Here is a 54,651-nt window from a genome sequence, read left to right as displayed (position 1 = left end):
CAGCCACGAGATCCGCACGCCGCTCAACGCCATCATCGGCTTTGCCGAGGTGATGATCTCCGAACGTTTCGGCACGCTCGGCAACGAGCGCTACGGCGAATACATGAAGGACATCCGCGCCTCCGGCGAGCGCGTCATCGCCATCATCGACGATCTCTTGGAGCTGTCGCGGATCGAGACCGGCAAGCTCGACCTGAACTTTGCGAATTTGAATCTCAACGACCTCGTCGAAGCCTGCGTGACGGTGATGCAGCCGCAAGCCAATCGCGAGCGCATCATCATCCGCACCTCGCTCGCCCATGCGCTGCCGCAGGTCAGCGCGGATGCGCGCGCGATGCGGCAGATCACCATGAACCTGATCTCGAACTCGATCCGGCTCGCCAGCGCCGGCGGCCAGGTCATCGTCTCGACCGCGCTGACCGACCGCGGCGAGATCGCCCTGCGCATCCGCGACACCGGCCATGGCCTGTCCGAACGCGAAGTCGCCGCCGCGATGGAGCCGTTCCGCACTCCGCCGCCGGGCGACGCCGCCGACAGCGCGGCGCTCAGCCTGTCGCTGACCAAGGCACTGGTCGAAGCCAACCGCGCCCAGTTCAACATCAAGAGCGCCGGCCATTCCGGCACGCTGATCGAGGTGGTGTTCGCGCCGGCGCTGGCGAAGGCGTAAGGGGATGGGACGCCGAATGCCCTAAATTGGCCAGCGTGAGAGGAACACACGGTCGGCGTTCCCGTTGAAGCCTCTTACAAAGGAGACTCTCATGAAGCTTGCCATAATCATGGTCGTCGCCGGCTTCCTCGCCCTTGGCTCGGCAGCGAGAGCAGATCAACCCGGACCGGATTGGATGCCGATGGAGCAAGTGAAAGCCAAGGCTATGGAGTCGGGCTACACCCAGGTGACCAAGCTCGAAGCCGACGATGGCCGGTGGGAGGGCGAAGGCATCAAGAACGGGCAAAAGATGGAATTCCACGCCGATCCCAAGACCGGCGTCATCACGCGTGAGAAGCCCGACCATTAGCTCGCGCAGACGACCGCCGCCACGGCCGGCAGCCTCGTCCGTTTCATACAATTCGACGCCCAACAAAAAAGGGCACGGCTTGCGCCGTGCCCTTTCGTGTTGGTGCCGATCTCAGCTGTAAATTTCGAACAGGCCGGCGCCGCCCTGGCCGCCGCCGATGCACATCGTCACCACGCCCCACTTCGCCTTGCGGCGCGCGCCTTCCTGGAGCAGATGGCCGGTGAGACGGGCGCCGGTCATGCCGAAGGGATGGCCGATCGCGATCGAGCCGCCATTGACGTTGTACTTGGCGGGGTCGATGCCGAGCTGGTCGCGGCAATACAGGCACTGGCTGGCGAAGGCTTCGTTGAGCTCCCACAGATCGATGTCGTCGATCTTGAGCCCGGTGCGCTTGAGCAGCTTCGGGATGGCGAACACCGGGCCGATGCCCATCTCGTCGGGCTCGCAGCCGGCGGTGGCCCAGGCGACGAAGCGGCCGAGCGGCTTAAGACCGCGCTTCTCGGCATCCTTGGCCTCCATCAGCACCACGGCGGCGGCGCCGTCCGAGAGCTGGCTGGCATTGCCGGCGGTGACGAACTTGCCGGGACCCTTCACCGGCTCGAGCTTGGCGAGACCTTCCATCGTGGTCTCAGGGCGATTGCACTCGTCGCGATCGACGGTGTAGTCGACGATGCTCTCGGCCTTGGTCTGCTTGTCGACGACTTTCATCTTCGTCTTCATCGGGACGATCTCGTCCTTGAACTTGCCGGCCTGCTGCGCCGATGCCATGCGGCGCTGCGATTCCAGCGAGAACTCGTCCTGGTACTCGCGGCTGAGCTTGTAGCGCTCGGCCACGATATCGGCGGTGTCGATCATCGCCATGAAGATGTCAGGGGCGACCTTGAGCAGCTCAGGGTCGACCGATTCCTTCGGCGTGCCGCCGCCGGGCATCGAGATGCTCTCGACGCCGCCGGCGACGATGCAGTCGGCGCCGTCCGAGCGGATCGAATTGGCGGCCATCGCGATGGTCTGGAGCCCCGAGGAGCAGAACCGGTTCACCGAAACGCCGGCCGTAGTCTTCGGCAGGCCTGCGAGCAGCGCGGCCTGGCGGCCGATGTTCGGCGCACCATGGGCGCAATTGCCGAGATAGCAATCCTCGACATAGTCCTTGTCGACGCCGGCGCGGTTCACAGCGTGCTGGATGGCGTGGGCCGCGAGCGACATCGGCGGCGTGATGTTGAACCCGCCGCGGCCGGATTTCGCAAGGCCCGTGCGCGCATAGGAAACGATGACGGCTTCACGCATTGTTTTCTCCCTTTTCGAACGATTGAACGAAGCCTGGTGACGAGGCGTTCTTGGCGCCATTGGTACACAAAGTTTGGCGGGCGCGGGGAAAATAAAAACGCCGCCTCCGATGAGGGAGCCGGCGTTGTTCCGCGGGTCGGAATATGATGCTCGTCATTCCGGGGCGTACGCACCGCCCCATCCACTCGTCATGCCCGGGCTTGTCCCGGGCATCCACCTCTTCGTGCCGTGTGGTGAGACGTGGATGGCCGGGTCAAGCCCGGCCATGACGGAGGTGAGAGTACGCTAGAACGTCAGCGCCTTGGCCTGCTTGACCTGCGGCAGGGCCTGCACCTTGGCGAGCAGATCGGCCGGCACTGCGCCGTCGACCTCGACGAGGGCGATGGCGTCGCTGCCCGGCGCGACGCGGCCGAGATGGAAGGTGGCGATGTTGATCTTGGCGTCACCCAGGAGGCTCGCGAACTTGCCGATGAAGCCGGGTTTGTCCTCGTTGGTGATGTAGATCATCGACTTGCCGAACTCGGCATCGATGCGGATGCCCTTGACGTCGACCAATCGCGGCTTGCCGTCGTGGTACACGGTGCCGGACACCGAGCGCTCCTGGCGCTCCGTCGCCACGGTGACGGTGATCAGGCTCTCGTAATCGCTCTGCGCGGCGCGCACGATCTCGTCCACCACCATGCCGCGCTCCTTGGCGACGACGGGCGCGGAAACGACGTTGACCTCGCCCAGCATCGGCCGCAGCAGGCCCGACAGCACCGCCGAGGTGATCGCCTTGATCTTCATCTCGGCGACGTGGCCCTCATAGGTGATCTCGACCTTGAGGATGCCGCTCTCGGTGAGCTGTCCCGCGAACGAGCCGAGCTTCTCGGCGAGCGCGATGAACGGCTTCAGTTTCGGCGCCTCTTCCGCGGTGATCGAGGGGAAGTTGACGGCGTTCGAGATCGCGCCGGTGAGGAGATAATCCGACATCTGCTCGGCGACCTGGAGCGCGACGTTCTCCTGCGCTTCCGTGGTGGAGGCGCCGAGATGCGGCGTGCAGATCACGTTGGGATGGCCGAACAGCACATTCTTGGTCGCGGGCTCCTCGACGAAGACGTCGAAGGCCGCGCCGGCGATGTGCTTGGAGTTGAGGGCTTCGACCACCGCCTGCTCGTCGACGAGGCCACCGCGGGCGCAGTTGATCAGGCGCACGCCCTTCTTCATCTTGGCGATCGCGGCTGCATCGATGATGTTCTTGGTCTTCTCGGTGAGCGGGGTGTGCAGGGTGATGAAGTCGGCACGCTTGAGAAGATCGTCGAGATCGACCTTCTCGACGCCGATGTCCTTGGCGCGCTCCGGCGACAGGAACGGATCGAACGCGATCACCTTCATGCGCAGGCCGAGCGCGCGGTCCGCGACGATCGAGCCGATATTGCCGCAGCCGACGACGCCCAGCACCTTGCCGGTGATCTCGACGCCCATGAAGCGGTTCTTCTCCCACTTGCCGGCCTGGGTCGAGGCGTCGGCCTGCGGGATCTCGCGGGCGAGCGCCAGCATCAGCGTGATGGCATGCTCGGCAGTCGTGATCGAATTGCCGAACGGCGTGTTCATCACGATGATGCCCTTGGCCGTGGCGGCGGGGATCTCGACATTGTCGACGCCGATGCCGGCGCGGCCGATCACCTTGAGGTTGGTCGCCTTGTCGAGGATCTTGGCGGTGGCCTTCGTCGCCGAGCGGATCGCGAGGCCGTCGTAATTGCCGATGATCTCGGCGAGCTTGTCCTTGTCCTTGCCGAGGTTGGGCTGAAAGTCGACCTCGACGCCGCGATCCCTGAAGATCTGCACGGCAGCGGGCGAGAGCGCGTCGGAAATGAGAACTTTGGGTTTGGTCATGGGGATGATCCCTGAGTGGGCGCGATCTACTGATGTCGTCACCCGCGGGCGAAAGCGCGAAGCGCGTCTTCGCGCTTGAGACCCGCGGGTCCATCTTTTTCGATGGATGGCCGGGTCAAGCCCGGCCATGACGAGAATGGGGTTGAACCGAACTACTACGCTGCCTTGGCGAGCGTGGCCTTGGTCTCGGCGAAGGCCCAGTCGATCCACTGCGTCAGCAGCTCGACGTCCTTGGCCTCGACGGTGGCGCCGCACCAGATGCGCAGGCCGGCCGGCGCATCGCGGTAATAGGCGAAGTCGTAGCCGGCGCCTTCCTTCTCGACCAGCGCGACCAGCTTCTTCGAGAATTCGGCCTGCGCGTCCTCGGAGAGCGAGGTGATCGCGGGATCGGTGAACTTCAGGCACACCGAGGTGTTGGAGCGGATCGAAGGGTCCTTTGCCAGGAAGTCGATCCAAGGCGTCTTCGCCTTCCAGTCGGCGAGCACCCTGGTGTTGGCATCCGCGCGCGCGATCAGCGCCTTGAGGCCGCCGATCGACTTGGCCCAGTTCAGCGCATCGAGATAATCCTCGACGCAGAGCATCGACGGCGTGTTGATGGTCTCGCCGACGAAGATGCCTTCGTTGATCTTGCCGCCCTTGGTCATGCGGAAGATCTTCGGCAGCGGCCAGGCCGGCTTGTAGGTCTCGAGCCGCTCCACCGCACGCGGCGACAGGATCAGCATGCCGTGCGCGGCCTCGCCGCCGAGCGCCTTCTGCCAGGAGAAGGTGACGACGTCGAGCTTGGCCCAGTCGAGAGCTTGCGCAAACGCCGCGGACGTCGCGTCGCAGATGGTCAGGCCTTCGCGGCTCGCACTGATCCAGTCCGCGTTCGGCACGCGCACGCCGGAGGTGGTGCCGTTCCAGGTGAAGACGATATCGCTCTTGGGATCGACCTTCGACAGATCGGGAATCTCACCGTAAGCCGCGTTCAGCTTGGTGACGTCCTTGAGCTTCAATTCCTTGACGATGTCGCTGACCCAGCCCTCGCCGAAGGATTCCCAAGCGAGCGTGGTGACCGGCCGTGCGCCGAGCAGCGACCACAGCGCCATCTCGACCGCGCCGGTATCGGAGGCCGGCACGATGCCGATGCGGTAATCGGCAGGGACCTCGAGCACTTCGCGCGTCAGGTCGATCGCGAGCTTGAGCTTGGTCTTGCCGATCTTCGCACGGTGCGAGCGGCCGAGGGCTGCGTCCTTGAGATTTTGGGCGTTCCAGCCAGGGCGCTTGGCGCAGGGGCCGGAGGAGAAATGCGGCGCGGTCGGCCGCGAAGCGGGCTTCGCTACAGTCATGATCTACCCTTCCAGATAGTGAGCCTCCCGTTGGGGGGAGGTGTCCCGCCGCGGCTGATACGGGAATCGGGAAGGGCCGTCAAGGAAGTTCCGGGACCTCACGCGCGAGTGATGGCGCCTCGGGTGCGATTCCAGGGGATTGGACTGGCGCGAGCGCGTTCAGCAAGTCCGTGGCTTCACTGATCAATTGCGCGGCCTTGCGGCGGCTGCCGACTTTCAAAATGCATTTGTCATTGACCTGCACGACATAGTCGTTGCCGACCTTGACCATCGAATAACTCGTCATTGCAATCCCCGAACCGAGCCGAGCCCGGTGTCAGACGCCGCCGTAGCACCGTTCGTTCCTTCATCAACCTGAACGACCGACGGGTAGTTTACCGCCTCTTAACATGAACGAATGCGCGATCCGAATTCGCTGATCGTGCAATGCTCGCGTGACGCTGCTTCAAAAGCGGACAGTCATGCCGACGTGGCTCGCCGTGAAGCCAAGCCGCTTATAGAAGCGCTGTGCATCGATTCGCGTCTGATGCGTCAACAGCTCGACCAGATTGCAGCCGCGCGCCTTGGCTTCCGTCACGGCCCATTGCACCAGCTGCTCGCCGATGCCGCGGCTGCGACAATCGGAAGCAACGCGGACGTCTTCGAGCAGGCCGCGCGAGCCGCCTTGAGAACTCAGCCCCGGCAAAATCGCGAGTTGCAGGCAGCCGACTACCCTGCCCTCGCTCTCGGCAACGACGAGCTGGAGATTTGAATCGCGCATGATGCGCTCGAACGCTTCGTAATAGACGTCGGGCAGCGGATCCTCGACGCGCTCGCGCGTACGTCCCAGATGATCGTCGGCGAGCATCGCCACGATCGCCGCGACATCGTCGCGTCGCGCTCTGCGGATGGAGACGGACTTGGTGGTCATGCAGGAAACTCCAGGGATCAGCGCGCCGGCGGAAGCCCGAGCAAGGCCTCGGTCTCGCCGATCCAGCGGCGGATCGCCGCATAGCGGCCGAGATCGAAGCCGCCTTCATGCGCAACGCGGGTATAGGCGAGCAGCGAGACATCCGCGAGCGAAACCGCCTCACCCGCGAAGAAGCGGTTGGCGGAAAGATGCTGCTCCATGCGGTCGAGCGCCGCATAGCCGCGCTTGACCTTTTCGGGGTCGAGCTCGGATGCATCCTTGCCGAGATAGACCATCAGGAAGCGGCACACTGCGATATAGGGCTCGTGGCTGTACTGCTCCCAGAACAGCCATTCGTCCATCTTGGCGGCAGTAAAGGCGTCGCGCGGGATCAGCGCACTGTCACGCGCGAGATAGCGCATGATGGCATTGGACTGCGCCAGCGTGCGGCCGTCGTCGAATGCGACGGTCGGCACCTGGCCGGCGCCGTTCATCGCAAGGAATTGCGGCGTGCGCGTCTCGCCCTTGCGCGTGTCGATCTCGATCCACTGATAAGGCAATGCGAGAGCTTGTCGCAGACCCACTTTACCTTGAGACAATTTCCGGAATTGCTGTCGCCGTAGATCTTCATCGCAGCCGCCCCTCTTCTCGGAGCGACAGAGCATCAGGACGGAAGAAACCTGTCAACCAGGCGGCGCAGTCAGGCGTCAGAACTTGTAGCCGAGCCCGACACGCGCGTTGTTCAGCGTCACCGAGGTGTTCATGACGGGAGAGAATTTCACGTATTCGTACTCCACCCGCGCGAACAGCCCGTCCCATATGCAGTATTCGATCCCGAGGCCGGCGACCCAACCGGCGACGAAAGCGTTGGTCTTGTGCTGGCCTTGTGTCTGCGACTGCGCCACGACCTGCTGCGGCGTACCTGTGATGGTGATGATGTTGCCGAACGCGTCCGTGACCGTCGCATCCTGACGCAGCTTCACGTCGCTGCTCACGGTGCGCGACACGTCCATGCGGCCAACGGCGGCGCCGGCGAACATGTACGGCATGAAATCGCCGCCGTCCCAGCCGACGCGTCCACGCAGCGTGATCATGTCCTTCACCTGCGCCGAAGCCGATCCGGTCAAGGTCGTGAGATAGTGGTTGGTCACGCCGACGGGCTGGACGTCACCGGGCGGGTTGACAATGTCCAGCGCGTTGTAGCCGGACGACGACGCCTTGAGATTGTTGAAGTAGGTGTAGGTGCCTTCGAGACTGAGGATGGCATCATACCATTGCCAGTTGCGGCCGATGAAGCCGCCGAAATTGGTGCCCTGCGCGGTGTTCTTGCTGAGAAGCGACCAGGTCGACGTCGGCCCCTGAAGCACGCTGTCGCGGAAGATGTAGTTGGTCAGGCCGACCACGCTCTGGCCGAAATCGGACGAGTCGGTCGTGTAGCCGAAATTGCCGCCGACATAGGCGCCGTCCCAACTGCGGGTCGTCTTCGACAGGCCCTCACTGACGCTGCCGCGAAGGATGGGCAGATCGGAGAGATCGGCCGCGTGCGCGGCAGACACTGTCCCCAATATGGCCGCCACCAACATCAGCCTACGCATCGCAACGCTCCATCGGACTCGAACTGCTGCGATGATCATCGCCTGTTAACCTTAACCAATGGTTGCATCAGGCCCTTTCGTCTCCGCTCGCCATGAAAAATACGCAAAGCAAAACGGCGCGGGATGATCCCGCGCCGTTAAGAAATCCTAAGCGATCGAGGCGTCGATCAGCCCTTGGTGACGAGCGGCGGCGGCACATAGGCCGGCGGGCTGTTGAGATCCCAGCGCACGCCGAGCTTGACGTCGTGCGAGGTGATGTCCCTGATCTTGATCGAGGTCGGGCCGGAGGCGCTGTTGTCGAACAAGCGATAGTTGCCGGGCGCCCCATCGCCGAGGTTCATGTAGCTGTAGGCCAGTTCGACGGTGAACCCGGGATTGACCTTGTAGGCGAGACCGGCGTGAGCGGCCCAGGCCAGGTTCCACTTTCCGTTGTCGGCGAAGTAAGCGACGCTGTTGTTCAGACCGGGACTGTACGACACGCCGTCGTCGCGGAAGCCGCTGATCTTGTTGTAGGAGCCGCCAACACCGGCGCCGATGAACGGCGTAATGCACCACCAGGTGCCGAGGTCGACATAGGCGTTGGCCATCACGACCCACTCTGACTTGCTGCCGGAGTAGTTGTTGACGCCGACGAAGCCGGGCCCAACGACGTTGTCGCTGCCGTGCAGAGTGGCCTTGCCACGGTACTGGCCGATCACGTCGGCGCGGAACCAGTTGTTGAAGCGATAGCCGGCGCCGAGACCGAACAGCGGCGACGAGTCGAAGCCAAGGCCTTCCGTCGTCTTCGAATAACCCGCCGGCAGGGCACTCTCGATGCGCTTGGCGCTCTGGTTGGTCATGCCGATGTCGCCACGGAGGTACCAGCCGCCGAAATCAGCGGGCGGAGCCGGCGGCGCGTACATGGGAGGGGGCGCCGCGATCGGCATATCGGCGGCAAACGCCATCGACGAGATCAGGGATGCCGCACCCGCGGCAAGGAGAGTCTTAACGCTACGCATTGGCTTCGTCCTTATGGCCGGTGAGGCAAATTTCAGACGCCCCACGTTCTGGAAACTCACGGGCGGACGATGCCAGCAAATGTTTAAGCGCCACTTAACCCTAATTTTTAAGGTTGATTTTTTCTGACCGCACACGCGCGCGCCGCGCGAGCATTGCAAGAATGCCGCGCCGAATGCGGCGCACGCGCCGCAATTCCTAACGATGTGTGAAGCCGCAATGCGGCAGGAGAGGATGCGTTAACGCGCGTGCCGCGGCATTTTTGGCAGGAACACGGCGAGCAGCCCGATCGCCGGCAGATATGCGCAGACCTGGTAGACGAACGCGATCGAGGTGTGATCGGCGAGCTTGCCCAGCACGGCGGCGCCCAACCCTCCGATGCCGAAGGCGACGCCGAAGAACACGCCGGAGATCATGCCGAACCGATGCGGCACCAGCTCCTGCGCGAACACGATGATGGAGGACGTGGTCGAGGAGATGATCAGGCCGATGATCACGCTGAGCACCGCGCTGGCGTAGAGGCCGGCATAGGGCAGCGCCAGCGTAAACGGCAGCGCGCCGAGGATCGAGATCCAGATCACGATCTTGCGGCCGAACCGATCACCCAGGGGACCACCGAGAAATGCGCCGACAGCGTTCGCCGCGAGGAAGACGAAGAGATAGATCTGCGCGGCCTGCGTCGACACGCCGAAGCGGTCGATCAGATAGAAGATGTAGTAGCTCGACAGGCTCGAGACGTAGAGCTGCTTCGAGAACAAGAGCGCCACCAGCACGAGCAGCGCGACCGCGACGCGGCGCGAGCTCGGCCCGCCCGGCTGGGTATCCACAGGAGCCGCCTTCTTCGCGGCGATCTGCGGCGCGTACCAGCGGCCGATGCGCCAGAGGATCAGGATCGCAAGAAAGGCGATCGAGGAGAACCAGGCGATGCTGCCCTGCCCGAACGGCACGACGATGAGCGCGGCGAGTACCGGGCCCATCGAGGTACCGAAGCTGCCGCCGAGCTGGAACACCGATTGCGCGAAACCGTAACGTCCGCCGGAGGCGAGCCGCGCGATGCGCGCGGACTCGGGGTGAAACACCGCCGAGCCGAGCCCGACCAGCGCGGCGGCGACGAGGATGACGAGATATTGGTGCGCGGCGCTGAGCAGCAGAAGTCCGAAGAAGGTCGAGGCCATGCCGATCGCCAGCGAATAGGGCTGCGCCTTCTTGTCGGTGTAATGCCCGACCACCGGCTGGAGCAGCGAGGCCGTGAACTGGAACGCCAGCGTGATCATGCCGATCTGCGCGAAGTCGAGCGCGTAAGCGTCCTTCAGGATCGGATACACCGAGGCGATCAGCGACTGCATGGTGTCGTTGAGGAAGTGCGAAACGCTGATGCCGGCGAGGACGACATAGGCCGGCCCTGCGGCGGCCTTGACGGCGACGGGTGCGACGTCGCTAACGACGACGGGTTCGGTCAGCGTTTCCTCGGAGACGACGACAGGCTTGTTCAACGGCGCGATCCAGGCGCGGCAGATTGCCGCGACGAACTCAATACGATGCAAGCAGCGGTGCAACCACCGTCAATCGCAAATGGCTGGAATGCGTGAGCCCTTCTGCGAAGCAGCGGGGCCTGCATGGTTCGAGACGCCCGCTCCGCGGGCTCCTCACCATGAGGGTTAGAAATTCGCCGGGAACGACGGCCTCATTCATCCTGAGAGCCTGACTCAAAAAGCGTAGACGGCTTCAAGGCTGGGCCAAGCGGCGAGTTAGAAGCCTCAGATGGGCGACGAGCAGCCAGGCAAGCTCGGTGGCGGCAGACCCTTCAAAGTCTTTGGAGAGACGCCGGCATCTGCCGAACCATGCAAAGGTACGTTCGACGACCCAGCGCCTGGGCAGGAGCTGGAAGCCTTTGACCCCGTGCGGTCGCTCGACGATCTCGATCGTCCACGGTCCGCAGTCTGAGAGTGCGTTGACGAGCTGTTTGCCGCGATAGATCCGGTCGGCAAAGACATGCTTGAGCCTTGGGAAGCGGCCTCGCAAGTCCTCCAACAGGGGAACGGCGCCATGGACGTCCTGGATGTTGGCGGGATGAACATATGCCGCCAGCAAGAGGCCGTTGGTGTCGGTCACGATATGGCGCTTGCGCCCCTGGAGGCGCTTGCCGGCGTCGAACCCGCGTGGCCCGCCGGCCTCCGTCGTCGAGGCGGTCTGGCTATCGATGACGGCAGCTGTCGGTGTGGACTTTCGCCCTGATCTCCGGCGCTCCTTCCGAACCAAACCTTCGACGATCTCCTGCCATCTACCCGTGTCGCGCCAGGCGTAAAAATAGCCCTGCACCGTCGAGTAAGGCGGGAACCCCTTCGGCAAGGCGCGCCATTGGCAGCCGCTCGACAGAACATAGAAGATCGCCTGCACAATATCGCGCAGATGGACCTTCCGCGGCCGGCCCAATCGCTGTCGCGGCGGCATCTTCCGGGCGATCAGCGCCCACTCGGCATCGGTCAGATCGCTTGCGTAACGCAGCCCACTGCGCTGATACTTGATACGAGCGGCTTTGGTCCACGGCATGGTGTCCTCCCTCGAATCTTTGCAAATCCGAAGGAAGCACAAGCCCGCTAAAGCCGCTCACCTTTTTCGGTCAGGCTCTGAGGAGCCCGGAGCGGGCGTCTCGAAGGATGGCCACAAGCTCAAGCCGCCGCCTGCCCCAGTGCGGTGACGATGGTGTCGACGACATCTTCGACCAGGATGCGGTCTTCGCCCTCGCCCATGACGCGGATCACGGGCTCGGTGCCGGAGGAGCGGATCAAGAGGCGGCCATGACCGTTGAGACGCTTCTCGCCGTCGGAGATCGCCGACTTGACGTCGGAATCATCGAGTGGCTTGCCGCCCTTGTGGCGGACGTTCTTGAGGATCTGCGGCAGAGGATCGAAGCGGTGGCAGACTTCGGACACCGGCCGGCGCGACTTCTGCACCACCGCCAGCACCTGCAAGGCCGCAACGAAGCCGTCGCCGGTGGTGGCGTAGTCGGACAGGATGATGTGGCCGGACTGCTCGCCGCCGAGATTGTAGCCGCCATTCAGCATCTGCTCGAGCACGTAGCGATCGCCGACCGGGGTGCGCACGAGATCGAGCCCCTGCCCGTTCAGGAAGCGCTCGAGACCGAGATTGGACATCACGGTGGCGACGATGCCGGGGCGGGAGAGACGTCCGTCTTCCTTCCAGCTCTGCGCGATCACCGCGAGCAACTGGTCGCCGTCGACGATATGGCCGCGCTCGTCGACCAGGATGACACGGTCGGCATCGCCGTCGAGCGCGATTCCGATGTCGGCGCGCATCTCGCGCACTTTCTTCGACAGCGCTTCCGGCGAGGTGGAGCCGCATTCCTTGTTGATGTTGAAGCCGTCGGGCTCGACGCCGATCGGCACGACATCGGCACCCAGCTCCCACAGCGCTTCCGGCACCACCTTGTAGGCGGCGCCATTGGCGCAATCGACCACGACGCGCAGGCCGTCCAGCGACAGATCACGCGGCAGCGTGCGCTTGGCGAATTCGATGTAGCGGTCATGCACGCCGTCGATGCGGCGGGCGCGGCCCAGGCTCGCACTTTGCGCGAGCCGCTTGTCGAGGGATTCGTCGAGCAGCTGCTCGATCTGCCGCTCGACGTCATCGGAGAGCTTGAAGCCCTGCGGCCCGAACAGCTTGATGCCGTTGTCCTCGAACAGATTGTGCGAGGCCGAGATCATGACGCCGAGATCGGCGCGCATCGACTTGGTCAGCATCGCGACCGCGGGCGTCGGCATCGGGCCGACCAGCAGCACGTCCATGCCGACCGAGGTGAAGCCTGCGACCATCGCATATTCGATCATGTAGCCGGACAGGCGGGTGTCCTTGCCGATCACGACCCGATGGCGGTGATCGCCGCGCTGAAAGGCGAGGCCCGCGGCCTGGCCGACCTTGAGCGCGAGCTCCGGAGTGATCAGACCATTGGCGCGGCCCCGAATCCCATCTGTCCCGAAATATTTGCGGCTCATATCGTCCCCCACGCAACAACCAGGGATCCCCTCTGCAACCACGGGCTGCCCGAACGGGCCCCGCATCCCTGATGTGCTGAGGTCTTATAAAGCTATAGCGGCAAACTTGGCTTCAAAAAATATGATAAATCGTTACGGAACCGGGCGCGCGGGTCGCCCGATAACGTATTGTTAACACTATATTTCCTGTATGAACAGGGGAACAGGCTGGAACCTGCCTAGTCGCTTCGCTTGACGTGGCCGTCCCCGCGGCTTGGCGGCGGCTGGGTGACGTTGACGGGATCGGAGCCCGGGAAGGTCTCTTCCAGACCCTCCTCCAGCGCTTCCTCGAGATCGCGCTTTTCCTTGAGCTCTTCCGGCGACGGCGTGGCGTGCGGTCTCGTCATGGCGCCCTCCTCTCGAACGATTTGCAAACGATTTGGCTATGCATCCAACCATGCTAGATGACCCCTCGCTCTTCCGATGCAAGACTTCCGAGTAAGACGGGCCGGGGAAACGTTCATGAAGCACATCACCTGTATCGACGATCTCCGCGCGCTGCATAAGCGCCGCGTGCCGAAGGCGTTCTTCGACTATTGCGACCGCGGCTCCTATGCCGAGGAAACGCTACGCGCCAATCGCGAGGACATGCAGGCAATAAAATTCCGCCAACGCATCCTGGTCGATGTCTCCAAGCGCGACACCTCGACCACGATCCTCGGCGAGCCCTCGACCATGCCGCTGATCCTCGCGCCGGTGGGGCTCCTCGGCATGCAGCATGGCGACGGCGAGATCCATGCCTGCCGCGCCGCGCAGGCCGCCGGCATCCCGTTCACGCAATCGACCATGTCGATCTGCTCGATCGAGGACATCGCCGCCAATGTCGAGAAGCCGTTCTGGTTCCAGCTCTACGTGATGAAGGACCGCGGCTTCATCAAGGAGTTGATCGAGCGCGCGATGGCCGCCAAGTGCAGCGCGCTGGTGCTCACGGTCGATTTGCAGGTGATCGGTCAGCGCCATGCCGACATCAAGAACGGCATGACGGTGCCCCCGGAATGGTCGCTGTCGAAGCTTCTGGATTTCGCCAGCAAGCCGTCCTGGGTCTCCGGCGTGCTGCAAGGCAAGCGCCGCACCTTCGGTAACATCGCCGGCCATGTAAAGAACACCGAGGACCTCAACCGCCTCGCCGAATGGACGGCGTCACAGTTCGACACCTCGCTGAACTGGAAGGACGTCGAGTGGGTCCGCAGCATCTGGCCCGGCAAGCTCGTCATCAAAGGCATCCTCGACGTCGAGGACGCCGAGGAGGCCGCCAAGACCGGCGCGCAGGCGCTCGTCGTCTCCAACCATGGCGGCCGCCAGCTCGACGGCGCGCCGTCCTCGATCGAGGTGCTGCCGGAGATCGCGGATGCGGTCGGCGAGAAGATGGAGATCATGTTCGACGGCGGCATCCGCTCCGGCCAGGACGTGATGCGCGCGCTCGCGCTCGGCGCGAAATCCTGCATGATCGGCCGCGCCTACGCCTATGGCCTCGGCGCCGGCGGCCAGGCCGGCGTCGCCAAGGCGATCGACATCATCCAGAAAGAGCTGCTCACCACCATGGGCCTGTGCGGCGTCAACAGGGTGGACGAGATCGACGATCACGTGATTGCGGTGTAGCCGCGGAGACGGTGTTGTAGGGTGGGCAAAGCGTAAGCGTGCCCACCATTGATCGCGCGACGCGAGAGAGAGCGTGGGCACGGCGCAAGCGCGCCTTTGCCCACCCTACGAGTCCTCCGCTTCCGCCCTCACATCGGCGGCGTCAGGCCGTCGCGGCCGACGCTGATGCGGTTGGCTTCGAACGAGCCGTCCGGCAATTGCTTGATGAAGGCAATGACCTTGGCGCCCGGCTTCAACTCGGACTTGTCGCTGGGCACGAAGGTGACGACCGGCGTGTTGTCGGCGACGAACACTTTCTTCTCGCCGTCCTTGTACTTCACCAGCAGCGTGTGACCGTCATTGCCGACCACGCTCTCGGCGACCGTCGCATTGGTCATGCTGGAATTGGGCTTGAGGTCCCAGGGCCGCGAACCCTCGCCGGTGCCGCGCATGCTCTCCGGAAACACGTGAACCTCGACCGCGTTCTGGCCGCCGTCCGGCCCGGGCACGGTGGTCGCGCCGATGAACGAACCCGGCTTGATGTCGGCGAGCGAAATCTTGGTAATGCCTGACACGTTCACGTCAGTGGCGATGTGGAGCTTCACGTCCTCGCCGGTGCGCGACTTGACCTGCATGGTGTCGCCAGTGACGCTCTCGATGGTGCCGCGCACGCGGGTCGGCACCGGTGCCCTTTGCGCGAAGGCGCAGTAAGTCGAGAGGGCCACCATCGCGACGGCGATCGATGGACGTGCGAAAGTTACGCGTTGAATGGTCATTTCGGTCTCCGATTGCCCCCACGGGTTAGAACTCCGGAGATGGTGTGCTATTCGCCGCGGCCCTCTCAAGACTTTGTGAGATCGGCCTCGACCAACGCGCGCAGCTCGGCCGTGACTTGCGGCCGCCGGCCGAACCACAGCTCGAAGCCGCGCACCGCCTGATGCAGCAGCATGCCGAGCCCGTCGGCGGTCTTCAGGCCGCGCGCCTGCGCTTGCGCAAGTAGCGGCGTCACCAGCGGGACATAGACGAGATCGGCGACGACGGCATCTTGCGGCACGCGCGCCACATCGACGTCGAGCGGAGGCTGGCCGTGCATGCCGAGCGAGGTCGTGTTCACGAGCAGTTTTGCGCGCGGCAGGATTTCGTTGATGCTGTCCCACGTCACGGCATGCACATGCGGCCCGAACTGTGTTGCGAGTGTCTCGGCTCGCGCGATGGTGCGGTTGGCGAGATGGATGCGCTTGATGCCGCGCTCGCGCAGGCCGAATACGACCGCGCGCGCGGAGCCGCCGGCCCCGAGCACGAGCGCCTCTTCGGCCGCGTCCCAGCCAGGTGCGCTGGCATCGAGATTGCCGATGAAGCCTTCGACGTCGGTGTTAGTCGAGCACAGCTCGCCGTCCTCGAACCACAGCGTGTTGGCAGCGCCCACGGCCGTTGCGCGGGCATCGGGTTTCGACAGCGCCAGCACGCCCTCCTTGTGCGGGATGGTGACGTTAGCGCCGACGAAGCCGCGCAGCGACAGCCTGAGCACGAAGTCTCTGAGATCCTCGGGCGGAACCGCCTCGATGACATAGCCGCCCTCGATGCCGAGCGTGCGCAGCCAGTAATGATGGATCAGCGGCGAGCGCGAATGCGCCGCCGGCCATCCGATCAGACAAGCGGCAGGCGTCTTGGGCGCGGTCATCTTTCCCCCGGGGTCGTTTCCGAGGCGATCCATTTCGCGTCCCGAAAGGTCTGTCAAGCACCGCTAATCCGCGGCGGCCTCACCGGCGGCGGAGCCCTTGATGTCGGCAATGGCGCGCGCGAGGTTTTGGCGGTAGCGCGCACGCGGCGGCGTCACGCCGTGGGTGAGCAGCGCGCGGCGAACCGTGGGCGAGGCCCCCGTGATGAACAGCCTGATGCCCTGGCGGTGGGCCTTGGCGGCGACGCGGCCGAGAACGTTGGCCGCAGTGGAATCCAGGAACGGCACTGCGGCGAAATCGACCACGAAGGCCTTGCGCTTGTCGGCGATGCCGTCGAGCACGCTGCCGATCGCCGAGGCGGCGCCGAAGAAGAACGCGCCGGTGATGCGGTAGACCAGCACGTCGCGATCGACCGCCAGACCGGAATCATAGGGAACGCGGTCGCCATTGCCGTCGTCGGGGCGGTCGGCGTCCACCAGCGGCGTACGCTCCTCGATGCCCGTCATCTCCGCCATGCGATGGATGAACAGCACCGCGCCAAACGCGAAGCCGACCAGGATACCTTCGGTGAGGTCTCGGAAGATCGTCAGCAGGAAGGTCGCGAGCAGCACGATGGCATCGCCCCAGGAGGAGCGCAGCAGCGTCGCAAATTCATGCTTCTCCGCCATGGTCCAGGCGACCACGACCAGCACCGAGGCGAGCGCGGCCAGCGGAATGTAGCTCGCCAGGGGAGCTGCGATCAGCATGAACAGCAGCAGGAAGACCGAGTGCAGCATCCCTGCGAGCGGCCCGCGCGCGCCGGCGCGGATGTTGGTCGCGGTGCGCGCGATCAGGCCGGTGACGCAGATGCCGCCGAACAGCGCCGAGCCGATATTGGCAGCGCCCTGCGCCACCAGCTCGCAATTGGAGCGGTGACGGCGGCCCGTCATGCCGTCGGCGACCACCGCCGACAGCAGCGATTCGATCGCCGCCAGCAGCGCGAACGCAATTGCGTCCGGCAGCACGGCCCTCGCCTTCGCCAGCGAGAACGCAGGCAGCGCCGGCGAGGGCAATTCGCGCGGAATGCCGCCGAAGCGGGAGCCGATGGTCTCGACCGGCAGCGACAGCACCGCAGTCGCTACCGCTGCAAACACGACGGCAATCAGGATGCCGGGCCAGGACGGGCGCCAGACCCGCAAGGCCGCGATGATGACGATGCTAACGATGGCGACCGCGACGGCGGATGGATTGATGGTATTGAGACCGCCGGCGAGCGCAACCAGTTTCGGCACGATCTCGCTCGGCTCCTTCCCCGTCAGCGTGATCCCAAAGAGATCGCGGAGCTGGCTGGCAAAGATGATGACGGCGATGCCGGCGGTGAAGCCGACCGTGACGGGATAGGGAATGAACTTGATGTAGGTGCCGACCCGCAAGAGCCCTGCGGCGATCAGGAACAGTCCCGCCATCATGGTGGCGAGGATCACGCCGTCCACGCCGTGCCGCTCCGCGGTCACCGCGACCAGCACGATGAAGGCGCCCGCCGGCCCGCCGATCTGGAACCGGCTGCCGCCGAGCAGCGAGACGATGAAGCCGCCGACGACGGCGGTGTAGAGACCGCGGTCCGGCGTCACGCCCGACGCGATCGCGATCGCCATCGATAGCGGGAGCGCCACGATCGCGACGGTGAGACCGGCGAAGACGTCGGCGCGGAAATCCGCGGCGCCATAGCCTTCGCGCCAGACCGTGACGAGCTTCGGCAAGTAAAGTTCGGCAAAGGTCGGCCGGCGAAGCTGATGCAACTTATCGGCCTGATCGCTTGTGATGCTCATGCTCCGCTGCCCCACAATGCCCACTGCATCGTGCGGCCGCGATCCCGGACGCGACGGTGCGGTTAGCTCATTTGTTTTCCGGGCACGACCAACGCGATCATGCCCCGACGCGGCGCGGCGGCCCCGGCTCCTTGAGACGAACGCCACGCCCGCCGCTGTCACTGCGCGCCTGCTCGCCGATAAGCTCGACGCCGGCCCGATCGAACGCCTCGACCACCTTGATCAGGGTCTCGACCACGCCGCGAACATTGCCGGTCGAGGCTTCCATCCGCTGGATGGTCGGCAGCGACACCCCGGCAAGCTCGGCCAGGGTTTTCTGGTCAATGCCGAGCAGCGCCCGGGCCGCCCGCATCTGGAACGACGTGATCACCTTGGCCTCACGTATCAGAGCTTATAAGTGATATTCTGTGCATGTACAATGATGTAAAATACATCATAAGGAGAGGAGTGCAAGGGGGACCTCGCCTGCCTCATCCGTCATTGCGAGGAGCCCTTGCGACGAAGCAATCCGGGCTGTCATCGCGGAGGGATTCTGGATTGCTTCGCTGCGCTCGCAATGACGAGTCGAGGGGTTCGGCCGAAATGAAAGGCCGCACGCGCGAACGCAGCCCCCTCACTCCCTCTTCCGTAAGAACGGGGAGAGGGAGCGAGAGAGCGTGTTTCCCTCACCGCGCGAGAGACAGACTTACGCCGCGTGCTGATGCGCGGCGATGATCTGGTCGGCGGCGCGGCCGGTGACTTCGGCCATGTGGTCGAACTGGCGGGTGAAGCTGCCGGCGCCGGCGGTGGCGGAGCGCAGCTCGACGATCAGCTCGCCGATCTCGGCTTCCGGCATCATGGCGCGGACGCAGTCCCAGCCGCTCCAGCCGTCGCGGGTGTCGAAGCCGAGGATCTGGCCGCGCCGCGCCGACAGGATCGCGTTGATCCTGGCGGTGGCGTCGGTCGGGCAGACGATCTCGACCATGTGGATCGGCTCAAGCAGCACCGGCTGGCACTGCGGCAGACCTTCGTTCAGCCCGATCCGCGCCGCCGTGCGGAAGGCGAGATCGGACGAGTCGACGCTGTGATAGGAGCCGTCGGTCAGCGTCACCTGCACGTCGGTGACGGGGAAGCCGAGCGGACCGCGCGCGAGGCCATCGACGACGCCTTCCTCCACCGCAGGGATGTAATTGCGCGGCACCGCGCCGCCCACCACCTTCTCGGCGAACTTGAAGCCGTCGCCACGCGGCAGCGGCCGGATGTCGAGCACGACGTCGCCGAACTGGCCGTGGCCGCCGGACTGCTTCTTGTGCCGGCCGCGCTGGGTGATCGGCTTGCGGATGGTCTCCTGATAGCCGATGCCGGGCGGATGCGAGGTGACCTTGACGCCGAAGCGGTCGCGCAAGCGCTCGCCGGCAACACGCAGATGCATTTCGCCTTGTCCCCACAGCACGGTGTCGTGGGTCTGGGCATTCTGCACGACGACGAGCGAGGGATCCTCCTCGTGCAGCCGGGCCATGGCCTGACCGAGCTTCACATCGTCCTTGCGATCGGTGGCTGCGATTGAGATCGCGAGCACCGGCGCCGTCGGCTCGATCGTGATCAACGCGGCAGGCGGCGTCTTGCCGTTCGAGACCGTGTCGCCGGTCTTGATCGGATCGAGCTTGGCGAGCGCCACGGTGTCGCCGGCCTCGGCTGAGGCGCGCTTGGTGTCGTAGGCGCCATTGACGGCGAGGATGCCCGAGATGCGGCTGGAACCTCCGGAAGAGGATTGCAACGTGGCGCCGTCGTCGAGATGGCCGGCGAGCAGCCGCGTCAGCGACAGCTTTCCGCCATGCTGCGAATGCAGCGTCTTGAAGACGTAGCCGAGCGCATCCTTGGTGTCGGGGACGCCGAGACGTCTTGCGGTCTCCGCCACACCGGGCGATTCGTGGCGCAGCGCCTTCATCAGGCGCAGCACGCCGTTTTCGCGCGCGGCAGCGCCGAGCAGCACCGGACAGATCAGCCCTTCGCGCAATTCGCGGGCGAGATCGTCGAACACGGCGTCGCGCGGCGGCTGGATGTCTTCGAGCAGTTGCTCCATCAGCGCGTCGTCGTGATCGGCAAGCTTTTCCAGCATCGAGAAGCGGGCCTCCTTCTCGCGATCGAGGTTGCCGCCCTCGAGCGCGATCACCTCGGAAGCCTTGTGCTCGCGATAGATGAAGGCGCGCTCGAGCGCGAGATCGACGAAGCCCTCGATCAATTCGTCCTTCCAGATCGGGATCTGACGCAGCACCAGCGGCACGCGCGAAGCGGGCTGGAGCGTTGCGAGCGTCTCGCGGATGCGCTGGCTGGCACGATCGATCTTGTTGAGGAACAGGAAACGCGGGATCTTCAACTCCTCCAGCTCGCGCAGGATGATCTGGAGCTGCGGCAGCTTCTTCTCGTCAGCCTCGCAGACTACGACCGCGGCATCGACCGCAGGCAGCACGGCGCGCATGTCGTGGGCGAATTCGACGGATCCGGGACAATCGAGAAAGGTGTAGCTGTCGCCCATGAAATTCGTGGTGGCGGCAGTGAGCCCGACGGTCATCTTGTGGTGACGGGCCTCCGGCGTGGCGTCGCCGACGGACGTTCCGGCATCGACGCTGCCGGCGCGCGGGATTGCACCCGTTCGCGCCAGTATTGCTTCGAGAAGTGTGGTTTTACCGCTTTGGAAAGGGCCCACCAGTGCGATGCACCGTGGACCTCGGGGACTTCTGACGTCTTGTCCCATTTCGCCGCCTCCTTCTTGTGGAGCTCGGCCCATGATTGGGTCGGCAAACGCCGATGCTCTGCCCGTCGCCGAGATTTGGCAAGCGTCAAACGTCGCTGCGGTGCGTCGTTGGTGTTCACCTCTCCCGGAGGCAGAGGTGAGGGGAACGCCGCGCCAAAACTCAGCGGCCCGGACGGAGTTCCAGGCTTTCGAGGCCGGCGGCGATGTTGAGGCCGACCTGGCCCTGCACGCTGAGCGGCTGGAGCGCGATCGAATTGTTGGAGCCGCCGACCAGCACATTGCCGCCAAGGCCGACGCCGAGCGAGGCGCTGCCCTGCGCGCCCGCGTAATTGCCGGAGAGGTCGCCGGGACCGAGCCGATCGACCGGCGCGAACACGCCCCAGGCGAGCGCCGTCTCCTGGGTGATGCCAATGTCGAGGCCGACTTTGCGGATGGTCGCGACGTAGCGGTCATCGGGCAAGCCGTCGGCACGCAGCACGCAGCCGAGATGGGTCACCGATCCCACGATGAAGCCGACGCTGGCGCCGCCGCGGCATTCGAGAACGCCGACCCGCGCCATCCGCTGCTGCGCGCCGGCAGCAGCGACGGAGACGACGAGGCTGGCCGCAGTGAGCCCGGCGAGGATGAACGAACGGCGCATGAAATATCTCCGGCGATGATGTGACGCGAGCAGAGAGCGCCCGACCCGTGATGCGTCATGGTCTATGCCACAAGAGTGCTGGAGGTGCCAGATCGCAGGCATTTAGAAGCGAACTTGCGGAGAGAGCCCTCACCCCACCCTCTCCCCGTAAGAACGGGGCGAGGGAGTGAGAGAGCCGTACGTCCCTTACGATGCAACGTCGCCGGGCTTGCTTAACCTCTCCCCGCTCTTTGCGGGGAGAGGTCGGATCGCGCAGCGATCCGGGTGAGGGGCAAGGCACGATGCCGACTGGACAAACGTCCCTCCGGCTCCACCGCATGGAAGCCAAACAAAAAAGGCCCGCACGAAGCGGGCCCTTTCAATCTTTGTCGCGAGCAGCTTACCGAAGATTGCCGCAGAAGCGCTGGATGCGCTTGCAGGCGTCTTCGAGGTCCGAGGTCTTGGTCGCATAGGAGATGCGGAACGCGGGGCCGAGGCCGAAGGCCGAACCCTGCACGACGGCGACGCCTTCGGTTTCCAGGAGCTCGGTGACGAACGTCTCGTCATTGTCGATCACCTTGCCCGACGGCGCGGTCTTGCCGATGGTGCCGGCGCAGGACGGATAGACGTAGAAGGCGCCCTCGGGACGCGGACACTCGATGCCCTTGGCCTGGTTGAGCATGGAGACGACGAGGTCGCGCCGCTCCTTGAACACCTTGTTGTTGGCGGGGATGAAGTCCTGCGGACCGTTCAGCGCTTCCACCGCCGCCCATTGCGCGATCGACGACGGGTTCGAGGTCGACTGCGACTGGATCGTGGACATCGCCTTGATCAGCTGCGCCGGGCCGCCGGCATAGCCGATGCGCCAGCCGGTCATGCAATAGGCCTTGGACACGCCGTTCACGGTGAGCGTGCGGTCGTAGAGACCGGGCTCGACCTGCGCGACCGTGGTGAACTGGAAGTCGTCATAGACGAGGTGCTCGTACATGTCGTCGGTCATCACCCAGACATGGGGATGGCGCAGCAGCACGTCGGTGAGCGCCTTCAGCTCCGACTTGGTGTAGGCGGCTCCGGTCGGGTTCGACGGCGAGCACAGGATGACCCATTTGGTCTTCGACGTGATCGCGCGCTCCAGCGCCTCGGCCTGGAGCTTGAAGCCGGTCGCGGCGGTGCAGACCACCGGCACCGGCTCGCCGCCGGCGAGCGCCACCATTTCAGGATAGCTGACCCAATAGGGCGCGGGGATGATCACCTCGTCGCCCGGATTGATGGTCGCCATCAGCGCGTTGTAGAGCACCTGCTTGCCACCGGTGCCGACGATGATCTGGTTCGGCTTGTAGGCGACGCCGTTCTCGCGCTGAAACTTGGCGATGATGGCGTCCTTCAGCTCGGGGATGCCGTCGACCGCGGTGTACTTGGTCTTGCCGGCCTCGATGGCGCGGATCGCCGCCAGCTTGATGTTGGCAGGCGTGTCGAAGTCGGGCTCGCCGGCCCCTAAGCCGATGACGTTGCGGCCCGCCGCTTTCAGCGCGCGTGCTTTATCCGTGACCGCGATGGTCGCGGACGGCTTCACACGGTCGAGCGCAGCGGCAAGGAAGGACATCGTCATCTCCTGACAAGCGTCGTGAAGCCCTGGGCCTCACGACTCTGATTGTGGGAATGAGACACCCTAAAACGTGAGCCGCTGCACCGCAAGAAACTTCGGTCCGATCCCGGAAAAACTTAGGGATTTCGGCTGATGGAGGGATGATTCACCGCAACATTCCGTTACTTTGCCGCTGGAGTCCCTCATATTTGGCAAGGCCTGTCCTCGGAGCAATTTTGCGTGCTGCGATGAAGCAGAAGATCGTCATGCCCGGGCTTGTCCCGGGCATCCACGCTCTTGGTGCGGCCCGTGAGACGTGGATGGCCGGGTCAAGCCCGGCCATGACGACGCAGAAGTTTCGCGGCCAATCACTGTCTCACACAAGGGGACGTCGCCATGTGTCCGGCGCCTTGACGCAAGCGTAAACTGAATTGCATGGTCGCGCGGAAATGATCTTCCGTGGCATTGCAGTGCGGTAGGGTTTTCGAGTTTTTCTATGGGGCAGCCCTTGCAGCGGATTCGCATCGGCATCATTGTTTAGCGGCGCTGGAGGGCAGCCGGCGCCGCATCTTCCCCTCCCCGGAAACGAACTTCCAGAATGTACAAGCTCTACTCGATGCAGCGCTCCGGCAACAGCTACAAGGTCCGCCTTGCGCTGGCGCTCTTGAACGTGCCTTACGAAGCGATCGAAGTGGACATTCTGCGCGGCGAGAGCCGCACGCCGGACTTCCTGTCGAAGAATCCGTCCGGACAGGTGCCGCTGCTCGAAGTCGGCGACGACCGTTTTCTTGCTGAGTCCAACGCCATCCTCTGGTACGTCGCCGTTGGCACGCCGCTCGCGCCGGAGAACCGCATCGACCGCGCCGAGGCGCTGCAATGGATGTTCTTCGAGCAGCACGCGCTCGAGCCCAACATCGGCGCCGCCTATTTCTGGCTGTCGCTGGTCAAGGGCGGCCGCGATCTCCAGACCCATTCGCTGGAGGACTGGATGGAGCGGGGCTATGGCGCGCTTCAGGTCATGGAGAATCATCTCAAGACCAACGCCTATTTCGCCGCACGCCAGCTCACCGTCGCGGACATCGCGCTCTACGGCTACACCCACCTCGCCGACCGCTGCGATTTTGACCTATCGACCTTCCCGGCGATCCGGGACTGGCTGCAGCGCGTGGAAGCTGCGCCCGGCTTCGTGACGATGGATTGGCGCCCGGCCGACATCGACGACCCCGCCAGCATCGCCGCCGGCGCCTGACGGCCCGTCCTCCCGCTCTCGCGAATAGCGGGCATAAGGGACGACTTTGCCGCAATCTCGCCGTTTTCGGCGCGACGCCGCCGCAATATTGCCGGTTGAAACTGGGAAATTCCGGAAAGTCGCGGGTGATTCGCCCGCGTGTTGAGGGATTCAGACCCATGATTCGGGCGTCCGGCACGGCAGGCTTTCAGGGCCAATCCGCCACCGTCGCGTCTTCCCGGCTGACCAACGCGGTCGCGGCCTCGCTCGCCGTCGCCGCGCTTTCGCTGAGCCTGATCGTCACCCTGACGGTGCTGTCGACCAAGGCGACCATGGCGATGGGCCTGCCGCTCTGATTCCCGTTTCATCCTGGACCAACCTTCAAGGTGCCGCGCGGCCCGTGCCGGCCGGCATCGCGACAGGACGTCGATGAAGTCACCTGTGGTCGTCGTTGCAATCACGCTGACTGCGGCCATCCTGGTCGCGGCGTCGCTGTTGATTTTCACCGGCATGCGCAAGAGCTCGGCCACGTCGACGCTGAACGCTCCCGCGATTGGCCTCAAGCACGCGCACTTGGCCTAAAATCCTTCGAAAGATTTGCGCGTTCCCGCAAGCGCCCCTTAGGCACACCGCGCGAAATCGCATCGCATCGGTGCAACGATCGGCCAGTGTTGCGGTCTTACCTCGTTCGGGAGGAGCGAGACTGGCCCATGCGGCTCGGATGGCGTGCGATCTCCGGTCCGGTTCTGACGGCAGCGACCCTGCTGCTGACGATGTTGTTCGATCGCCTGGTCCCCGCCCTCCCCACTCCCTCGCCTGCGCCGCTGCTGGTCTGCCTCGTGGCCTTGGCCGGCGCGCTGTCGGGCCTTGCCTCGGCCCTGGCAACCACGGCCATCGCAGTGATCGGCACGGCACTGATCTTCCTCCACCAGCACGGCGTCTCCGGTTATGGGAGCGCGGATGTGATCCGGCTCGGCCTTCTGGCGATCACCGCCGCCGGCACCGCTGGCATCACCGGCCTGATGCGCGAGCGGCTGCTCGGCACCTTTGCAGCCGAGCGCCAGAGCCACGCCACCGCCGCGCGCCTGTCGGCTGCGCTCGACCAGATCGACATCGGCGTGGTGCTGCTCGATGCCGAGACCCGCGCCGAGTTCATCAACCGCGCGTTCCGCGACTATTTCGCAGTGCCGGACGAGATCGCCGACAGCAAGCCGCCCTTCATCGCGCTGATGTATCACGGCCGCGACACCGGCGCGTTCGAGCTGCCCGAGGACGAGCTCGCCACCTTCATCGCGCAGCGCATGGAGATGGTGCGCCTCGGCGACGCGAGGCCCATCAACATCGCCTTGCGCAATGGCGAAGTGCTCCGCTTCGTCTGCACGGTGCTGCCTGACGGCGGCCGCATGCTCAGCTACACGCCGGTAACCGACCTCGTGCGCCACACCGACGCGCCGGCACGCGCCGACTACTACCGCTCGCTGCGCGATCCCACCAGCCGCAAGCTGATCCGGAACCTGCGCGTCGCGGAGTGACGCGACGGCGCGATTGATCGGCAACGCCGTCATCACGTATGAAGGGCATCTCTTTCGTGCACCTCCGAGATCGCGGAAATTCACATGTCGCTCATCATTCGCGCCGTCGCACGGCAGGACTACGATCAATGGCTGCCGCTGTGGGACGGCTACAACGCCTTCTACGGCCGCTCCGGTCCGACGGCGCTCGCGCCGGAGATCACGCGGATGACGTGGCAGCGCTTCTTCGACGCCTATGAGCCGGTGCATGGGCTGGTCGCCGAAGATGACGGCAAGCTGCTCGGCATGACCAACTATCTGTTCCATCGCAGCACCACCGCGATCGAGCCGTCCTGCTATCTGCAGGACCTGTTCACGTCCGAGGCCGCGCGCGGCAAGGGCGTCGGCTCGGCGCTGATCCATGGCGTGTATGAACGGGCGAAGCTGGCGGGGTCGCCGCGCGTCTATTGGCAGACGCACGAGACCAATGTCACGGCGCAGAGCCTGTACGACAAGGTCGCCGAGCGCTCCGGCTTCATCGTCTATCGCAAGATCTTGACCCAGGCGGCTCAAGGCCTGTGGATAACTCTGCCTGTCACCGCCGCGTAACACACCGGGATTAGGTTGCAGCTGCGTCTGATCAGGCCCCCCGTCACCGATCAAACGCCCCAAGCGGTCCCCGTCAGTCGCCGCGTCTGACAGGGGCCGCATTTTTTTGTGTGCCTCGCCGGCATGGCAGCAGCGCGGCCAGCGGCTTGCTGCCGGGACGCACCGTGGTCAGAATGCGCCGCTGCTCATTCGACGGGACCTTCCATGGACATTCGTAACCTCGGCGCCTCCGGCCTGCGCGTCTCTGCCGTCGGGCTCGGCTGCAACAATTTCGGCCAGCGCACGGATCTGGAGACCTCGCGCAAGGTGATCCATCGCGCGCTCGATCTCGGCATCACGCTGTTCGACACCGCAGACATCTATGCAGGCATGGGCGGCTCGGAGACGGTGCTCGGCACCGTGCTCGGCGACCGCCGCAAGGACATCGTGCTCGCCACCAAGTATGCCAAGCCGATGGCGACCGACGGCACCAAGCAGGGCGCCTCGCGCCGCTACATCATGGATGCGGTGGAGGCCAGCCTCAGGCGGCTGAAGACCGACTACATCGACCTCTACCAGCAGCATGATTACGACCCGCTGACGCCGATCGAGGAGACGCTGCGCGCGCTCGACGATCTGATCCGGCAGGGCAAGGTGCGCTACATCGGCAATTCCAATTTCCCGGCCTGGCGGATCGCGGAAGCGGAGTACGTCGCACGCGCGATGAATGTCAGCCGCTTCGTCTCCTGCCAGGATGAATACTCGCTGCTCGTGCGCGACATCGAGAAGGATTTGCTGCCCGCCGCAACGGGATACAAGCTCGGCCTGTTGCCGTTCTTCCCGCTCGCCAGCGGCCTGCTCACCGGCAAGTATCAGCGCGGCGCAGCGGCGCCCGCCGACACGCGCTTTGCCAAGGCGCCGGCGCTGCGCGACCGCTACGTCACGCCGCGCAACGAGGACATGGTCGAGAAGCTCCAAGCCTTCGCCAGGGCACGCGGGCACAGCATGCTCGAGCTCGCCTTCTCCTGGCTTGCCGCGCGCCCGCAGGTGTCGAGCGTGATCGCCGGCGCGACCCGCGTCGAGCAGATCGAGGAGAACGTCAAGGCGATCACCTGGAAGCTCAGCGCCGACGAGATGGCCGAGATCGACAAGATCACACTTGGCTGAAGCCTGCCGGCTGAACGCTGCGAGCTGGGCTCTGCGGCGCGCTATTTCGCGCCGCGCCCGACCGTCTGGATCACCTCGAAGCCTTCGAACTGGGGATGGCCGAGATAGAGCGGCTTGTTGTCGCCCGCCTTGTGATGTGCCGCGCGAAACGCCTCGGACTTGGTCCAGGCCTCGAACGCGGCATGGTTCGCCCAGATGGTGTGCGAGGCGTAGAGCGTGTGGTCTTCGAGCTCGGGCCCGCGCAGCAGATGGAATTCGACGAAGCCCGGCACCTTGTCGAGATGCGTGTCGCGCGAAAGCCAGACCTGCTCGAAGGCGGCCTCGGAACCCTTGGCGACACGGAAGCGGTTCATGGCGATGTACATGGGCGATGGTTCTCCTGATGCTCGGATCATCATGTCGTCATTCCGGGATGCGCCGCAAGGCGCGGCCCAAAGGGACGGCTTACACGATCAGCCCCTTCATCGGCCGGGCTCCCGCGCTGTCCGGGAACACCGTCTCCGCCAGCACGCGGTCGGACAGGCTGAACTGGTCCTGCAGGACACCCTTGATGACGGAGCGCAGATCGGTGGTCGGCTTGAGGTCGCGGCCTTCATGGAGGTTGGCGAGCTTGAGGCCCGGCCAGTCGGCGATGATGCGGCCGCCTTTCACGGCACCGCCGGCGAGCAGGGCGATCGTTCCGGTGCCGTGATCGGTGCCGTCGGTGCCGTTGATGCGCGCGGTGCGGCCGAACTCGGTGACGACCACGACGACGCTGTCGCGCCAGCGCGGGCCGAGCTCGTTTTCGAATTCGGCCAGCGCACCGTCGAGACCGCCGAGCAGGAAGGCGAGACGCCCGACCGGGCCGCCTTCGTTGGCATGCGTGTCCCAGCCGTCGAAGGCGAGCGCGGCAATGCGCGGGCCGTCATCGGCTGCCATCAGCTTGGCGGCGCCGCGCGCGACCTGGCGCATCTGCGCGGCCTGATTGCCGCCCTTCGGCTTCATGTCGTCACCACCAGCAGCCTTGTCGAGCCGAAGGCCTTGCGACAAGGCCGCGGCCAGCGCGGGATCGCGATGGCGGTAGAGCTCGACGAGGCGCATTGCGGTGTCCTCGTCGGCCTGCGGCAGCGCGACCGGCGCCCAGCCGACCGTCGGCGCGTTGCCGCGCAGCACCAGCGGCGTGGTCGGCCCGACCGCAAGACCGCTCGATACAAGCTCGCCGCGCGGCAGCGTCTCGAGCGCGCGGTTGAGCCAGCCGGATTGCACGCGGCCGGGGCCGGCATAGCCGCTTTCGAGCACGTCCTGGCCGTCGAAATGCGAGCGATCGCGATAGGGCGTTGCCACCGCGTGGACGACCGCGGCGTGCTTGTCGCGGTACATGCGCGCAAATTCCGGCATCGCCGGATGCAGCCCGAAGAACGAATCGAGCATGATCGCGGGATGGGCGCCGTCCGCCGTGAGCGCGATCGAGCCGTGCAGGCCCGCATAATCGGGATCGCCGAGCGGCGCGACGGTCGCAAGGCCATCGAGCGCGCCGCGCAGGATCACCACGACCAGCCGCGGATCGCGCCCGTCCGCCGCGCGCGCGAATTTCGGCAAATAGGCCCAGGCAGCGAATGAGGCGCCGCCGAGCAGGAGGCCGCGGCGCGAGGTGAGGAGCCGGTTCTCGACGCAATCGATCATCGTCATCTCCGCTGCATTTCCGGGGACATCAGCAGCAGCGCCAGCGCCTGCTGCCGCGATTCGGCGCGCTCCACGGTCCGCCGCGTTTCGATGGAGGCGGCATCCGCCGCCGCGAACTCCAGGAGATCGAGCGGATCGATATTGCTGCCGAGCCGCGACCCGATTTGCGCGGCGATGTCGAGCCTGAGCTTCATGCCCTCGGGCGCGGCCCAGGCCGCATTGCTATCGGGAAAGCCGTTGGGCCCGGCCGGCGACCATAGCGGCTGCCCGAGCAGGTTGAGGCCGTTGAGATAGCGGCTCGGATCCTCCGGCACGCGCGCGAGCAGCCGGCCGCTCGCGACCAGGAATTCGTACGGCGAGCGCATTTTTGTCAGTGGCGCGCGCCATGCTTCCTCGGAATCGACCAGCGCGGTCGCCATTGCCTTGAGATCGCCGTCGGTCCTGACGAAAATATCGCGCAGGCGCGCGACGAGCGAAGGCGGCGGATCGTCGGCGACGAAATGACGAACGAATTTGGTGGCGATGAAATTCGCGGTCGAGGGATGGCGCGCGATGTCGGCGAGCGCGGCCTCGCCCCGTGCGAGGCCGGCCGGCTCATAGATCTTGCCGAGCAGGATCTGCGACCCCGGCTGATGCGCATTGGCGTTGAACACGAAGGAGCCGGGTGGGCCGAGCTGCCCCTGCCGTCCAGCGAAGGTCCAGCCGGTGATGATGCGCGCGAGCGAGGTGACGTCATCCTGCGTATAGCCGCCGCCGACGCCGAGCGTATGCAGCTCCAAGATCTCGCGGGCGAGATTCTCGTTCAGTCCGCGCTTGCGGTTTTGTCCCGCGCGCGAGTCGGGACCGAGCGATTGCTGGTTGTCGAGGAAGAACAGCATGGCCGGATGCTGCTCCACCGCCTTCAACATGTCGGCGAAGCGCCCGAGAACATGCGGCCGGATCGCCTCGCGCTCGAAAGCGCCGGCCCAGATCCGCGCCAGCTCGCCCTTGCTGGCGGAGATGCAGAAATGGTTGGACCAGAACACGACGAGCCGTTCGGTGAAGCCGCACTCGGCCAGCGTCGCGCGCTGCAGCCGCGCCAGCGCCTCGGCCCGAAAGGTCTTTTGGATGACGTTGAGCGGCTGCGGTGCGGGCTTGGCGGATTGCGGCGCAGTCACGTTGGGCTGCATGGTCTCGGGCTTGACGGTGGTCTCGGCAGGCTTTGCATCGGCCATCTGGCCGGAAATCTCCGCCGCTGCGTTGAGCGAGAGATTGCGGCGCAGGGCGGGCTTCTGATCGGCAGGCGCGGGTAGCGGCGTCTCAGCCGGCGCGGCGGCCTTGGCGGTTTCCTTGGCAGTTTCCTTGGCAGCCTCGCGCGCCTGCCTGACCTGATCCTGATAGGCGAACACGGCCTGCCCCAGCTGTGGCGTCGATTGCAGGCCCGGCGCTTCCAGCAGCACGCCGCTCGGACGCGTGAGCTCCGCCTTCACGAAACCGCGCGGATCGGAGGCCGCATTGATGAGATCGCCGGAGGCGCCGCCGCGCGCGCCGAAGCCGAAGCGGTTGAGCGCAACCAGAGCAGCTTGCGAATCGCGGGCCATCGATCTGTCCTTCGCGCGTTGGGAGCCGCTTTCCTGATGCGTGCGCAGCACCTAATATACCGCAGGGACAAATGAACCCGACATGAAAATGACGGCGAAGCTTCGACGTAAATCATGACAATTGCGAAAGAATCCTCGCTGCCGGAACCCCGCCGCCTCACCTGCTCTCGCTGCGGCACTGCGTTCGGCTGCGATCTCTCGGGCACGTGCTGGTGCGCAGAGGAGACGGCAAAACTGCCTATGCCGGTGGAAGGCGAGGATTGCCTGTGCCGGGACTGCTTGCGGAAGGCCGCGGCGGAGGCTGCGCGTTAGACGCGAGAGCGTGCTGCACTCTCGGTGTCGTCCCGGCGAAGGCCGGGACCCATAACCACAGGGAGATGTTTGGCGAAGATTTGGCGTTCGGTACGCCTACCGGCTGCGACCGGGAGATCACGCGGTATGGGTCCCGGCCTTCGCCGGAACGACCCGTGGAGAGACAGCGTGGGCTACACCTCATGCCCCGGCGATGTCCGCGCCATGCCGTCGAATGCATCGAGCAGCTTCTCGCGCCACGCATAGATCGGATCGTCCGCTTCGAGCAGCCTGAACGGGCTCACCACGCGCGCCCATTGGAAGCCGCCGAACACGATGTAGTCGGCGTAGTTCGGCGTGCTACCACTGAGATAGGGCTGTTTCTTCAAGGTCTGCCGCATCACTTCGAGCGACTTGCGAAATGCGACGACGCCGCTGTCGCGGCCTGCCATGACCTGTTCCAGGCTCTTGCCGCCGAAGCGCGCCTCGCGCGATTTTCTGAAATAGGCGGCGTCGGCCTCGGCGAGATTGTTCGGGATGTCGGCGACGATCAGCGGAAAGATGCCGCCGACGATGACGATGTCGCCGAAGGCGTTGACCATGCGCGCCATGGCGCGGCCGCCCTCGCCGCCGAACAGCGACGGACGATCCGGGAAATTGTCTTCGAGGTAGGTTGCGATGGTCCAGGAATCGACCACGGGCCTGTCATGATGCAACAGCACGGGGACTTTCTCGGAGCCGTGTGGCGCGATCGCGCTCTTCTCGGTGAAGCGCCAGGGCAGCGATTGCGCCGACAGCCCCTTATGCGCCAGCGCCATCCGCGTGCGCCAGCAATACGGGCTGAACGGGCGCGCGGCGTCGGTGCCGACGAGTTCGTAGAGTTTGAGTGACATGCTTGCGGGCTCCTCATGCTCCGTCATTGCGAGGAGCTCTTGCGACGAAGCAATCCAGACTGCCGCCGCAGAGACCATTCTGGATTGCTTCGCTTACGCTCGCAATGACGATGTGGTCGGCCGTCTCGCTCATGGCAAACCTCCCCTGTCGAAGGCGGCCAGAACCGGCGCACGAAGCAGCAGCCAGCCGCCATAGGCGATGTAGTAGCAGGCGATGGTGGTGATGAGCTTGTTGGACCACGCCACGAATTGCTGGTCGGTCATGGCTTCCAGGATGCGCCGCGCCAGCGTGGTGCCGAGCATCGAGGCTATGATCGCAACGGCAGCGAGCACGGGGTCGAGGCTCGCCGCCTGGTCGATGATGCCGCCGAAATAGACGAGCTTGGTGAAATGGCTGACGAGCTGGCACATCGCTTTCGTCGCCACCTTCTCGCGCCGGCCGAAATCGCCGCCGAGGAAGAAGGTATCGAGCAGCGGACCGGAGACGCCGGTCATCAGCATCAAGCCCATGCAGATCGTGCCATAGACCGTGCCCTGCCAGAGACGGTCGGGGTCCGGCTTGATGTTCGTCGGCAACAGACGCGCCATGAACGGCGTGGCCCCCAGCATGAGCAGCGCCATCGGCTTGTCCGGCACGTAGCGGGTCAACGACCACGCCGCGAGCGCGATGGCGCAGCCGACCAGATAATTCGCGACCGGCCGCCAGCGGATATGCGAGCGCCACAGCAACGCGCGCCATCCGTTGGAGGCCATCTGCGTGATCGCATGCAGCACCATGGCGGTCGGTAGCGGCATCAACGCTAGAAGCACGCCGATCAGGATCAGCCCGCCCGCCATGCCGAACAGCCCCGACAGGAACGCGGTGGCGACCATCAGCAATCCGAGGGCAACGATCATGATGGGCGTCACGACGGGGTCTCCTGTCGGGGATTGTCGGAGGTGAACCTGCCTTGCTTGCTCTGCCTTCGCAAACCGAGTTATCTTGGCCTGGCATCAGCTTTCCTGAGGGTGCTGAATAGGGGTCTTGCATTTGCGGCGGCTGCTGTTTCTCAACGGCATCAAGGCATTCGAGGCGGCGGCGCGGACCGGCAGCTTTGCTGCGGCCGGACTCGAGCTCAACGTGTCGGCCGCCGCGGTCAGCCGCATGGTGAATCTGCTCGAGCAGCGGCTCGGCCTCGCGCTGTTCGAGCGCAAGGCCAACCGCTTGGTGCTGACACAGGCCGGCCGCGCCTATCAGAGCGGGCTGACGCCGATCTTCGATGCGCTGGCGAGCCTCACCGCGCAGGTGACGGCGCCCTCCAGCCTGCGCGTGCTCACCATCGGCGTCGGCCACACCTTCGCGATGCGCTGGCTGATCCCGCGCCTGTCGGAGTTTCGCAGCGAGGAGCCGGACATCGAGGTGCGCTTCACTACCGGCGGCGCCTCGGTGCCGTTCGGCGAGGACTGGAGTTGCGGCATCAAGCTCGGCACCGGCGACTGGCCCGGTCTCGTCGCCGAGCCGCTGTTCGCCGGCGACCTCACCCCGGTCTGCGTGCCGCGCCTTGCGAGCGGATTGAAGCGGCCGGCGGATCTCAGGGGACCGAGCCTGATCCGCGTCGCGCATTCGCCGGAGGACTGGCCGATCTGGCTGAAGGCGGCAAACCTCGCCCGCATCAATGCGCGCGGGCCGGAGTTCCAATTCTATGGCCAGGCGTTGCAGGCTGCCGCCGACGGGCTCGGCATCGCCATGGGCATCCGGCCCTATATCGACGACGACCTCGCCGCCGGCCGGCTGGTCGCGCCGTTCGATCTCTCGGTGCCCAAGGGCATGCGCTGGTACCTGCTCTATCGCGGCTTTCAGACCGAGCAGCGCGACTTTGCCGCGTTTCGCCGCTGGATCATGCGCGCGGCATCGGAACCTGCTGCCCGGCCGGTGAAGCGGATCGGCCGCACCGCCGCGCGGAACTGACCTGTCACCCGATCGGGTGAAAAAGCCGGCCACTTGTGAACCGCTTCACATGCTGAAGGCCGCAAATGTGGTCCCCTGACCCTCCGAAAAGAAACGTGGGACCGACAAGAATGACGACCATCTACGACGGCTTTGACATCGAATCCTTCGAAGCTGGCAAAGGCCTGTGGCACGCCCGCATCCGGCGTGCGGATTTCAGCCCGGTGGCCATCGACGGCGTGCTGTTTCCAGCCATGGAGGTCGGCTTCGCCTGGCCCGATCGCGACGCCGCGATTGCCGACGCCAAGCACCACATCGATCGCTTCCGCCGGCGGGCCGAGGGCGACGACGAATAGGCGAACGGTCGGCCAGCAGACCAAGACGGGCGGCGCAAGGGGGAACCGGTCATGTCAATCATCGAAATCGACGGAGCGCGGCCGCGGATCTATAGCCGCGCCGTGCTGTCCAACTGTCCGGAATGCGACGGCGATCTCACGGTGCTTCGTGTCATCGGCGGTCGCGCCGGATGCGAGTACTGGACCATGCGCTGCACCGATTGCGGCAGCATCCATCTCGACATCCTCGAGCCGAATGTTACGGCCGAGGACGGTGAGGGTCCGTCGCCGGCGGCGTGAGCTCCGGGACTGCTGCCAACCTGCTGTCAGCAGTCTGCATCACGAGGGGCATTCGCCCTTTATTGCGGGGCGGACTCGTCCCATATTCGCCTCATGGCGAAGAAACCTGCATCCTCCGAAAAATCCGGCAAATCCCCGAAGACCAAGGCTCCGAACTCGAAGGCGCATCGCCCCGACGTGCAGCCGATCGGACCGGCGCTGGCCGAATTGCTCAATCCCGCGATCAATCGCGGCGATGCGGGCCTCGGGTCGGGCACCGGCCTGCAGCCACCGCCGGACAATTCGCGCGATCGCCGCTCCGGGGGCGAAGCTGCCGCACACCGCGCCCGCGCCTCGACGCCGAAGGAGTTTCCGCAGGACGCCACGCGGCCGATGCCGCTGCGGCCCAATCCACAGCCGCCGGGCGCGCGCCAATCCTCTGAGCTGACCGGATTGGAAGAGGCACCGCAGGCCAATTACGGAACTGCGGCCACGATTCCGAAGCTCGATCCGGAACTGGCGCGGCAGCTCGGGCTGCCGACCGAGGAGGACGACGCCGAGGCGCTGGCGCGGCCGCCGCGCTCCAAAATGGAGGCGCTCGGCGTCAAGGCCACCGCGGATGCGCTGGAGGCGTTGATCCGCGAGGGGCGCCCCGAGTTCCGGAAGGACGACGGCTCCACGCGGGTGTGGACGCCGCACCGGCCGCCGCGCCCGGAAAAGTCCGAAGGCGGCGTGCGCTTCGAGATCAAGTCGGCCTACGAGCCCAAGGGCGACCAGCCGACTGCGATCGCCGAGCTGGTCGAGGGCATCAATCGCAACGACCGTTCGCAGGTGCTGCTCGGCGTCACCGGCTCGGGCAAGACCTATACCATGGCCAAGGTGATCGAGGCGACGCAGCGGCCCGCTCTCATCCTCGCGCCGAACAAGACGCTGGCCGCCCAGCTCTATGGCGAGTTCAAGAACTTCTTCCCCGATAACGCGGTCGAGTATTTCGTCAGCTACTACGACTATTACCAGCCGGAAGCCTACGTCCCGCGCACCGACACCTATATCGAGAAGGATTCGTCCATCAACGAGCAGATCGACCGCATGCGCCACTCGGCGACGCGCGCGCTGCTGGAGCGCGACGACGTCATCATCGTGGCGTCGGTGTCCTGCATCTACGGTATCGGCTCGGTCGAGACCTACACCGCGATGACTTTCGCGCTGAAGAAGGGCGAGCGCATCGACCAGCGCCAGCTGATCGCCGACCTGGTCGCGCTCCAGTACAAGCGCACTCAGGCCGATTTCACCCGCGGCACATTTCGCGTGCGCGGCGACGTCATCGACATCTTCCCGGCGCACTATGAGGACCGCGCCTGGCGCGTGAACCTGTTCGGCGACACCGTCGAGAGTATCGAGGAGTTCGATCCGCTCACCGGCCACAAGCAGGACGAGCTCGAATTCATCAAGATCTACGCCAATTCTCACTATGTGACGCCGCGCCCGACGCTGGTGCAGGCGATCAAGTCCATCAAGTTCGAGCTGAAGCAGCGACTCGACCAGCTGCACAATCAGGGCCGCCTGCTCGAAGCGCAGCGGCTGGAGCAGCGCACCACGTTCGACCTCGAGATGATGGAGGCGACGGGCAGCTGCGCCGGCATCGAGAACTATTCGCGCTATCTCACGGGACGCCGCCCCGGCGAGCCGCCGCCGACTTTGTTCGAATACGTCCCCGACAACGCGCTGATCTTCGCCGACGAGAGTCACGTCACCATTCCGCAGATCGGCGCCATGTTCCGCGGCGACTTCCGCCGCAAGGCGACGCTGGCCGAATACGGCTTCCGCCTGCCCTCCTGCATGGACAACCGGCCCTTGCGCTTCGAGGAGTGGGACATGATGCGGCCGCAGACCATCGCGGTGTCGGCGACGCCGAGCGGCTGGGAACTGAACGAGAGCGGCGGCGTGTTCGTCGAGCAGGTCATTCGCCCGACCGGGCTGATCGATCCGCCCGTCGACATCCGCCCTGCCCGCACGCAAGTGGACGATCTCGTCGGCGAGGTGCGCGCCACCGCGCAAGCCGGCTATCGCTCGCTGATCACGGTGCTGACAAAACGCATGGCGGAGGACCTCACCGAATATCTGCATGAGCAGGGTATCCGCGTCCGCTACATGCACTCGGATATCGACACCATCGAGCGCATCGAGATCATCAGGGATCTCCGCCTCGGCGCCTTCGACGCGCTGGTCGGCATCAACCTGCTGCGCGAGGGCCTCGACATTCCCGAATGCGCGCTGGTCGCGATCCTCGATGCCGACAAGGAAGGTTTTCTGCGCAGCGAGACCTCGCTGATCCAGACCATCGGCCGCGCCGCGCGCAACGTCGACGGCAAGGTGATCCTCTATGCCGACCAGATGACGGGCTCGATGGAGCGTGCGATCGCCGAGACCAACCGCCGCCGCGAGAAGCAGGTCGAGTACAACACCGCCAACGGCATCACGCCGGAGACCGTGAAGAAGCAGATCGGCGACATCCTCAACTCCGTCTACGAGCGCGACCACGTGCTGATCGAGGTCGGCGGCCACGACATGACCGACGACGTCATCTCGATCGGACACAATTTCGAGGCCGTGCTCGCCGATCTCGAAACCCGCATGCGCGAGGCCGCTGCCGACCTGAACTTCGAGGAAGCCGCCCGCCTGCGCGACGAGGTCAAGCGCCTGCGTGCCACCGAACTCGCCGTGGTCGACGACCCCACCGCCAAGCAGCGCACCGTGCAGGGCAAGGCCGGCGCCTATGCCGGCGCGAAGAAGTATGGTGATGCGGCGAACCTGCCGGTCAGCGCGATGAAGAAGAAAACCGTCAGCTCGGCGCTGAAGGCGAGCAGCGGCGGTGGCTCCAAGGTGCACAAGCCGCATCTCGACGAGATGCATGGCCCGGAATCCCTGCCCTACCGCGAGACCCGGGCGCTACCGGCAAAGCCGTTCGGCGGAAACAGCCGTATCATCCAGCCGACGGATTCACGGCAGTCGGGGCCGGAGTTCGGGCCCGCGCCGAAGTCGACGGGTGGCGCGCCGGGACGACGGGGTGGCTGGAAGAAGAGGTGAGTTAGCTTGCCAATCTCGTTCTACACCGCGCAAATACCCAGCCTCATTACTTGGTTCAATGGCTTTATCGGATTTCGTGAGATTCAGAAACGCATAGAGCGCGTCGAGATGAAGCTGAAGGACATTGGGATGAGTGTCCCCAGCTTAGATCGACGATACTATTTTCATTCGACATACAAGCGTCTCGCGAAAAGAAACCGAACATTTGGCCGAATAGACATCGGCGAACCCAATACTACTCGTGCAATTTCTCTTGTTGCGGCGCTCAAGGAATTTGTAACTCCGCTATCACACGATGAGCGGGCAAGATTGCGATCTCGCATACTTGAGTCACTGGACCCTGACCGGGACATTCGCGAGCTTGAGCACGAAATGCGCGCGTTCGTACACTACAAGTCCGCAGGATACACTGTTACTCCCGGCGACGGCAATAAGATGGATCGATTTGATTTTCTGATTCGGGGCAACAACCGCGAATTTGAACTGGAATGCAAAACCTTCGCAGAAAGTATTGGCACTCCGGTTTCGGTTGAAGACAGTGTCTATGTCTTTCGTGCAATAAGGAAAGCGGTTTTAGCTGAGCCCAGTTTCAGAGAAAGTGGCATTCTAAGGCTCATATTTCCAGCGAGGCCCCTTCTTTCCGAGCAAGAGCTGGAGAAGATCGTTGCTAAGTTTCTTTTGCAAGCGCCGACCGAGCAGCGCGATACGCGCTATTCATTGAGGTTCGAAAGACGACCGGAATGGGACGCTTGGCTTAAGGAGGGAAAGCATTCAGACGTTGTGGACAACATCGCCAACCAATTTGCGGAACACAATCTGCATTTCATGACGATGTTATCGCGAAATCACGCTGTCATGGGAGTCGTTGGGAGCGAACAAAGATCACATCCTGTGACTTCGATCTTTTCTCGCCTAAAGAAGGCAAGCGACCAATTCTCTAAGCAGCGTCCAGCAGTCCTATGGGGCAATTTCCTCGGAATTGGTGAGAGTGAATTTCGAGGGCTCTTGGCAGAGACTCGGCTCGGCCATCGGTCGTTGGACGTCTTTGGACATAATCTCTTTAAGAGTTCCAATCGAAACCATATTGTCCGACTACGATTGAGTGCGGACGGGCTCAACGTACAAGCGACCCGATCCGAGAGTGTCTATGTCCGTAATGAAATACACACCGGTGGCCCGGCTTACGACCTAACATCACGCGTCTCGCGATACAGTGCCGAGAGTACTGAGTAGAGGCTCACCCCACGCTCGCCGCCACCACCGCCATCACCGACAGCAGCAGCACGATCGTCACCAGTTGCAGCGAGGCGACGGGCTGGGTGCGCCAGGCCGTGATCTTCTCGGAGAGCGACAGATGGGCCTCGAAGAACTTTGGCTCGTAGACGGTCTTGAACAAGGTGGGGAAGCTCGGGCCCAGGGTCACCGCGAGTAGCGCGTGGGTGAACGAGGCGATGGCGACGAAGATGGCGACGCCGGGGTCGCCGGAGAGGTCGTGGTCGCCGCAGAGCTTGAGCAGGAAGGCGGCGAGGGCGAAGGTCGGGAAGCTCTGGAGGGTTGCGGTCAGGACGAGGCCTTCGAGCGCGTTGTGCAGGCGGAACTTTCTGGCGGTGGCGATGGCGGCCATGACACGTCTCCCTGATGACTTCGAGATGACGTTAGCGGCGCCGGGGCTGGCGTGATGTGACGTGAATCACCCTGCTGAGAGGCGGCGATCGGCTCAGAGCTGGCGGAAAAAGACCAGAAAGATGCCCAAGCCGATCGTCGAGAACGAGAGCAAGACAACCGGCCAGTTGTACCTCACTTCCTTCGCTCGAACGGCCTTCCTCATGAAAGCAACGGCAAAATGCAGGAATAAGATTGCGAGAACGACTCCCCACAAGAATTTGCCGACGTCCATCGCATCCCCTCACCCGAACGCTTGGAAGTAAACCTACCATTCCGGCAAGCGGAGCAGAAGGCGCGAGGGAGCAGGTTTTTGCGTGACTACAACTTCCCCTGTCCGTTCACCTGGCTTTGCTGCTGCCGCTGCTTGTCCTGCTCCTTGGCATGATGCCAGCCGTAAAGGCAGCCGGCGGTCGCACCGAGGACGCCGTGATGGCCGGCATAGTGGCCGGCGACGCCGCCGACGATGGCCCCCTTAATGCAGCCCTTGGCGCTGGCGGCCGAAGTTGCGCCGAGCATGAGCAGGGCGGCGACGATGGCGGCGAGTGATTTCATGGATCGAAGTCTCCGGATGCGTATCGGCGAGCCAACGAGTCCGGCTGCGCGCGGTTCCATGCGCGCGGCCGCCCGGGCCTGCGCGTCTATCCATGCGCCATGCGCGACTGGTTGCGCGAAACTCGTGCAGTTACAGCGCCAGTCGCCGGGGCACCATGAACCTGGCATTGCGCTCGTGCGTCCCACCCTCTGTAACATCCCGGTGATTTTGCGGATTGCCGATGCACACGACACCGCGCGTTAGCGTTGCGCAACGCCGGGGCCAACAAGGACAGGCGGAATGACGGTGGAGAAGCTCAATCGCCAGCGTGTCGTGCATATGCTCGATTCCTTCGCGCGCGGCGATATCGAGGTGGCGCTGGCGTGCTGCACCGACGACGTCGACTTCCTCACCCACGCGCCGATCGACGTGCTGCCGCACATGGTGCCGCGTCACGGCAAGGAAGAGCTGCGCGAACTCTGGCAGACGATCTGGTCGCGCTATTCAGAGGTTCGCTACAAGGCGCCCGTGATCGTCGCCGAGGGCGACGAGGTCGCGACCTACATGCACGCCTATTTCAGGAAGCGCAGCAACGACCGCGTCGTGCAGTTCGACATGGCGGTGTTCTACAGCTTCCGCGGCGGGCTAGTGGCGCAGATCCGCGAGATCATCGATTCCTACAATCTGGTGCAACAGGTGCTGGAGCGCGAGATCGGGCCGCTGATCGTGACCGCTGGGGTGGATTGGGCGAGGTCGCGCCGCGGCTTACGGTTCCATGCGACCCGCCAGAACCGGGAAAATACGGGCCTTTGTTGCAAATCTCACAAAATGCGCGCATTTGTGCATTGCGAAAACGTGAATTGCGTTTTGGCCGAAACCCCGTATTTATTCGTACACAAATGAGTTGAGCGCCCCGGCACCTTTCTGTGCATGGGGTTGTTTTCCGTTTTTCTTGCAAGCCAGCTTCAGGACTGCCCCAAATGACAGAGCACAGCCTCTGGCGTTTCTCGCGCGCGTTGCACCGTGCGATCAACGACCGGGAGTTCGGCGATATCGAGGCCCTGATCGACGAGGACGTCGAGTGGGCGCTTTATGGCCCGATCGACATGTTTCCGTTCCTCGGCGCGCGGCACGGCAAGGACGCCGTGCTCGACGTCATCCGCCAGCTCGCCGACAACTTCCACGTCCGCCGCTTCGACCGCGAGAGCATCATGCTCGGCGTCGATTCCGCCGCCTCGATGCTGCGCTATTCGCTGACGGCGCTGGATTCCAACAAGCCAATTAGCCTGCGCGTCGCGCAGTTCGCCCAGTTCAGGGCGGGCAAGCTCGTCAGCATGCGCGTGCTGATCGACACTTTCGACCTGGTCGAGCAGGCGCTCGGCCGCGCCATTCATCTGCCGAAGATGACGCGCGCCGGCTAAAGCATGATCCGGAAAAGCGCGAAGCGGTTTTCCGGCAAGATCATGCGCAAGCGACAACCTGAAGCGCGACGAGGATTGATCCAGATCTCATGGCGCTTCAGGGGGGACGCCAACGGGTCCCGCTCTCCGGGACCGATGACGACACTGACATGACGCTCCTGGCCTCCAGCCCCGCCGGATGCGGCCGTGTCAGCAGCTCGTCGTCGGGCGCGCGCCTTTCGCGCGGCCCGTTGGTTCGTTATTCGCGGTGCGCCGTCACGATTTCGCGAAGATGATCAACATGTTTTGCGCGGAATGGCGCATGGCCTTTGCGGAAGGCCGATATATATTGCCGGACAGCATGCGCTGGGGTTTGCGGGCAGGACGATGGAATTCTCGACAGGGTTTGGCTGGACCAGGCTGCCGGTGCTGGCGGCCGCATTCATTTTGGGCTCGGCGCTGACGGTCTCGGCGCAGATCATCCCGCCCCATGCGGCCGCGCCCGACGACGAGGCCGAGACCGAGGCGGCGGCCGCCTCTGATGTCAACGACCCCGACGTGCTCAAAGGCATCGACGTCGACAAGCTCGACTGGAGCCAGCTCGCGGTCGATGCCGGGAGCGGCATCGATCCCACGGCCGCCAAGAAGCGCGCCCAGGCCGCCGCCAAGGATGGCCTGGACTGGTCGTCGAACGCCAATGCCAACGGCTCCTCCGCGGTGACGGTGAAGCAGTCCGTGTTCTCGTTCTGGGATACGCGGATCGGCGCCGACATGACGGTGACGAACGAGCCGAGGACGATGTCCGAGCTGCTGGCGCAGAAGGCCAGCAATGGCGGCAACCTGCCGCAATCCTCCGGCAGCGCCTGGGCAACGGCGACCGCGCCGGGCGCGGGCGTGATCTGGGACAAGACGGCGGTGGAAGCCCGCATCGATCCCGGCTCCGAGCAGAGCAAGATCGGGGCCTCGCTGACCAAATCCGTGCCGCTCTCCGGCGACACGTCGCTGACACTCCAGAACGGCTACAGCGTCAACCAGCACGGCACCACGGCGCTCCCCGGCGTCGGCGGCCACATCAGCCGCAATTACGAGACCGACCAGACCGCCAAGGTCACGCTCACCGACACCGGCACCAGCATCACCGCCGGCCAGACGCTGTCGACCACCGACGACAAATGGCTGCGCAAGTTCGGCGCCGAGCAGAAGCTGTTCGACAACGTCACGGTCTCCGGCTCGGTCGGCGAGACCTCGCAAGGCGCGATCAACAAGAGCGTGACTGCGGGCTTCAAGAAAAGCTGGTAGTCTCCTTACGTCGCCCCACTTGCGGGAGAGGGAGTGAAGGGAGCGAGCCGCGAAAACGCCTCGCCGCAGCCCGCATTCACACTCTGCTAACCCTGCGCCACGGCAAAACCCCCGAATGGTCCGCCCTTGCCGCATCTCGGCCCATTTGCGGCCAAAATCGGACGCACAGATGCGGGCTGCCTCACAGACGTCGTCGTGCGGGGGACACTCGCGCTGCGCTCAACGCGAACAGGGGAATAACGATGAACGCCATGCGTCCCGAAAAGGCCGAAGCCACCGAGACCGAGACGGTCGACAACAACCTTGCCGCCGTGACCGAGGTCGAAGCCGGCATCCGCGATTTCGTCCGTAACGACATCGCCTATCTGCGCCGTCCGGCCGCGACCACCACCGACGCACCGCCGCTCGACCCGAGCGCGGAAGCGACCGTCAACAACGTCAACTCGCTGATCCAGCGCGTCGCCGGCACCTCGCTCGCCGAGATCGAGAATCTGATCTCCGAGCTCGAGAGCCTGCGCGACCTGCTCCACGCCGAAGGCCAGCGCGTCCAGCGCGAGATCTCCGGCTATGCCCAGCTCAGCCAGGCCGCGATGAAGTCGACCCGCATGATCGCCGACAACGTCGCGCAGTGGAAGCGCGCTGCCGACGGCCTGCGCAACAGCTGATCGGTCAAAACCGCATCACCGGCCGCCGCGTTCCCGGAAGGGGCGCGGCGGTTTTGCTTTGTGAGGGCCTCGTGCCCCCGACGCGGTACGGCACGCAGCGACGCGCCGCAGAGCCGGGACCATGGTCAGGACGAATACGCGGCGCGCTGGGTCCCGGCTCTGCGCAGCAGCGTTGCACACTGCGGCGCGTCCGGGACAGGAGGGCACGTTTGAACCCTCCGTCCCTTACCAGCGACCAATGCCAAGCGCCCGTAGCCTTAGCGGCGGGGCCTTGGGGACAATCTCATGGAAAGCATTCGGCCCGACAACTCGGACCCTATTGCACTGCGGCCCGCGCCGAATCAGCTCGGCACGATCACGCTGCGCTTTGTCGGATTGCTGGCGGTTGCGATCGCCGTCCTGGCTTTCGTCTACAGCCGCTGAGACGGGGCCGGATGCGGCCCCGAAAATAGTTAACGAAATCTTACTCGGAGACTTCGACGCTAGAGGCTTCTAGCGTGTAGGCGCCATCAGCATAGCCCTTCACCACCATGCCAGCGACGAGCATCACGGCCAGCGTCGCAGTCGCGAAGATGAAACCAACGAATTTGAGTGCGCCGCGATCTGCCATGGTCCTCGTCCCCTGTCTCTGCCCAATTGGTTTCAAATAGACAGCGACAGGTTCATAATTAGTTAGCACCTCACTGGTTCCGCCAAACTGCTTCGCGGTAACCAGCTTTGCGGGGCTTATGACAGCCGCCCGGAATCGCGTCCATAGCGCGGGTGCAACACTCGCGCCTTCATTTCGACCGTTCATCTTGGAACAGATCTAACCGCCGTTCCGCATCGGCACGAAGGCCGAGGCGGTGATGGAATAGACTTCCTCGCCGCGCTGATTGGTGCCGGTGGTACGGGCCGTCAAAATGCCCCAGCCGGGGCGCGAGGCTGACGTGCGCTTGTCGATGACGACGTTGACATAAGAGACCGTGTCGCCGGCAAGCACCGGCCTGATCCAGCGCAGGTCGCGAAAGCCTGGCGATGGGCCCCACACCGCAACGTCCTCCCCGCGCGAGGCGGCCTCGCGCGCCAAGCGCTGGCCATCGGCGACAAGCAGGCTCATGCAGGCGGAGCCGACGTGCCAGCCGGAGGCAGCCAACCCGCCGAACAGCGAGTTCTTGCCCTCCTCCTCATCGAGGTGAAAGCGCTGCGGATCGAACTTGGCGGCGAACGTCTTGATGGCATCCGCGGTGAACGTATAGGCGCCGATCTCGCGGCGCTGGCCGATATCGATGTCCTCGAAGAACCGCATCAGGCCGCCCCCTCGCGTCGCTTGATCAGGATCGGCGAGGTCATCTCCGCGAGCGCCTCGCCCTTGGCGTTGCGCACGGTGCATTTGAACTTGACGATGCCGAGCTCGGGGCGGCTCTTCGAGGCGCGCGCCTCCACGACGTCGACGTCGAGCATCAGATCGTCATCGGGCCGGAGCGGAGACAACCAGCGCACCTCGTCGACGCCGGGCGAGCCGAGCGAAGCGGCGCGGGTGATGAAGCCGTCGGCCATCATCCTCATCATCAGCGAGCACAGGTGCCAACCGGAGCCGGACAGGCCGCGCAGCATGCTCTTCGCCGCGGCCTCTTCGTCGAGGTGCATCGGCTGCGGATCGAACTCGGCGGCAAAGGCCAGAATCTCGTCGCGGGTGACGTGGCGCGGGCCGAACGTTCCGAACCGGCCGGGCGGGAAATCTTCGAAGGTCAGGGTCATCTTGGGATTGGTTGGCGGAAATGACAGATTGTGGCCGCACTTTGCGGCAATCTCAACCCGCCAGCCCGCATGGCTCGTGCTACATTCGGCGCGGCGGCGTGGTCTTGAGTCGGATCAGCCCGGGGTCGCGATCCGCGGTCCGATTTGAAATCCCGATTTGCCTGGGGAGAGCGATGTTTTCATTCAGCGACCTGTTTCAATGGGACCGGTTCATCACCCCCACGATCATCAAGACCTTCTACTGGCTGGTGATTGCGCTGATCTGCCTGTTCGGCCTCTCCGGCATCTTCTCCGGGCTCGCTGCGATGGCGATCAGCCCCTTCGGCGGCTTCCTGGTGCTGCTGTCGTCGATCGCCAGCGTCGTCGTCGGCATCGTGTTCTCGCGCATCGTCGCGGAACTGATCCTGATCGTCTTCCGCATCAACGAACATCTCGGCGCGATTAGGGATCAGGGCGGCGGGATGCGGTGAGGCTCTCCTGTCCCGGACGCGGCGCGGCATGAAATGACGCGACGCAGAGCCGGGACCCACGCATCCGCAATCAAGACTCCTGGGCCCCGGCTCTGCAGCGCACCGCTGTAGAAGCGCTGCGCTGCGTCCGGGGTACGAGCAGCTTACGTATTGAACCTGAAGTGCATCACGTCGCCGTCGGCGACGACGTATTCCTTGCCTTCGAGCCGCAGCTTGCCGGCATCGCGGGCGCCGGCTTCGCCGCCAAGCGCAACGTAGTCCTCATACGCGATGGTCTCGGCGCGGATGAAGCCCTTCTCGAAATCGGTGTGGATCACGCCGGCCGCGCCCGGGGCCTTGGTGCCGCGATAGATGGTCCAGGCGCGCGCTTCCTTTGGCCCGACGGTGAAATAGGTGATGAGGTCGAGCAGCGTGTAGCCGGCGCGGATCAGGCGGTCGAGGCCGGCCTCTTCGAGACCCAGCGTCTCCAGGAAGTCGGCGCGCTCCTCGCGCGAGATGGTGGCGATCTCGGACTCGATCTTGGCGGAGATGACGACGGCGACGGCGCCTTCCTTGGCGGCCTGCTCCTGCACCGCCTGGGAGAACGCATTGCCCGTCGCAGCCGAGCCTTCCTCGACGTTGCAGACATAGAGCACCGGCTTCGACGACAACAGGCCGAGCATGGAGAAGGCGCGCTCCTCCTCGGCCTTGCGCTCGACGAGGCGGGCGGGCTTGCCGTCACGGAGCAGCACCAGGGTGCGGTTGACGAGGTCGAGCTGCTCCTTGGCGTCCTTGTCGTTGCCCTTGGCCTTCTTGGTGAGGTTGTCGACGCGCTTCTCGAGGCTGTCGAGATCGGCCAGCATCAGCTCGGTCTCGATGGTCTCGATGTCGGCGAGCGGGGCGATCTTGCCCTCGACATGGGTGATGTCGGAATCCTCAAAGCAGCGCACGACATGCGCGATCGCGTCGACCTCGCGGATGTTGGCCAGGAACTGGTTGCCGAGGCCCTCTCCCTTGGAGGCCCCGCGCACGAGCCCGGCGATGTCGACGAAGGTCAGCCGGGTCGGGATGATCTGAGCCGACTTGGCGATGGCGGCGAGCTTCTCCAGCCGCGGATCCGGCACGGCGACCTCGCCGACATTCGGCTCGATGGTGCAGAACGGATAATTCGCCGCCTGCGCCGCGGCCGTCTCGGTCAGCGCATTGAACAAGGTCGACTTGCCGACATTGGGCAACCCGACGATCCCGCATTTGAATCCCATGGTGTCCTGGCCTCCGCGCTCCGCGCGTAAATGTATTCCGGATTCGTCATGCGCGGGCCTGACCCGCGCATCCATCGCCTTCGAAGGATGGATCGCCGGATCAAGTCCGGCGATGACAGGGTGTTATTCCTTGCCGTTCTCGTCCTTGGTCAAAAATCCCTTCGCCTGCATGGCAAGATGCACCCTGTTGGCGAAGGTCGCGTCCGTGCCTCTGGCGATCAGTGCCGCGTGCTCGGCGACGGCATCGCAGAGCGTCGCCACCCAGTCGTTGTCGGCCTTGGCGAAGTCCGACAGCACGTGGCCGTGCACCAGTTCCTTGACGCCGGGATGACCGATGCCGAGCCTGACACGGCGATAATCGTTGCCGATGTGGGCCGAGATCGAGCGCAGGCCGTTGTGACCGGCGATGCCGCCGCCGATCTTCACCCGCACCTTGCCCGGCGGCAGTTCGAGCTCGTCATGGAACGCGGTGACGTCGCCGGGCGCGATCTTGAAGAAGCTCGCGGCCTCCTGCACGGCACGGCCGGACTCGTTCATGTAGGTCGTGGGCTTGAGCAGGATCACGCGCTCAGTGCCGAGCGCGCCTTCCGATGTCTCGCCCTGAAAACGACGGCGCCATGGTGCGAAACCATGACGCCGCGCGATCTCGTCGACGGCCATGAAGCCGATATTGTGCCGGTTACGTGCGTATTTCGCGCCGGGATTGCCGAGCCCAACAAAGAGTCGCATGACGCGGCGCGCCCCTCGCTCGGCGCGCGATCAAGGACCGCGCGCCAGCTTTGAGAGATTACTTCTTCTTGTCGCCGCCGGCCGGAGCCTTGGCAGCCGCCGCCGGAGCAGCAGCGCCCGCAGCCGGAGCCGCCGCAGCAGGCGCCGCAGCACCCGCGGCCGGAGCCGCGCCACCAGCAGCAGCCGCAGCCGCCGCCTTCTGTTCTTCGGCGTAGCCGGACGGCGGCACGATGGTGACGAGGGTCGCGTCCTCGCGGGTCAGCGCCTTCACGCCGGCCGGCAGCTTGACGTCCGCCAGATGCAGCGAGTGACCGATTTCCAGCGAACCGACGTCTGCCTCGATGTATTGCGGGATGCTCTCGACACCGCATTCGAGCTCGATCGCGTGGGCGACGATGTTGACGGTGCCGCCGCGCTTCACGCCCGGGGACGTTTCCGCCTTCACCACGTGCAGGGGCACGCTGATGCGGATGGTGGCGCCTTCGCCGAGCCGCATGAAGTCGACATGGATCGGGAAGTCCTTGACCGGATCGAGGTGATAGTCGCGCGGGATCACGCGGTGCTTCTTGCCCTCGAGCTCGATGTCGACCAGCGTGGTCAGGAACCGGCCGGCGAGGATGCGCTGGCGCAGCTCACGATCCTCGATCGAGATCGTGACGGGGGGCTGGTTGTTGCCGTAGATCACTCCGGGCACTCTGCCGGCGCGACGCTCAGCCCGGGCGGCCCCCTTGCCGCTCTGCGGACGTGCGGTCGCCTTCAATTCCTTGACGGTCGTCGCCATGTCGTTAAGTCCTTGTTTTTGCAAAAGTTAATGGGCCGCAGCGCGGCCCATGGCATCATCCGCAGCAAGCCTCCAGGGGTGCGGGGGCCGCAGACGTGGCGGGCTTTTACCCGGAAGATGCGGAAATGACAAGGAGAATGGCCCCCCGTCATGCCCGGGCTTGACCCGCCTGCGCGGCCGAAGCCGCTTGGGCGAGGCGAAGGCCCGGGCATCCATCAGGCAGAACAGCCTTTCGAAGGGATGGATGGCCGGGTCAGGCCCGGCCATGACGAGTTGGCAGACCACGCGCTCTTATGTCAGGGCGTCGGCGTGCCGCCGAGCTTCGCCTCCAGCGCCGCGATCCGCGCCTTCAGGGCTTCATTCTCCTCGCGGGCGAGGCGGGCCATGTCCTTGACCGCCTCGAACTCCTCGCGCTTGACCAGATCCATGTCGCGCAGGAATTTTTCCGCCTGGGTGCGCATCACCGTATCGAACTCGCGCTTGACGCCCTGGGCGGCACCGGCGGCATCGTTCATCAGGCGGCCGATCTCGTCGAAAAACCGGTTGTTGGTCTGGGTCATTTCGGTCTCCTGGCGGGCTTCCGATAAACTTTGCGCGAACGCTCGAAAAGACAATGGCAATCCGGATCGGGCGGTTCAAGAGCGAAGCGGCGGTATCCTTGTCATGCCCCGGTTTCCTTGCAATCGTATTCAACGTCCCTGCATAAGAGGAATCACAGGGCGTCGGCTGGCGCGCAATCGCCGAAATCTCGCGCCGCAATCTGGGTTCAGACATAGAAGGCGCGATGCCCTTTCTTCTCATCGACTTTCCCGCCTTCAAGCCGATCGCGCTCGAGATCGGCCCGTTCGCCATCCGCTGGTACGCGCTGGCCTATATCTGCGGCATCGTGTTCGGCTGGCTCTATGCGCGCTCGCTGCTGAAGAAGGAGCGCCTGTGGGGTGGCCCCGCGCCGATGGCGCTGGTGCAGATCGACGACTTCATCCTCTGGGTCACGCTCGGCATCATCCTGGGCGGCCGCACCGGCTATGTCCTGTTCTACAACTTGCCCTTCTTCATCGAGCATCCCGCCGCGATGTTCAGATTGTGGGAGGGCGGCATGTCGTTCCACGGCGGCTTCCTCGGCTGCGTCGTCGCGGTGATGTGGTTTGCCTATCGCAACAAGATCTCGATTCTCTCGCTGGGCGACATCACCACCGCGGTCGCTCCGGTCGGGCTGCTGCTCGGACGCATCGCCAATTTCATCAACGGCGAATTGTGGGGCCGCGCCACCGATGCGAGCCTGCCCTGGGCCATGATCTTCCCCAACGACCCCACACATCTGCCGCGCCATCCGAGCCAGCTTTACCAGGCCGGCATGGAGGGCCTCCTCCTCCTCACCGTGCTTGCGATCATGATCCGCTTCGGCGCCTTGAAACGGCCCGGCATGATCCTCGGCGCCTTCATCCTGATCTATGGCCTGGCCCGCATCGCCGGCGAGCATTTCCGCGAGCCGGACGCGCAGCTCGGCTTCCTCTGGGGCGGATTAACCATGGGCATGCTGTTGTCGATCCCGATGCTTATCGTCGGCCTCATACTTATTGTATGGGCAGTCAGGCGCGGTGCGCCGAAGCCGATCGCGGCCGTCAGTTAATTCATTTCGAGAAGATAGACCGTGAGCGACCAGCCGCTACTCAACGAGATCAAGGCGCTGATCAAATCCTCAGGCCCGATGCCGGTCTGGCGGTACATGGAACTGTGCCTGATGCATCCGCGCTACGGCTATTATGTCTCGCGCGACCCGCTCGGGCGCGAGGGCGACTTCACCACGGCGCCCGAGGTCAGCCAGATGTTCGGCGAGCTCCTGGGGTTGTGGACCGCCTCGGTGTGGAAACAGATGGGCTCACCGCAATTCCTGCGGCTGATCGAGCTCGGTCCCGGCCGCGGCACCATGATGGCCGATGCGCTACGCGCCTTGCGCGTGCTGCCGCCGCTCTATCAGGCACTTCATATCCACTTGGTCGAGGTCAACCCGGTGCTGCGCGAGCGGCAGGGCGCGACGCTGGCGAACGTCCGCAACATCGCCTGGCACGACAGCATCGACGAGGTGCCGGAAGGACCGAGCATCATCCTCGCCAACGAATATTTCGACGTGCTGCCGATCCACCAGATGGTCAGGCTCGAGAACGGCTGGCACGAGCGCGTGATCGAGATCGATCCCAACGGCAAGCTGCAGTTCGGCGCAGCGCCCGAGCCGACGCCGCGCTTCGACGTGCTGCTGCCGCCCTTGGTGCGCGCCGCCCCGATCGGCGCCGTATTCGAATGGCGGCCCGACGGCGAGATCATGAAGCTTGCAACGCGCGTGCGTGACCAGGACGGCGCAGCGCTGATCATCGACTACGGTCATTTGCGCAGCGATGCCGGCGACACCTTCCAGGCGATCGCGCGCCACACTTTCACCGATCCCCTGAAGGCGCCGGGCCAGGCCGACGTCACCGCCCATGTCGATTTCCAGGCGCTGGCGCGCGCGGCGGAGGATGTCGGCGCGCGCGTCCATGGCCCGGTGACGCAGGGCGACTTCCTCAAGCGCGTCGGCATCGACACCCGCGCCGCCGCCTTGATGCAGAAGGCGACGCCTGAAGTCGCCACCGACATCTCGGTGGCGCTCAAGCGCCTGACCGATACCGGGCGCAGCGGCATGGGCTCGATGTTCAAGGTGCTAGGCATCTCCGAGCCGCGGCTGACGGGTCTTGCCGGCCTCAGCGATCTCGAATACGCCGGAGACAATTGATGACCCTCACTTCGTCGCTGCTATCGGCGGTGCCCGGCCTGCGCCATGCTTTCTTCACCCGCGAGGGCGGTGTCTCCAGCGGCATCTATTCGGCGCTGAACGGCGGGCTCGGCTCCCACGACGATCAGGCTCTCGTCGCGGAGAACCGGCGCCGCATGGCGGAGCATGTCGGCGTCGGGCCCGAGCGCTTCCTCAGCCTGCACCAGATCCATTCGCCCGACGTGCGCGTCGCCGAGGCGCCCTGGCCGAGCGGGCCGCGGCCGAAGGGCGATGCGCTGGTGACGAAGACGCCCGGCATCGCGCTCGGCGTCTCCACCGCGGATTGCGGACCGGTGCTGTTCGTCGATCCCCATGCGCGCGTGATCGGCGGCGCGCATGCCGGCTGGAAGGGCGCGCTGACCGGCGTGCTGGAAGCAACGATCGCCGCGATGGAGAAGCTCGGTGCCACCCGCAGCGGCATCATCGCCGCGATCGGCCCGCTGATCCGGCAGGAGAGCTACGAAGTCGGCAACGAGTTCGTCGCGCGCTTCATCGAGGCGGATGCGGACAACGCCATGTTCTTCATCCCGTCGGAGCGCGAGGGCCATGCGATGTTCGATCTCGCCGGCTTCATCCGCGAGCGGCTCGAAGCCGCCGGCATTTTGATGATCGACGATCTCGGCCTCGACACCTATGCGGACGAACGCTTCTTCAGCTATCGCCGCTCGGTGCATCGCAAGGAGCCGGATTACGGCCGTCACATCCACGCGATCGCGCTCGAAGGATGAGATCTCGTGCCCCGGACGCGGGGCAGCACGCAAGTGATGCGCCGCTGAGCCGGGGCCCATGTCTCTTCAATCTCGATCTCGGCGGCTTATCTGGGTCTCGGCTCGGCGCAGCGGCACTGCGCGCCGCAGCGCGTCCGGGACACGCACCGTCGCCTTGAAGGCTGCGCGGTCGAAGCGTGAACACACGGGCAACCCCGTGTCATTCCGGGGCGACAGGACCGTGCGTTGTGCCGCCGCCGCCCTAGACCTTAATCGATTTTAACGATATCGCTGCCCTCCATAATGAGGGACGCGTCGTTCATCTTGGGCCGTGCAGGTTCGCGCGTGCTGGCGGTCATGCTGCTGGCGGCGGCGACCGCGCTTGGCGGCTGCGCCGGAGGCGGCAGTGGTGCCGCCAACTCCTATGCGATGGCACCGAGCAGTGGCAGCGGCGCCACCGTGGCGTTTGAATCCATCGATGGGCCGCCACCGCAGGTGTTCGACCGCATGGTCGGCGTGCTCGACAGCGAATCCAAGCTGCGCAGCCTGTCGGTCGTTTCCCGCGAGGGGACGGCCGCCTATCGCGTGCGCAGCTACCTCTCGGCTCAGGTGGTGCGCGGCAAGACCGTGATCGCCTGGGTCTGGGACGTCTACGACGCCAACCAGCAGCGGGCGCTGCGCCTCTCCGGCGAGGAACCCACCTCCGCCAGGGGCGGTCGCGACCCCTGGGGCGCTGCCGACGACCTCGTTTTGCGCAAGATCGCCCAGGCCGGATTCAGCGGACTTTCCAACATGATCAACGGGACGCCGGATGCTCCCGGCGCGGCTCCGAACCTGCGCGGACCGGCGGTGGCAAGCGTGATCAAGGAGACGCCCGTGCCGGACATGCCGGCCTCGGCGCTTGGCTATGCCGCGCAATAACCCCCGCTAAACCACGGCCTCAAGTCGCGGCCAAGCCGTTGGCCCGACTCAGGATTTTCGAAGGGAAAACGTAGCATCCCGGGTTGCCATTGCAGCCTCTCGCCTGATATTTCCTCGCCCGTCGTAACCGTGCTGCCAGTGGGTATTTTCTGATGTTGAACGTCGTATCCAGCAAAGCGCGGGAGGAAGCGTCCATGTCGGCCAAAAACGGCTCCATCAAGCTCGTCGCCGGCAACTCCAATCCGGCTCTGGCCCAAGCCATCGCGCAGGGCCTCAACATGCCGCTGACCAAAGCGGTGGTCCGGCGCTTCGCCGACATGGAGATCTTCGTCGAGGTCCAGGAGAACATCCGCGGCTCGGATGCCTTCATCATCCAGTCGACGTCGTTTCCGGCGAACGACAATCTGATGGAGCTCTTGATCATCACCGACGCGCTGCGCCGCTCCTCGGCGCGCCGCATCACCGCAGTGATCCCCTATTTCGGCTACGCCAGGCAGGACCGGCGCTCCGGCTCGCGCACGCCGATCTCGGCCAAGCTCGTCGCCAACCTGATCACCCATGCCGGCGTTGATCGCGTCATGACGCTCGACCTGCATGCCGGCCAGATCCAGGGCTTCTTCGACATCCCGACCGACAATCTTTTCGCTGCCCCCCTGATGGTGCGCGACATCCGCGAACGTTTCGACCTCGGCAAGGTGATGGTGGTCTCGCCCGACGTCGGCGGCGTGGCCCGCGCCCGCGGCCTCGCCAAGCGCATCAACACCCCGCTCGCGATCGTCGACAAGCGCCGCGAGCGGCCCGGTGAGTCCGAGGTCATGAACGTGATCGGCGACGTCTCCGGCTACAGCTGCATCCTGGTCGACGACATCGTCGATTCCGGCGGCACGCTGGTGAATGCGGCCGACGCGCTGCTCGCCAAGGGCGCCAAGGACGTCTACGCCTACATCACCCACGGCGTGCTCTCGGGCGGCGCCGCCGCACGCATCTCCGGCTCCAAGCTGAAGGAGCTCGTGATCACCGACTCGATCCTGCCGACCGAGGCGGTGACCAAGGCACCGAACATCCGCACGCTGCCGATCGCCAGCCTGATCTCCGACGCGATCGCGCGCACGGCGGCGGAAGAGTCGGTGTCGAGCCTGTTCGACTGACACCGTCATTCCGGGACGGCGCCCAGTGCCGAACCCGGAATCCATCTCCGGCAATCCGTGGAGATCGCTGGGTTGGGCGCGTGCGACGCCCGCCCCGGAGTGACGACGACCTCCCCTACGCCACGGCCCCTCATAGCCCCCGCGGGTTGTTGCCGGCGCCGGCCCATGACATCATCCAGATCGAGTCCTCTCTGCCCTCTGGATGCCTGATGCCACGCCGGAAATTTGCTTGGGAAAAGCTGTCGGATGACGAGTTGCTCAAGCAACGTCTCCGCAGCCTGAGGGTAACGGTCGAAGGCACCTGGCTGGAGGACTGCGTCGGCACGCTCTACGAGGAGCTCGAAGAGCGAGGCATCCGGCTGCGGCCGCACACATGGATTTCGAGCGAATGGTTCAGTCCGGGCGACGTGCCCGGCATCGCTATCCCCTTCTACCTCGCTCATCCGCGCCTGATGAAGCTCGAGAAGAAGATGATGTTCGACGTCGAGGGAGGAACCTGGCGCGAGTGCATGGCCATCCTCCGTCACGAGGCCGGGCACGCCTTGCAGCACGGTTACCAGTTGCAGCGGCGGCGGCGTTGGCAGCAGCTGTTCGGCCCGTCATCGAAACACTACCCGCGCTATTACCGGCCCAATCCTGCAAGCCGGCGTTACGTCCAGCACCTTCGGCTCTGGTATGCCCAGAGCCATCCGGACGAAGATTTCGCGGAAACCTTTGCGGTGTGGCTGCGGCCGCGCTCGAACTGGCGAACGCGATATGCCGGCTGGCCGGCGCTGAAGAAGCTCGAATATGTCGACGAGCTGATGGGTGAGATCGCGGGGAAGCGGCCGCAGATCACGACGCGGGAGCGAGTCGATCCGCTGGGTCGGCTCAGCCAGACACTCGAGGAGCACTACAAGAAAAAGCAGGCGTTCTACGCGTTCACGCCACCAAAGACCTATGACCGCGACCTCTCCCGGCT

Annotated in this window: 60 protein-coding genes and 1 pseudogene (2 of these 61 only partly in view); 27 read left to right on the top strand and 34 right to left on the bottom strand. The window is 64.8% G+C overall.

What is annotated here, in order from left to right; translation table 11 throughout:
* Together LPJ38_RS11015 and LPJ38_RS11010 are read left to right on the top strand one after the other, a co-directional pair.
* A protein-coding gene (locus LPJ38_RS11015) for a PAS domain-containing protein (RefSeq protein WP_145633213.1) crosses the window boundary here: on the top strand, positions 1-667 show its final stretch. 2,654 nt of this gene lie to the left of the window's left edge; 667 of the gene's 3,321 nt are visible here — the last part of the coding sequence; the start codon falls outside the window, past its left edge; it ends in the stop codon at positions 665-667.
* A gap of 91 nt (positions 668-758) precedes the next feature.
* The gene (locus tag LPJ38_RS11010) at positions 759-1,016 is read left to right on the top strand and encodes a PepSY domain-containing protein (RefSeq protein WP_145633216.1); all 258 of its coding nucleotides are present in this window, start codon (positions 759-761) and stop codon (positions 1,014-1,016) included.
* 111 nt (positions 1,017-1,127) lie between these two features.
* Here the strand turns inward: LPJ38_RS11010 and LPJ38_RS11005 are convergent, their stop codons facing one another.
* From LPJ38_RS11005 to LPJ38_RS10950, 12 genes and pseudogenes are all read right to left on the bottom strand, one after another.
* A complete protein-coding gene (locus tag LPJ38_RS11005) occupies positions 1,128-2,300 on the bottom strand; it encodes a thiolase family protein (protein WP_145633219.1) in 1,173 nt (390 codons plus the stop codon).
* 285 nt (positions 2,301-2,585) lie between these two features.
* Positions 2,586-4,175 (bottom strand): phosphoglycerate dehydrogenase, encoded by a 1,590-nt coding sequence (serA, locus tag LPJ38_RS11000; protein ID WP_145633221.1) that lies wholly within the window; start codon positions 4,173-4,175, stop codon positions 2,586-2,588.
* A gap of 155 nt (positions 4,176-4,330) precedes the next feature.
* The gene (locus LPJ38_RS10995; protein ID WP_145633224.1) at positions 4,331-5,503 is read right to left on the bottom strand and encodes a phosphoserine transaminase; all 1,173 of its coding nucleotides are present in this window, start codon (positions 5,501-5,503) and stop codon (positions 4,331-4,333) included.
* Between the two features lie 79 nt (positions 5,504-5,582).
* Positions 5,583-5,774 (bottom strand): hypothetical protein, encoded by a 192-nt coding sequence (locus LPJ38_RS10990; protein ID WP_231088607.1) that lies wholly within the window; start codon positions 5,772-5,774, stop codon positions 5,583-5,585.
* 174 nt (positions 5,775-5,948) lie between these two features.
* Entirely contained in the window at positions 5,949-6,413 is a 465-nt protein-coding gene (locus LPJ38_RS10985) for a GNAT family N-acetyltransferase (RefSeq protein ID WP_145633229.1), read from the bottom strand.
* 17 nt (positions 6,414-6,430) lie between these two features.
* Positions 6,431-7,023: pseudogene (locus LPJ38_RS10980) on the bottom strand (glutathione S-transferase family protein).
* Positions 7,024-7,099: 76 nt separating this feature from the next.
* On the bottom strand, positions 7,100-7,987 hold the full coding sequence (locus tag LPJ38_RS10975; protein ID WP_145633232.1) for an outer membrane protein: 888 nt from the start codon (positions 7,985-7,987) through the stop codon (positions 7,100-7,102).
* 167 nt (positions 7,988-8,154) lie between these two features.
* A complete protein-coding gene (locus LPJ38_RS10970) occupies positions 8,155-8,985 on the bottom strand; it encodes an outer membrane protein (protein ID WP_167520458.1) in 831 nt (276 codons plus the stop codon).
* A gap of 237 nt (positions 8,986-9,222) precedes the next feature.
* A complete protein-coding gene (locus LPJ38_RS10965; protein WP_167520459.1) occupies positions 9,223-10,476 on the bottom strand; it encodes an MFS transporter in 1,254 nt (417 codons plus the stop codon).
* A 232-nt stretch (positions 10,477-10,708) separates the two neighbouring features.
* The gene (locus LPJ38_RS10960; RefSeq protein WP_231088438.1) at positions 10,709-11,533 is read right to left on the bottom strand and encodes an IS5 family transposase; all 825 of its coding nucleotides are present in this window, start codon (positions 11,531-11,533) and stop codon (positions 10,709-10,711) included.
* Between the two features lie 119 nt (positions 11,534-11,652).
* Positions 11,653-12,996 (bottom strand): phosphoglucosamine mutase, encoded by a 1,344-nt coding sequence (glmM, locus tag LPJ38_RS10955; RefSeq protein WP_060734909.1) that lies wholly within the window; start codon positions 12,994-12,996, stop codon positions 11,653-11,655.
* A 218-nt stretch (positions 12,997-13,214) separates the two neighbouring features.
* Positions 13,215-13,382 (bottom strand): hypothetical protein, encoded by a 168-nt coding sequence (locus LPJ38_RS10950; protein WP_167520742.1) that lies wholly within the window; start codon positions 13,380-13,382, stop codon positions 13,215-13,217.
* A gap of 115 nt (positions 13,383-13,497) precedes the next feature.
* Here LPJ38_RS10950 and LPJ38_RS10945 point away from each other — a divergent pair, with 115 nt between their 5' ends.
* The gene (locus tag LPJ38_RS10945) at positions 13,498-14,634 is read left to right on the top strand and encodes an alpha-hydroxy acid oxidase (protein ID WP_145641529.1); all 1,137 of its coding nucleotides are present in this window, start codon (positions 13,498-13,500) and stop codon (positions 14,632-14,634) included.
* A gap of 128 nt (positions 14,635-14,762) precedes the next feature.
* Here LPJ38_RS10945 and LPJ38_RS10940 read toward each other — a convergent pair whose 3' ends face one another.
* The 7 genes from LPJ38_RS10940 to LPJ38_RS10910 form a co-directional block, all read right to left on the bottom strand.
* A complete protein-coding gene (locus LPJ38_RS10940; protein ID WP_145641527.1) occupies positions 14,763-15,389 on the bottom strand; it encodes a hypothetical protein in 627 nt (208 codons plus the stop codon).
* Positions 15,390-15,454: 65 nt separating this feature from the next.
* A complete protein-coding gene (locus LPJ38_RS10935) occupies positions 15,455-16,294 on the bottom strand; it encodes a shikimate dehydrogenase (RefSeq protein ID WP_145641525.1) in 840 nt (279 codons plus the stop codon).
* Positions 16,295-16,357: 63 nt separating this feature from the next.
* On the bottom strand, positions 16,358-18,100 hold the full coding sequence (locus LPJ38_RS10930) for a SulP family inorganic anion transporter (RefSeq protein WP_145641523.1): 1,743 nt from the start codon (positions 18,098-18,100) through the stop codon (positions 16,358-16,360).
* Positions 18,101-18,197: 97 nt separating this feature from the next.
* A complete protein-coding gene (locus LPJ38_RS10925) occupies positions 18,198-18,470 on the bottom strand; it encodes a helix-turn-helix domain-containing protein (protein ID WP_008566993.1) in 273 nt (90 codons plus the stop codon).
* Between the two features lie 315 nt (positions 18,471-18,785).
* Entirely contained in the window at positions 18,786-20,834 is a 2,049-nt protein-coding gene (locus tag LPJ38_RS10920; RefSeq protein WP_145641521.1) for an elongation factor G, read from the bottom strand.
* Positions 20,835-20,994: 160 nt separating this feature from the next.
* The gene (locus LPJ38_RS10915; protein WP_145641519.1) at positions 20,995-21,474 is read right to left on the bottom strand and encodes a DUF992 domain-containing protein; all 480 of its coding nucleotides are present in this window, start codon (positions 21,472-21,474) and stop codon (positions 20,995-20,997) included.
* Positions 21,475-21,853: 379 nt separating this feature from the next.
* Entirely contained in the window at positions 21,854-23,056 is a 1,203-nt protein-coding gene (locus LPJ38_RS10910; protein WP_145641517.1) for a pyridoxal phosphate-dependent aminotransferase, read from the bottom strand.
* Positions 23,057-23,636: 580 nt separating this feature from the next.
* Between LPJ38_RS10910 and LPJ38_RS10905 the strand changes: the two genes are divergently transcribed.
* The 6 genes from LPJ38_RS10905 to LPJ38_RS10880 all read left to right on the top strand — a co-directional run bounded on the left by LPJ38_RS10905 (position 23,637) and on the right by LPJ38_RS10880 (position 27,532).
* Positions 23,637-24,287 (top strand): glutathione S-transferase family protein, encoded by a 651-nt coding sequence (locus tag LPJ38_RS10905; RefSeq protein ID WP_145641515.1) that lies wholly within the window; start codon positions 23,637-23,639, stop codon positions 24,285-24,287.
* A 158-nt stretch (positions 24,288-24,445) separates the two neighbouring features.
* A complete protein-coding gene (locus LPJ38_RS10900) occupies positions 24,446-24,622 on the top strand; it encodes a hypothetical protein (RefSeq protein ID WP_167520741.1) in 177 nt (58 codons plus the stop codon).
* Between the two features lie 73 nt (positions 24,623-24,695).
* Positions 24,696-24,848 carry a hypothetical protein gene (locus LPJ38_RS10895; RefSeq protein WP_145641513.1) on the top strand — a complete coding sequence of 51 codons (153 nt, stop codon included), beginning with the start codon at positions 24,696-24,698 and terminating at the stop codon, positions 24,846-24,848.
* A gap of 128 nt (positions 24,849-24,976) precedes the next feature.
* Positions 24,977-25,798, top strand: a complete 822-nt coding sequence (locus tag LPJ38_RS10890) for a PAS-domain containing protein (RefSeq protein WP_145641511.1) — start codon at positions 24,977-24,979, stop codon at positions 25,796-25,798.
* Between the two features lie 84 nt (positions 25,799-25,882).
* Entirely contained in the window at positions 25,883-26,386 is a 504-nt protein-coding gene (locus LPJ38_RS10885; protein ID WP_145641509.1) for a GNAT family N-acetyltransferase, read from the top strand.
* A 204-nt stretch (positions 26,387-26,590) separates the two neighbouring features.
* The gene (locus LPJ38_RS10880; protein WP_145641507.1) at positions 26,591-27,532 is read left to right on the top strand and encodes an aldo/keto reductase; all 942 of its coding nucleotides are present in this window, start codon (positions 26,591-26,593) and stop codon (positions 27,530-27,532) included.
* Between the two features lie 41 nt (positions 27,533-27,573).
* Here LPJ38_RS10880 and hmuQ read toward each other — a convergent pair whose 3' ends face one another.
* The 3 genes from hmuQ to LPJ38_RS10865 all read right to left on the bottom strand — a co-directional run bounded on the left by hmuQ (position 27,574) and on the right by LPJ38_RS10865 (position 30,774).
* Entirely contained in the window at positions 27,574-27,897 is a 324-nt protein-coding gene (hmuQ, locus tag LPJ38_RS10875) for a heme-degrading protein HmuQ (protein WP_145641505.1), read from the bottom strand.
* Positions 27,898-27,976: 79 nt separating this feature from the next.
* A complete protein-coding gene (locus LPJ38_RS10870; RefSeq protein WP_145641503.1) occupies positions 27,977-29,200 on the bottom strand; it encodes a DUF1501 domain-containing protein in 1,224 nt (407 codons plus the stop codon).
* Positions 29,197-30,774 (bottom strand): DUF1800 domain-containing protein, encoded by a 1,578-nt coding sequence (locus LPJ38_RS10865; protein WP_145641498.1) that lies wholly within the window; start codon positions 30,772-30,774, stop codon positions 29,197-29,199. Before LPJ38_RS10865 ends, LPJ38_RS10870 begins: the two co-directional genes overlap by 4 nt.
* A 114-nt stretch (positions 30,775-30,888) precedes the next feature.
* On the opposite strand from LPJ38_RS10865, the gene LPJ38_RS10860 reads away from it, so the two are divergent.
* On the top strand, positions 30,889-31,086 hold the full coding sequence (locus LPJ38_RS10860) for a cysteine-rich CWC family protein (protein WP_145641496.1): 198 nt from the start codon (positions 30,889-30,891) through the stop codon (positions 31,084-31,086).
* 173 nt (positions 31,087-31,259) lie between these two features.
* Here the strand turns inward: LPJ38_RS10860 and LPJ38_RS10855 are convergent, their stop codons facing one another.
* Positions 31,260-31,958 (bottom strand): glutathione S-transferase family protein, encoded by a 699-nt coding sequence (locus LPJ38_RS10855; protein ID WP_167520739.1) that lies wholly within the window; start codon positions 31,956-31,958, stop codon positions 31,260-31,262.
* Positions 31,959-32,087: 129 nt separating this feature from the next.
* Positions 32,088-32,867: a sulfite exporter TauE/SafE family protein gene (locus tag LPJ38_RS10850; RefSeq protein ID WP_145641492.1), complete on the bottom strand. Its 780-nt coding sequence runs from the start codon at positions 32,865-32,867 to the stop codon at positions 32,088-32,090.
* Positions 32,868-32,988: 121 nt separating this feature from the next.
* Between LPJ38_RS10850 and LPJ38_RS10845 the strand changes: the two genes are divergently transcribed.
* The 5 genes from LPJ38_RS10845 (at position 32,989) to LPJ38_RS10825 (ending at position 38,819) form a co-directional block, all read left to right on the top strand.
* Positions 32,989-33,906 (top strand): LysR substrate-binding domain-containing protein, encoded by a 918-nt coding sequence (locus LPJ38_RS10845; protein ID WP_145641537.1) that lies wholly within the window; start codon positions 32,989-32,991, stop codon positions 33,904-33,906.
* Between the two features lie 110 nt (positions 33,907-34,016).
* Positions 34,017-34,241 carry a hypothetical protein gene (locus LPJ38_RS10840; RefSeq protein ID WP_008544563.1) on the top strand — a complete coding sequence of 75 codons (225 nt, stop codon included), beginning with the start codon at positions 34,017-34,019 and terminating at the stop codon, positions 34,239-34,241.
* 51 nt (positions 34,242-34,292) lie between these two features.
* Positions 34,293-34,520, top strand: coding sequence for a hypothetical protein (locus tag LPJ38_RS10835; protein ID WP_145641490.1), 228 nt, complete (start codon positions 34,293-34,295; stop codon positions 34,518-34,520).
* 93 nt (positions 34,521-34,613) lie between these two features.
* Complete coding sequence (gene uvrB / locus LPJ38_RS10830; protein WP_145641488.1) at positions 34,614-37,586, top strand: excinuclease ABC subunit UvrB; 2,973 nt, start codon at positions 34,614-34,616, stop codon at positions 37,584-37,586.
* A 6-nt stretch (positions 37,587-37,592) separates the two neighbouring features.
* A complete protein-coding gene (locus LPJ38_RS10825) occupies positions 37,593-38,819 on the top strand; it encodes a hypothetical protein (RefSeq protein ID WP_145641486.1) in 1,227 nt (408 codons plus the stop codon).
* A 4-nt stretch (positions 38,820-38,823) separates the two neighbouring features.
* Here LPJ38_RS10825 and LPJ38_RS10820 read toward each other — a convergent pair whose 3' ends face one another.
* From LPJ38_RS10820 to LPJ38_RS10810, 3 genes are all read right to left on the bottom strand, one after another.
* The gene (locus LPJ38_RS10820; protein ID WP_145641484.1) at positions 38,824-39,210 is read right to left on the bottom strand and encodes a hypothetical protein; all 387 of its coding nucleotides are present in this window, start codon (positions 39,208-39,210) and stop codon (positions 38,824-38,826) included.
* Positions 39,211-39,303: 93 nt separating this feature from the next.
* The gene (locus tag LPJ38_RS10815; RefSeq protein ID WP_145641482.1) at positions 39,304-39,483 is read right to left on the bottom strand and encodes a hypothetical protein; all 180 of its coding nucleotides are present in this window, start codon (positions 39,481-39,483) and stop codon (positions 39,304-39,306) included.
* 86 nt (positions 39,484-39,569) lie between these two features.
* Complete coding sequence (locus LPJ38_RS10810) at positions 39,570-39,803, bottom strand: hypothetical protein (RefSeq protein ID WP_145641480.1); 234 nt, start codon at positions 39,801-39,803, stop codon at positions 39,570-39,572.
* A gap of 280 nt (positions 39,804-40,083) precedes the next feature.
* On the opposite strand from LPJ38_RS10810, the gene LPJ38_RS10805 reads away from it, so the two are divergent.
* The 5 genes from LPJ38_RS10805 (at position 40,084) to LPJ38_RS10785 (ending at position 43,570) form a co-directional block, all read left to right on the top strand.
* Complete coding sequence (locus tag LPJ38_RS10805; protein WP_231088606.1) at positions 40,084-40,686, top strand: nuclear transport factor 2 family protein; 603 nt, start codon at positions 40,084-40,086, stop codon at positions 40,684-40,686.
* A 77-nt stretch (positions 40,687-40,763) separates the two neighbouring features.
* Positions 40,764-41,204 carry a nuclear transport factor 2 family protein gene (locus LPJ38_RS10800; protein ID WP_145641478.1) on the top strand — a complete coding sequence of 147 codons (441 nt, stop codon included), beginning with the start codon at positions 40,764-40,766 and terminating at the stop codon, positions 41,202-41,204.
* Between the two features lie 366 nt (positions 41,205-41,570).
* Positions 41,571-42,482 (top strand): hypothetical protein, encoded by a 912-nt coding sequence (locus LPJ38_RS10795; RefSeq protein ID WP_167520738.1) that lies wholly within the window; start codon positions 41,571-41,573, stop codon positions 42,480-42,482.
* Positions 42,483-42,724: 242 nt separating this feature from the next.
* The gene (locus LPJ38_RS10790; RefSeq protein WP_145641473.1) at positions 42,725-43,147 is read left to right on the top strand and encodes a hypothetical protein; all 423 of its coding nucleotides are present in this window, start codon (positions 42,725-42,727) and stop codon (positions 43,145-43,147) included.
* Between the two features lie 285 nt (positions 43,148-43,432).
* Positions 43,433-43,570: a hypothetical protein gene (locus LPJ38_RS10785; RefSeq protein ID WP_167520737.1), complete on the top strand. Its 138-nt coding sequence runs from the start codon at positions 43,433-43,435 to the stop codon at positions 43,568-43,570.
* A 40-nt stretch (positions 43,571-43,610) separates the two neighbouring features.
* Here the strand turns inward: LPJ38_RS10785 and LPJ38_RS10780 are convergent, their stop codons facing one another.
* From LPJ38_RS10780 to LPJ38_RS10770, 3 genes are all read right to left on the bottom strand, one after another.
* Complete coding sequence (locus LPJ38_RS10780) at positions 43,611-43,757, bottom strand: hypothetical protein (RefSeq protein ID WP_008544517.1); 147 nt, start codon at positions 43,755-43,757, stop codon at positions 43,611-43,613.
* A gap of 198 nt (positions 43,758-43,955) precedes the next feature.
* Positions 43,956-44,435 (bottom strand): MaoC family dehydratase, encoded by a 480-nt coding sequence (locus LPJ38_RS10775; protein WP_145641470.1) that lies wholly within the window; start codon positions 44,433-44,435, stop codon positions 43,956-43,958.
* Positions 44,435-44,887 (bottom strand): MaoC family dehydratase, encoded by a 453-nt coding sequence (locus LPJ38_RS10770; protein WP_145641468.1) that lies wholly within the window; start codon positions 44,885-44,887, stop codon positions 44,435-44,437. Before LPJ38_RS10770 ends, LPJ38_RS10775 begins: the two co-directional genes overlap by 1 nt.
* Positions 44,888-45,060: 173 nt before the next feature.
* On the opposite strand from LPJ38_RS10770, the gene LPJ38_RS10765 reads away from it, so the two are divergent.
* A complete protein-coding gene (locus LPJ38_RS10765) occupies positions 45,061-45,357 on the top strand; it encodes a DUF4282 domain-containing protein (protein ID WP_018648333.1) in 297 nt (98 codons plus the stop codon).
* Positions 45,358-45,500: 143 nt separating this feature from the next.
* Here LPJ38_RS10765 and ychF read toward each other — a convergent pair whose 3' ends face one another.
* The 4 genes from ychF to LPJ38_RS10745 form a co-directional block, all read right to left on the bottom strand.
* Positions 45,501-46,598, bottom strand: a complete 1,098-nt coding sequence (ychF, locus tag LPJ38_RS10760; protein WP_145641466.1) for a redox-regulated ATPase YchF — start codon at positions 46,596-46,598, stop codon at positions 45,501-45,503.
* A gap of 123 nt (positions 46,599-46,721) precedes the next feature.
* Entirely contained in the window at positions 46,722-47,327 is a 606-nt protein-coding gene (pth, locus tag LPJ38_RS10755; protein ID WP_145641463.1) for an aminoacyl-tRNA hydrolase, read from the bottom strand.
* A gap of 58 nt (positions 47,328-47,385) precedes the next feature.
* Positions 47,386-48,108: a 50S ribosomal protein L25/general stress protein Ctc gene (locus LPJ38_RS10750; RefSeq protein WP_145641460.1), complete on the bottom strand. Its 723-nt coding sequence runs from the start codon at positions 48,106-48,108 to the stop codon at positions 47,386-47,388.
* Positions 48,109-48,404: 296 nt separating this feature from the next.
* Positions 48,405-48,668, bottom strand: coding sequence for an accessory factor UbiK family protein (locus tag LPJ38_RS10745; RefSeq protein ID WP_145641458.1), 264 nt, complete (start codon positions 48,666-48,668; stop codon positions 48,405-48,407).
* 224 nt (positions 48,669-48,892) lie between these two features.
* Here LPJ38_RS10745 and lgt point away from each other — a divergent pair, with 224 nt between their 5' ends.
* From lgt to LPJ38_RS10715, 6 genes are all read left to right on the top strand, one after another.
* Positions 48,893-49,738 (top strand): prolipoprotein diacylglyceryl transferase, encoded by an 846-nt coding sequence (lgt, locus tag LPJ38_RS10740; RefSeq protein ID WP_145641455.1) that lies wholly within the window; start codon positions 48,893-48,895, stop codon positions 49,736-49,738.
* A gap of 21 nt (positions 49,739-49,759) precedes the next feature.
* Complete coding sequence (locus LPJ38_RS10735) at positions 49,760-50,875, top strand: class I SAM-dependent methyltransferase (RefSeq protein WP_145641452.1); 1,116 nt, start codon at positions 49,760-49,762, stop codon at positions 50,873-50,875.
* A complete protein-coding gene (pgeF, locus tag LPJ38_RS10730; protein WP_145641449.1) occupies positions 50,875-51,642 on the top strand; it encodes a peptidoglycan editing factor PgeF in 768 nt (255 codons plus the stop codon). Before LPJ38_RS10735 ends, pgeF begins: the two co-directional genes overlap by 1 nt.
* A 282-nt stretch (positions 51,643-51,924) precedes the next feature.
* On the top strand, positions 51,925-52,542 hold the full coding sequence (locus tag LPJ38_RS10725) for a hypothetical protein (RefSeq protein ID WP_145641447.1): 618 nt from the start codon (positions 51,925-51,927) through the stop codon (positions 52,540-52,542).
* Between the two features lie 194 nt (positions 52,543-52,736).
* On the top strand, positions 52,737-53,690 hold the full coding sequence (locus tag LPJ38_RS10720) for a ribose-phosphate pyrophosphokinase (protein WP_167520736.1): 954 nt from the start codon (positions 52,737-52,739) through the stop codon (positions 53,688-53,690).
* A gap of 209 nt (positions 53,691-53,899) precedes the next feature.
* Positions 53,900-54,651: the 5' portion of a putative zinc-binding metallopeptidase gene (locus LPJ38_RS10715; protein ID WP_145641443.1), read on the top strand. The gene runs 277 nt beyond the window's last position; 752 of the gene's 1,029 nt are visible here — the first part of the coding sequence; the start codon lies at positions 53,900-53,902; the stop codon falls past the right edge of the window.

Origin of the sequence: Bradyrhizobium daqingense, assembly GCF_021044685.1 — a bacterium.
Lineage (GTDB): Bacteria > Pseudomonadota > Alphaproteobacteria > Rhizobiales > Xanthobacteraceae > Bradyrhizobium > Bradyrhizobium daqingense.
This window is presented reverse-complemented; position numbering and strand designations above follow the sequence as displayed.

What these genes read in the sequence shown, in the direction of transcription:
- LPJ38_RS10915 (WP_145641519.1), bottom strand. Translation starts at nt 21,474, where the DNA reads ATGCGCCGTTCGTTCATCCTCGCCGGGCTCACTGCGGCCAGCCTCGTC.
- LPJ38_RS10895 (WP_145641513.1), top strand. Translation starts at nt 24,696, where the DNA reads ATGAAGTCACCTGTGGTCGTCGTTGCAATCACGCTGACTGCGGCCATC.
- LPJ38_RS10865 (WP_145641498.1), bottom strand. Translation starts at nt 30,774, where the DNA reads ATGGCCCGCGATTCGCAAGCTGCTCTGGTTGCGCTCAACCGCTTCGGC.
- LPJ38_RS10890 (WP_145641511.1), top strand. Translation starts at nt 24,977, where the DNA reads ATGCGGCTCGGATGGCGTGCGATCTCCGGTCCGGTTCTGACGGCAGCG.
- LPJ38_RS10905 (WP_145641515.1), top strand. Translation starts at nt 23,637, where the DNA reads ATGTACAAGCTCTACTCGATGCAGCGCTCCGGCAACAGCTACAAGGTC.
- pgeF (WP_145641449.1), top strand. Translation starts at nt 50,875, where the DNA reads ATGACCCTCACTTCGTCGCTGCTATCGGCGGTGCCCGGCCTGCGCCAT.
- LPJ38_RS10900 (WP_167520741.1), top strand. Translation starts at nt 24,446, where the DNA reads ATGATTCGGGCGTCCGGCACGGCAGGCTTTCAGGGCCAATCCGCCACC.
- LPJ38_RS10765 (WP_018648333.1), top strand. Translation starts at nt 45,061, where the DNA reads ATGTTTTCATTCAGCGACCTGTTTCAATGGGACCGGTTCATCACCCCC.
- LPJ38_RS10725 (WP_145641447.1), top strand. Translation starts at nt 51,925, where the DNA reads ATGAGGGACGCGTCGTTCATCTTGGGCCGTGCAGGTTCGCGCGTGCTG.
- LPJ38_RS10805 (WP_231088606.1), top strand. Translation starts at nt 40,084, where the DNA reads ATGACGGTGGAGAAGCTCAATCGCCAGCGTGTCGTGCATATGCTCGAT.
- LPJ38_RS10990 (WP_231088607.1), bottom strand. Translation starts at nt 5,774, where the DNA reads ATGGTCAAGGTCGGCAACGACTATGTCGTGCAGGTCAATGACAAATGC.
- LPJ38_RS10840 (WP_008544563.1), top strand. Translation starts at nt 34,017, where the DNA reads ATGACGACCATCTACGACGGCTTTGACATCGAATCCTTCGAAGCTGGC.
- LPJ38_RS10745 (WP_145641458.1), bottom strand. Translation starts at nt 48,668, where the DNA reads ATGACCCAGACCAACAACCGGTTTTTCGACGAGATCGGCCGCCTGATG.
- LPJ38_RS10790 (WP_145641473.1), top strand. Translation starts at nt 42,725, where the DNA reads ATGAACGCCATGCGTCCCGAAAAGGCCGAAGCCACCGAGACCGAGACG.
- lgt (WP_145641455.1), top strand. Translation starts at nt 48,893, where the DNA reads ATGCCCTTTCTTCTCATCGACTTTCCCGCCTTCAAGCCGATCGCGCTC.
- LPJ38_RS10945 (WP_145641529.1), top strand. Translation starts at nt 13,498, where the DNA reads ATGAAGCACATCACCTGTATCGACGATCTCCGCGCGCTGCATAAGCGC.
- hmuQ (WP_145641505.1), bottom strand. Translation starts at nt 27,897, where the DNA reads ATGTACATCGCCATGAACCGCTTCCGTGTCGCCAAGGGTTCCGAGGCC.
- LPJ38_RS10785 (WP_167520737.1), top strand. Translation starts at nt 43,433, where the DNA reads ATGGAAAGCATTCGGCCCGACAACTCGGACCCTATTGCACTGCGGCCC.
- serA (WP_145633221.1), bottom strand. Translation starts at nt 4,175, where the DNA reads ATGACCAAACCCAAAGTTCTCATTTCCGACGCGCTCTCGCCCGCTGCC.
- LPJ38_RS10775 (WP_145641470.1), bottom strand. Translation starts at nt 44,435, where the DNA reads ATGCGGTTCTTCGAGGACATCGATATCGGCCAGCGCCGCGAGATCGGC.
- LPJ38_RS10770 (WP_145641468.1), bottom strand. Translation starts at nt 44,887, where the DNA reads ATGACCCTGACCTTCGAAGATTTCCCGCCCGGCCGGTTCGGAACGTTC.
- LPJ38_RS10795 (WP_167520738.1), top strand. Translation starts at nt 41,571, where the DNA reads ATGGAATTCTCGACAGGGTTTGGCTGGACCAGGCTGCCGGTGCTGGCG.
- LPJ38_RS10870 (WP_145641503.1), bottom strand. Translation starts at nt 29,200, where the DNA reads ATGACGATGATCGATTGCGTCGAGAACCGGCTCCTCACCTCGCGCCGC.
- uvrB (WP_145641488.1), top strand. Translation starts at nt 34,614, where the DNA reads ATGGCGAAGAAACCTGCATCCTCCGAAAAATCCGGCAAATCCCCGAAG.
- pth (WP_145641463.1), bottom strand. Translation starts at nt 47,327, where the DNA reads ATGCGACTCTTTGTTGGGCTCGGCAATCCCGGCGCGAAATACGCACGT.
- LPJ38_RS10855 (WP_167520739.1), bottom strand. Translation starts at nt 31,958, where the DNA reads ATGTCACTCAAACTCTACGAACTCGTCGGCACCGACGCCGCGCGCCCG.
- glmM (WP_060734909.1), bottom strand. Translation starts at nt 12,996, where the DNA reads ATGAGCCGCAAATATTTCGGGACAGATGGGATTCGGGGCCGCGCCAAT.
- LPJ38_RS10940 (WP_145641527.1), bottom strand. Translation starts at nt 15,389, where the DNA reads ATGACCATTCAACGCGTAACTTTCGCACGTCCATCGATCGCCGTCGCG.
- LPJ38_RS10835 (WP_145641490.1), top strand. Translation starts at nt 34,293, where the DNA reads ATGTCAATCATCGAAATCGACGGAGCGCGGCCGCGGATCTATAGCCGC.
- LPJ38_RS10950 (WP_167520742.1), bottom strand. Translation starts at nt 13,382, where the DNA reads ATGACGAGACCGCACGCCACGCCGTCGCCGGAAGAGCTCAAGGAAAAG.
- LPJ38_RS10970 (WP_167520458.1), bottom strand. Translation starts at nt 8,985, where the DNA reads ATGCGTAGCGTTAAGACTCTCCTTGCCGCGGGTGCGGCATCCCTGATC.
- LPJ38_RS10820 (WP_145641484.1), bottom strand. Translation starts at nt 39,210, where the DNA reads ATGGCCGCCATCGCCACCGCCAGAAAGTTCCGCCTGCACAACGCGCTC.
- LPJ38_RS10920 (WP_145641521.1), bottom strand. Translation starts at nt 20,834, where the DNA reads ATGGGACAAGACGTCAGAAGTCCCCGAGGTCCACGGTGCATCGCACTG.
- LPJ38_RS10720 (WP_167520736.1), top strand. Translation starts at nt 52,737, where the DNA reads ATGTCGGCCAAAAACGGCTCCATCAAGCTCGTCGCCGGCAACTCCAAT.
- LPJ38_RS10930 (WP_145641523.1), bottom strand. Translation starts at nt 18,100, where the DNA reads ATGAGCATCACAAGCGATCAGGCCGATAAGTTGCATCAGCTTCGCCGG.
- LPJ38_RS10885 (WP_145641509.1), top strand. Translation starts at nt 25,883, where the DNA reads ATGTCGCTCATCATTCGCGCCGTCGCACGGCAGGACTACGATCAATGG.
- LPJ38_RS11010 (WP_145633216.1), top strand. Translation starts at nt 759, where the DNA reads ATGAAGCTTGCCATAATCATGGTCGTCGCCGGCTTCCTCGCCCTTGGC.
- LPJ38_RS10960 (WP_231088438.1), bottom strand. Translation starts at nt 11,533, where the DNA reads ATGCCGTGGACCAAAGCCGCTCGTATCAAGTATCAGCGCAGTGGGCTG.
- LPJ38_RS10910 (WP_145641517.1), bottom strand. Translation starts at nt 23,056, where the DNA reads ATGTCCTTCCTTGCCGCTGCGCTCGACCGTGTGAAGCCGTCCGCGACC.
- LPJ38_RS10880 (WP_145641507.1), top strand. Translation starts at nt 26,591, where the DNA reads ATGGACATTCGTAACCTCGGCGCCTCCGGCCTGCGCGTCTCTGCCGTC.
- LPJ38_RS10975 (WP_145633232.1), bottom strand. Translation starts at nt 7,987, where the DNA reads ATGCGTAGGCTGATGTTGGTGGCGGCCATATTGGGGACAGTGTCTGCC.
- LPJ38_RS10935 (WP_145641525.1), bottom strand. Translation starts at nt 16,294, where the DNA reads ATGACCGCGCCCAAGACGCCTGCCGCTTGTCTGATCGGATGGCCGGCG.
- LPJ38_RS11005 (WP_145633219.1), bottom strand. Translation starts at nt 2,300, where the DNA reads ATGCGTGAAGCCGTCATCGTTTCCTATGCGCGCACGGGCCTTGCGAAA.
- LPJ38_RS10780 (WP_008544517.1), bottom strand. Translation starts at nt 43,757, where the DNA reads ATGGCAGATCGCGGCGCACTCAAATTCGTTGGTTTCATCTTCGCGACT.
- LPJ38_RS10810 (WP_145641480.1), bottom strand. Translation starts at nt 39,803, where the DNA reads ATGAAATCACTCGCCGCCATCGTCGCCGCCCTGCTCATGCTCGGCGCA.
- LPJ38_RS10815 (WP_145641482.1), bottom strand. Translation starts at nt 39,483, where the DNA reads ATGGACGTCGGCAAATTCTTGTGGGGAGTCGTTCTCGCAATCTTATTC.
- ychF (WP_145641466.1), bottom strand. Translation starts at nt 46,598, where the DNA reads ATGGGATTCAAATGCGGGATCGTCGGGTTGCCCAATGTCGGCAAGTCG.
- LPJ38_RS10800 (WP_145641478.1), top strand. Translation starts at nt 40,764, where the DNA reads ATGACAGAGCACAGCCTCTGGCGTTTCTCGCGCGCGTTGCACCGTGCG.
- LPJ38_RS10995 (WP_145633224.1), bottom strand. Translation starts at nt 5,503, where the DNA reads ATGACTGTAGCGAAGCCCGCTTCGCGGCCGACCGCGCCGCATTTCTCC.
- LPJ38_RS10750 (WP_145641460.1), bottom strand. Translation starts at nt 48,108, where the DNA reads ATGGCGACGACCGTCAAGGAATTGAAGGCGACCGCACGTCCGCAGAGC.
- LPJ38_RS10860 (WP_145641496.1), top strand. Translation starts at nt 30,889, where the DNA reads ATGACAATTGCGAAAGAATCCTCGCTGCCGGAACCCCGCCGCCTCACC.
- LPJ38_RS10985 (WP_145633229.1), bottom strand. Translation starts at nt 6,413, where the DNA reads ATGACCACCAAGTCCGTCTCCATCCGCAGAGCGCGACGCGACGATGTC.